Origin of the sequence: Prauserella salsuginis (assembly GCF_024648885.1) — a bacterium.
Classification (GTDB): Bacteria; Actinomycetota; Actinomycetes; order Mycobacteriales; family Pseudonocardiaceae; genus Prauserella; species Prauserella salsuginis.
The window spans coordinates 1-57,671 of record NZ_JANBBF010000015.1; the positions used below are offsets into that span (position 1 = coordinate 1).

Here is a 57,671-nt window from a genome sequence, read left to right on the forward strand (position 1 = left end):
CGGTATTAGACCCAGTTTCCCGGGCTTATCCCAGAGTACAAGGCAGATTACCCACGTGTTACTCACCCGTTCGCCACTCATCCACCCACGCAAGCGCGGGCTTCAGCGTACGACTTGCATGTGTTAAGCACGCCGCCAGCGTTCGTCCTGAGCCAGGATCAAACTCTCCAACAATGCATTGAAAAATCAAATCCAAGCAAAAAACACACAACCACAACCAACCACAAACCGTGATCAACCATGGCCCTGCGCTAGCTCAAAGAAACCCCAAAAAAAGGGGCACAAAGCAACAAAACAAAGCTCACAAACACACTGTTGAGTTCTCAAACAACACGCAGTTGGTTATTCGCCTCGAGAGCGCCACCCACCACAGGAACTTATCTCGTGGAGATTCGTTGCTAGTGGTTGTCGCCCCCTTGAGGGCCGACCAAGAAGCTTACCCGGTCCGTCTCGCGGAGTCAACCTCCGCCTCGTCCCGTCCGCTCCCTGGCGACGAAGAGAACATTACACGTCCGCGAAACCCCCTGAAACAGGGGGGTCCCCTTTACGTAAAACCGCAGGTCAGAGCACAGGGAGCAGGGTCCGGAGCTCGTACGGCGTCACCGAGCTCCGGTAGTTGTTCCACTCGGTCCGCTTGTTCCGGAGGAAGAAGTCGAAGACGTGCTCGCCCAACGCCTCGGGCAACAGCTCCGAGTTCTCCATCTCCGCCAACGCCTCGCCCAGGTTCTGCGGCAGCTGCTTGTAGCCGGCCGCCTTCCGCTCGACCTCGGACAGCGCCCAGATGTCGTCCTCCGCCGCCGGCGGGAGCTCGTAGCCCTTCTCTACGCCACGCAGGCCTGCAGCCAGGATCACCGAGTACGCCAGATACGGATTGCACGCCGAGTCGAGCGAACGGATCTCGACGCGCCGCGACGACGCCTTCCCCGGCGAGTACATCGGCACCCGCACGAGTGCGGACCGGTTGGCCCTGCCCCACGACACGGCCGTCGGAGCCTCACCGCCGACGATCAGCCGCTTGTACGAGTTCACCCACTGGTTCGTGACCGCCGAGATCTCCCTCGCGTGGTAGAGCAGCCCGGCGACGAAGGCCTTGCCGGTCTCCGACAGCTCGTACGGGTCCTCGGGGTCGTAGAAGGCATTACGGTCGCCCTCGAACAGCGACACGTGGGTGTGCATCCCGGAGCCCGGGTGAGCCGTGAACGGCTTCGGCATGAACGTCGCGCGCACGCCCTGGGTCAGCGCGACCTCCTTGACCACATACCGGAACGTCATGACGTTGTCGGCCATGGTCAGCGCGTCGGCGTACCGCAGGTCGATCTCCTGCTGCCCCGGTGCGCCCTCGTGGTGGCTGAACTCCACCGAGATGCCCATCGCCTCGAGCGCCTCGATGGCGTGCCGCCGGAAGTGCGTCGCCGTCGCGTGGCTGGCCTGGTCGAAGTAGCCGCCGTTGTCGGCGGGCACCGGTTCCTTGCCGTCCTCAGGCAGATCCTGGAGGAGATAGAACTCGATCTCCGGGTGGACGTAACAGGTGAAGCCGGCCTCGCCCGCCTTCGACAGCTGACGGCGCAGCACGTGCCGAGGATCGGCCCACGACGGCGAGGCGTCGGGCATCGCGATGTCGCAGAACATCCGCGCCGAGTAGTGCCCGCCGTCGGCCTGCTCCCACGGCAGCACCTGGAACGTCGACGGGTCCGGCTTGGCGATCATGTCCGACTCGTAGACGCGCGCGAAGCCCTCGATGGCGGAGCCGTCGAACCCGATCCCCTCGGAGAACGCGCCTTCCAGTTCCGCGGGGGCGATCGCCACCGACTTCAGGAAGCCCAGTACGTCGGTGAACCAGAGCCGCACGAAGCGGATGTCGCGTTCTTCGAGCGTGCGCAGCACGAACTCCTGCTGACGATCCATGGGCGTGACCCTATGCGCACTGTGTTAACGCAATGTTTCGTGGGTCACGCCGGTTCGGCGGATGTTCGCGGACATCACGGCCGCCACCGCGCACAACCCGCCTGCGACGTACCAGGCGAGGTCGTAGGAGCCCAGCTGGTCGCGTACGAACCCCGCACCGAACGCCGCCAGAGCCGCTCCGATCTGGTGGGACGCGAACACCCAGCCGAAGACGATCGGCCCCGCGTTCCCGAACCGTTCGCGGCACAGCGCCACGGTCGGCGGGACGGTGGCGACCCAGTCCAATCCGTAGAAGACGATGAACGCCCACATCGGCGGTTCGGTCGTCGGTGCGAACAACTGCGGCAGGATCGCCAGCGACAGGCCGCGCAGCACGTAGTAGACGGCGAGCAGCACGCGGGGATCGACGCGGTCGGTGAGCCACCCGGAGAAGACCGTGCCCACGACGTCGAAGATCCCCACCACCGCGAGCAGGCCCGCGGCGGCCGTCGCCGGCATACCGTGGTCGTGCGCGGCCGGGACGAAGTGCGTACCGATCAGTCCGTTGGTCGACGCCCCGCAGATGGCGAAACCGCCCGCCAGCAGCCAGAACGCGGGTGTCCGCATCGCACCGCGCAGGGTGCGCAGCGCGTGGGCGGCGCTGCCACCCGCCGGCGGCGCGGCCGTGTCCCCCATGTCTTCGGTGCCGGACGCGCCGTAGGCCACGGTGCCGACGTCGCGTGGCTGTTCCCGCAGGCACAGCAGCACCACCGGCACGACCCCCAGCGCGGCCGCCGCGATCAGCAACGACGCCCACCGCCAGCCGTGTCCCGTCGCGAGCCCGGCGACCAGCGGCAGGAAGACCAACTGGCCCGCCGCACTCGCCGCCGTCAGGATGCCGCTGACCAGGCCCCGGTGGGTGACGAACCAGCGACCGGTCACGGTGGCGACGAACGTCAGCGCCATGGATCCGGTGCCCGCCCCGACGAGCACACCCCAGCACAACAGCAGCTGCCAGCTCGCGGTCATCAGGACCGTCAGCCCGCTGCCCGCCGCGACCAGCACCAGTGCGCCCGCGACGACCCGCCGCATGCCCAGTCGCTCCATCAGCGCAGCCGCGAAGGGTGCGATCAGACCGTAGAGCAGCAGGTTCACCGACACGGCGAGCGAGATCGTGCCGCGCGACCAGCCGAACTCGGCGTGCAGCGGGTCGATCAGCACGCCGGGCGCAGCACGGAACGCGCCCGCCGCCAGCAGCGCCACGAACGCCGCCGCGGCGACGAGCCATGCCCAGTGCAACCGCGGCCGGACAGCCGACCGCCGGGAAGTACGCAACGTCATCACGACATTCGAGGATGATCAACCGCTGCCGCCGCGACGAGTGGCACGAATGCCAATATGTGCGAGGATCTTGCCATGGGTGTGCACCGGGTGGTGGTCCTCGCCGTCGGCGAGGTCGTCGGCTACGACATGCAGATTCCGCCGCAGATCTTCGCGTGCGCCGAACAGGGCGGGCGGCCGCTGTACGACGTGCGTGTCTGCGGGGTCGACGACCGACCGGTGCGGGTGTCCTCCGGCTACTCCGCGCTGCTCGACCACGGCCCCGAAGCACTCGACGACGCCGACACCGTGATCGTGCCCGGCACCCGGCTACCGGGCCCGCGCCGCGACGGGTCACTTCCCGACGACGTCACCACGGCACTCGCCCGCATCCCCGCCTCCGCCCGGGTCATGTCGATCTGCACCGGCGCGTTCGTCCTCGCCGCCGCAGGCCTCCTGAACGGCCGCCCCGCCACCACACACTGGGCGCACGCCGACCGGCTCCGCACGCTCTACCCCGAGGTGTGCCTCGACGAGAACGTGCTGTTCGTCGACGACGGCGACGTGCTCACCTCCGCAGGCCTCGCCGCGGGCGTCGACCTGTGCCTGCACGTCGTCCGCTCCGACCACGGCAGCGACGTCGCCAACCGTGCCGCCCGCTACTGCGTCGTCCCGCCCTGGCGCGACGGCGGCCAGTCGCAGTACATCGACCGCCCCTTCACCGACGCAGTCACCGGCAGCACCGCACCCACCAGGGCATGGGCGCTGGAACGGCTCGGCGAACCCCTCGACCTGGCCGCGCTCGCAGCACACGCGCGGATGAGCATGCGCACCTTCAACCGCCGGTTCCGCGACGAAACCGGCCTGCCGCCGCACACGTGGCTGACCCGCCAGCGCGTCCTGCACGCCAGGCACCTGCTCGAGGTCACCGATCTGCCCGTCGACCGGGTCGCCGCCGAATCGGGCCTCGGCACCGCCGCATCGCTGCGCAAACACCTCCGCACCGCCATCGGCGTCTCCCCGCTCGCCTACCGGCGCACCTTCGCAGCACAGGCCGACGCCGCAGGAACCCATCCCGACGAACCGGCCCACACCCGGTGACCCGGCCCGTCACCACGCCATCCGACAGCCTCCTGCCCGCAGTACGGCCGACCCCTCACCCGCCACCGCCCAACCCGACGGGCTTCGCCCGGCAGTAAAGTCCTCAGGCATGTCCCGGCGGATTCTGGTCGTCACCGCAGCTGTGCTCACGCTCGTTGCCGGGTGCACCTCCTCACCCGAGGCACCCGAGAGCGAGCCGCCAGGCGCTTCGCTGGTCCGCGACGCCTCGGCCGCGCTGCGCGACGTCACCAGCGTCCGTTTCGACCTGCGCACCCAGGGAGCACTGCCCGGCTTTCCGATCCGGTCGATCGAAGGCGTGGCCACCCGCTCCGGCTGGTCGAAGGGCGAGGTCGACATGCAGCTGCCCACCGAACGCGTGCAGTACGAGTACGAACTCGGCCATCGGGAGGGCGCGTCCTCCTCCGGCGGTTCGGCCACGTCGGCGGTCCCCGAGGGCAGCAGCGCCGAAGCCGCCCGCGACACGACCGTCACACTGACCGACTCCGACGACGTGATGACGACCTCCGTCGTACCGGAACGGTTCACCCCCGCGAACCTGCTCGCCGGCGACGGCGGCCTGCACGATCTACTCGGCGACGCGACCGAACTGAGCACCGAGAGCCGCGAGGACATCGGCGACGTGCCGACCTATCGCGTCAGCGGCACTCTCCCCCAGGCCGACATCTCGGAACTTCTGCCAGGGGTACCCGACGACGTCGCGGTCAAGTTCTGGGTCACGGACAACCCCGAGCGCACGCTGTTACGCGTCTGGCTGCAGGTGCCGCCGCGGAAGCAGAACGAGGGCGCCACGATGATCGAACTCGGGCTGAGCGAACACAACCAGCCGATCGAGGTCTCCAGCTCGGCGCCGGCGCCGAGCAGCTGACGCGGCCGCCGGCGCAGCCCCTTGCCGCCCGCGCCGATCATCCGCAGCGCTTGCCCTCCTGCGGCAGCGTGCCGTCGATCAGGTAGCGCGCACCCGCCCCGTCCACGCATTGGTTGCCCTGCAGGAACACCGTGTGCTGATTGCCCTCGAACGTGAGCAGCCTCCCGTCGAGGGCCTTCGCCAGTTGCACTCCCGCCCGGTACGGCGTCGCGGGGTCGTTGGTCGTCGACACCACCAACGCGGGCGGCACGCCGTCGACATCGGGCAGGTGCGGTTCGGACGTGCTGTCCACGGGCCAGAACGCACAGGCGTCGCGGGCCGCCGACGGGCGGGTTCCCGGGTCGAGGAACGGCGCCACCTCGGCGTACCGCCGCTGCGCGTCCCGGATCTTCTCCCTGTCCTCCACCGGCGGGTCGTCGACGCAGCGGATCGCGACGAACGCGTCCTGCGTGTTGGCGTAGTTACCGGACGAGTCACGCTCGTTGTACATGTCGGCCAACGCCATCAGGGTCGAACCGCTGCCCTGCGACAGCTCGGCGAGACCGGACTTCAGCTGCGGCCACATGCGCTCCGAATACAGCGCCTGGATGGTGCCCGTCGTGGCGTCGTCGTAGGACAGTACGCGGCCGCCGACGTCGACGGGGTCGTCGAGCAGTGGGCGCACCAGGTCCTGGTAGGCCTTCGTCGGGTCGCCGGTCAACGGGCAGCCGGACCGCTCCTGGCACCACGCGGCGAACTCCTCGAACGACTTGCCGAACCCCTCGCCCTGGGACACGAGCGACTCCACGGAGTCCTGTTCGGGGTCGAGAGCACCGTCGAGCACGAGCGACCGGACGTTGCGAGGGAACCGTTCGGCGTAGGTGTAGCCGATGCGCGTGCCGTACGAATAGCCGACGTAGTTGAGCTTGCGGTCGCCGAGCACCGACCGCAGCACATCCATGTCCTGGACGACGTCGCGGGTGCCCAGGTGGGCGAGCATGTCCTCACCGTGCTCCGTGCGCTCCGCGCACTTGGCGGCGAACCGGCGTTCCTCCTCTTCGGTCGCCCGCACCCCTTGCCTGCTGCCGTCGTATTCGACATCGTCCGCGCGGTCGGCGTCGCGTTCGTTGTCGGTGAGGCACTCGAGCGCGGGTTCGCTCGCACCGACGCCGCGCGGATCGAAGCCGACGAGGTCGAACCGCTGGCCGATCTCCGTGTCCGCCGTCGGGCCCGCCATCGACGCCGCGCTCAGCATTCCCGAAGCGCCGGGCCCACCCGGGTTGACGACGAGCGAGCCGATCCGGTCGTCACCCGTCGCCCGGTGCCGCAGCAGGCCGAGCTCGATCTCCGGGCCGTCGGGCTCGTCGTAGTCCAGCGGCACGGTCAGCCGCGCGCACTCGAGCCCTTCCGCGCCGAACGACGAACGCGCCATCTCGGAGGTGGCGTACGGCTCGCATTCACCCCAGTCGAGCGCCTGCCCGTAGAACCGATCCAGGCCCTGGGGCACCGGTCCGACCGGGCCCTTCTGCTCGGGCTGATCGGAAGAGCAGGCGGTCGTCAGCCCGCCCAAGGCGAGTACACAGGTGGCGAGGGCCAGGTAGCGTTCGACAGAAGGCACGGAAGTGATCGTGCCATCGCAGCACGAGGAGCGAGATGGGAGACCACGCGTGGCGTTGATGAGCCGGGTGAGCAAGCGGTTGCGCAGGATCATCCAGCGTCCGGCGAGCGTGGAGCTGACGCGGTACGAGGCGTTGCTGCCGCGGATCGAGAAGCGTGAGCCGGAACTGGAGAAGCTCGACGACAGCGAACTGACCGCCGCCGCCACCGAACTGGGCGACGACCTGTCCGCCACCGGGACTTTCAGTGACCGGCAACTCATCGAGGTGTGCGCACTCGGCAGGGAGGCCGCGCGCCGCGGTCTGGGCGAGCGGGCGTTCGACGTCCAGCTGCTGGGCACGATGGGGCTGCTGACCGGGCATGTCGTGCAGATGCAGACCGGTGAGGGCAAGACGCTCGCCGGTGCGCTGGCTGCAGCCGGCTACGCGCTGCAGGGCAAGCGGGTGCACGTCATCTCCGTCAACGACTACCTGGCTCGCCGTGACGCCGAGTGGATGCGGCCCGTCTACGACCTGCTCGGCGTGTCCGTCGCCTGGGTCGAGCCGTCGTTGGAGACGTCGGATCGGCGGGCCGCGTACGGCGCGGAGATCTGCTACGGAGCGGTCAGCGAGATCGGCTTCGACGTGCTGCGCGACCGCCTCGTGACCGACGCGGGTGAGCTCGCGCAGGCCGAGCCGGAGGTGGCGATCGTCGACGAGGCCGACTCGGTGCTCGTCGACGAGGCGCGCGTGCCGCTGGTGATGGCCGGTTCGGTCGACGCGGGAGTGGCTGACCTTGAGGTCGCCAACATCGTCCGCAGGCTGCGTGTCGGGCTGCACTACGAGACCGACCCCGACGGCCGCAACGCGTGGCTGACGACGGCGGGCGCCTCCGTGGTGGAGAAGTCCCTCGGCGGCATCGACCTGTACGCCGAGGACGGGGCCGACCGCCTCGCCGCCGTCAACGTGGCGCTGCATGCGCACGCGCTGCTCACCCGGGACGTCGACTACCTGGTGCGCGACGGCAAGGTCCAGCTGATCAACGCCTCCCGCGGCCGCGTCGCCGAACTGCAACGCTGGCCGGACGGGCTGCAGGCTGCGGTCGAGGCCAAGGAACAGCTGCCGGCGTCCGACCGGGGCGAGATCCTCGACTCGATCACGGTGCAGGCGCTCGTCGCGCGGTATCCGCAGGTGGCGGGTATGACGGGCACGGCCGTGGCCGTCGCCGAACAGCTGCGGGAGTTCTACGAACTCGAGGTCGCGGTGATCCCGCCGAACACGCCGAACGTGCGCGAGGACACCACGGACCGGATCTACGCGGCGCCGAACAACAAGCTGCGCGCGATCGTGTCCGAGATCGAGGAGGTGCACGCCACCGGGCGGCCGATCCTCGTCGGTACGCAGGACGTCGCCGAGTCCGAGGAACTCGCCGAGAAACTCGAGAAGGCGGGGCTGCCCTGCGTCGTGCTCAACGCGCGCAACGACGCCGAGGAAGCGGCCATCATCGCCGAGGCAGGCACCTACGAGCGGATCACCGTGTCGACCCAGATGGCGGGCCGCGGCACCGACATCCGGCTGGGCGGCGCCGACGGCTCCGACCGGGAACGCGTCGCCGAGTTGGGCGGCCTGCACGTCATCGGCACGGCGCGCTATCCGAGCAGCCGGCTCGACGACCAGCTCCGCGGCCGCGCGGGCAGGCAGGGTGACCCGGGCAGCTCGGTGTTCTTCGCCAGCCTCAACGACGAACTCGTGCTCGGCCACGCACCGGACGTGCCGGACGGGATCGACGCCGACCCCGAGACCGGCGAGGTCACCGACAATGCCGCGCACCGGCAGATCAACCATGCCCAGCGCGTCGCCGAAGGCGTCGACCTGGAGATCCACCGCAACACGTGGCGCTACACCCGGTTGATCGAGCACCAGCGCTCCGAGCTGCTGAAATGGCGCGACGAGGTGCTGCGCACCGACGCCGCCAAGAAGGTCCTCGCCGAGCTCGCGTCCGCACGTGAGGACGCCGCACGTGAGGACGCCGCACGTGAGGACGCCGCACGTGAGGACAAGGCCACCGGCGAGACGAAGAAGCACAAGGAGAAGAGGAAGTCCGCCGACGACGCGGAGGTGGACACCTCGACCGCCGACGACGCGGCATCCGACGACGCGGCAGCGGAGGCCGACGCGGTATCCGACGACGAGACGGAGGGCGACACGGCCTCCGACGATGCCGCGGCCCCGGACGCCGCCACGGACGATGCCGGGGACGCCGCGGAAGCCGATGCGAAGCAGCTCGACGAGGCGCGTCTCGCCGAGCTGGCCGACAAGCTCGGCGAGGAGGAGCTCACGACCGTGTGCCGCCGCATCATGCTGTTCCACATGGATCAGCTGTGGGCCGATCACCTGGCGTTCCTCAACAACGTGCGGGAGACGATCCATCTGCGGGCGATGGCGAGGGAGCAGCCGTTGGACGAGTTCCACCGGGTCGCGATCCCGGAGTTCCACAAGATCCGCGGCAGAGTGGAGTCGCGGTCGGCGGAGACCCTCGCGTCGGCGGAGATCACGTCCGACGGCGTCGACCTCGCGGCGGCGGGCGTGCGCAGGCCGACATCGACGTGGACGTACCTGGTGCAGGACAACCCGTTCGACTCGGACGCCGAGCAGGCGTTGAAGAAGGTGCGCGGGATGCTGCGCAAGAAGCGCAGCTGACGGGCGAACCCGATCTCACGCGCGGAGCGCTGCGCGGGTGCGCGACAATGACGGTATGCCGCACCTGCGCATCGCACTGGCCCAGATCAACACGACCGTCGGCGACCTGGCCGGGAACACCGACCTGATCGTCGAGCGCACCCGCGAAGCCGCCGAATCCGGAGCGCACGTCGTCGTGTTCCCGGAGATGACGCTCACCGGCTATCCGGTGGAGGACCTGGCGTTGCGGGAGACGTTCGCGCGCGCGTGCCGCGAACAGGTCGATGTGGTCGCACAGCGGCTGGCCGACGCCGGCTGCGGCGACCTGCTGACGTACGTCGGCTACCTCGACCAGGACGAAGCCGGTCCGCGGAACGCCGTCGTCGCCCTGCTCGGCGGCCGGGTCGTGGCGAGGCAGTACAAGCACCACCTGCCGAACTACGGGGTGTTCGACGAACGCCGCAACTTCAAGCCGGGCACCGAGCTCGACGTCGTGCGCCTCCACGGGGTCGACGTGGGCATGGTCGTCTGCGAGGACCTGTGGCAGGACGGCGGCCCGGTCGCGGCGCTCGGCGAAGCAGGGGTGGACCTGGTTGTGTCGCCGAACGCGTCGCCGTACGAACGCGCCAAGGACGACGTGCGACTGCCGCTGGTCGCTTCGCGGGCCCGCGAAGCCGGCGCACCAGTGGTCTACACCAACTGCGTCGGGGGGCAGGACGATCTCGTGTTCGACGGCGATTCGATCGTCGTGGGCACCGACGGCACGCTACTGGCGCGTGCCGGGCAGTTCACCGAGCAGCTGCTCGTCACCGACGTCGAGGTGCAGCCGGGCGGCCACACCGCCGACGGCGAGTTCGCAGGGCTCACCGTGCACCGGCGGACGCTGAGTGACGGCCAGGCGCCCCCGCGCGAGCCGCTGGGCGGTCCGGCGATCGGCGAACCGCTGCCGGACGAGGCGGAGGTCTGGTCCGCGCTCGTGCTCGGACTGCGCGACTACGTCGGCAAGAACGGGTTCGGCTCGGTGATCCTCGGCCTGTCCGGCGGGATCGACTCGGCCGTGGTCGCCGCACTGGCCGTGGACGCGCTCGGGCCGGACAAGGTGTACGGCGTGGCGATGCCGTCGGTGTACTCGTCGGACCACTCCAAATCGGACGCGGCCGATCTCGCCGAGCGGCTGGGCTGCCATTTCCGGCTCGAACCGGTGACCGACATGGTGCAGGTGTACGTCGACCAGCTGTCGTTGAAGGGCCTGGCCGAGGAGAACATCCAGGCCCGGGTGCGCGGCATGCTGCTCATGGCGCTGTCCAACCTGGACGGACACCTGGTGCTGGCCACCGGCAACAAGACCGAACTCGCCGTCGGCTACTCGACGATCTACGGCGACGCGGTGGGCGGCTTCGCTCCCATCAAGGACGTGTTCAAGACGCACGTGTGGGCGCTCGCGCGCTGGCGCAACGACGAGGCCGTCAAGCGCGGGCAGACACCTCCGATCCCGGAGAACTCGATCTCGAAGCCGCCGTCGGCCGAGCTGCGTCCCGGCCAGGTCGACACCGACTCGCTGCCGGACTACGAGCTGCTCGACGACGTGCTCGACGACTACATCGAAGGGGACCGCGGCTACGCGGACCTGCTCGCCGCCGGGTTCGACCCCGAGGTGATCGACCGCGTGGTGCGCATGGTCGACGGGGCCGAATACAAGCGCAGGCAGTATCCGCCGGGCACGAAGATCACGTTCAAGGCGTTCGGCCGCGACCGTAGGCTGCCGATGACCAACCGCTGGCGCGAGACCCACTGACGTCATGAGCGGCGGCGGTTTCACGGTGTTCCCGACGTCGCTCGGGCACTGCGGTCTCGCCTGGACCCGGCAGCCGACCGATGCCGTCGTGGGAAGCCAGCTGCCCGAGACCGACGCAGCGAGCACGCGGACACGGTTGCGGACCCGGTTTCCCGACGCCATTGAACACGACGCCACCGAACACGACAGCACGGAGCACGGCGGCACCGCTCCGGCCGGTGACGATGCGCGCACCTCGCTGCCGACGTGGGTTGCCGAGGCGATCGAGGCGGTGAGAGCGTCGCTGGCCGGCAAGGACGTCGACCTGTCGACAATTCCGCTGGACCTGCGGTCGGTGCCGCCGTTCCACGCACGGGTGTACGAACTCGCGCGCACGATCCCGCGCGGCACGACCACCACGTACGGCGAGCTCGCACGGCGACTCGGGGAACCGGGAGCGGCGCAGGCCGTCGGGCAGGCGCTCGGTGCGAATCCGTTCGCCCCGATCGTGCCGTGTCACCGGATTCTCGCCGCCGGCGGCAAGCCGGGCGGTTTCTCCGCGACGGGTGGGCTGGCGACGAAGGAGCGCATTCTCGAGACCGAAGGCGTCCATCTCACACCGCCCACGCTGTTCTGAACCGGCGCCGGTGGTTCAAGCCATGCGGGCGGTGCGGTCGCCTCCGGTTTTGCGGAGGTAGGCGACCCCAGCGCCCAGCACGATGCTCGCGCTGATCATCTGCCCGCGGGAAGCCAGACCGGCGAACTCGCCGGGGCCGACGAAATCGTCGAGCACCAGCAGTAGCCACGCGAGCGTGCCGAGGCCGACGCCGATCGCCGGTGCGATCGTCCACCGGCCGTACCACCAGAGCAGCAGCGCGATCGGACCTGCCGAGCAGAACACGTTGACCAGGATCGACGCCGCGATGTGGAGCTGGCCGCCCAGCGACGGATCGGGGTCGGGCGCGCACCCGCCTCCCGCGACGACGCGGCACTCCAGCGGGAAGACACCCCGGACGAGATACAGCACACCGAGCATGCCGACCAGCACCATCGTGGCGCGGGCACTGCTGTGCACCGGAGTGATCCGCAGCAACGGCGGCACCGCCAGCACCAGCGCAACCCCGGCCACCAGCTCCGCCGCGCGAAACAGCGGCGCATGAGGCTGGCCGGGCACCGCGAGGGCCGACGTCACCGTCCGCAACGAGGACATGTGGGTGTGCAGCACGAACTCCGCCAACCAGCCGAGCTGGCCGATGATGGCGATGACCAGCAGGGATATCCCCGCTCTACGCACCGCGGTGAGGGTCGTCGAACCGCGGAGCTCCGGCAGCATAGCGAACTACCTATCACGCTATCGGCCGAACCGAAACCCGAAATGGTGTCGCACACAGCGTAATGACCCCACTACGCGGCAGTGATGTGTGCTCCCCGGGGCTGTGAAGCTGCTCGCACCGAGCTTCCTGGCCTGTCGGCGGTGCTGCCACGCTCAATGGGTAACGATCCACGACCCGGGGACCTGCCGCGCAGGCCTCGAGGGAAGGACGGTCGACGACGATGTCCGTTTCCGAAACACCCGGCGACTCCGCCGACCAGCAGCCCGCACCGTACGGCTCCCCCGCCGGCCCGACAGGCGATCACGGCGGCCGCGCACCCGAGCGGAAGAAGGTGCGCATCCACCATCTGCGGCAGTGGAAGGAAGCCCGGCAGCCGTGGCCGATGCTGACGGCCTACGACATGTACACGGCGAAGCTGTTCGACGAAGCGGGCATTCCGGTACTGCTCGTCGGCGACTCGGCAGCCAACAACGTCTTCGGCTACGACACGTCGCTGCCGGTCACGGTCGAGGAGCTGCTGCCGCTCGTCCGGGCCGTCTCGAGCGCGGCCACCCACGCGCTCGTCGTGGCCGACCTGCCGTTCGGCTCGTACCAGGTGTCGGTCGAGCAGGCCGTGGCCACGGCGGTGCGGTTCATGAAGGAGGGCCGCGCCCACGCCGTCAAGCTGGAAGGCGGGCGCCGGTTCGCCCCGCACGTCGAGGCGATCACGGCAGCGGGTGTGCCGGTGATGGGCCACATCGGGTTCACGCCGCAGTCGGAGCACACGCTCGGCGGCTACCGGGTGCAGGGCCGCGGCGAGGCAGGTGTCGAGCTGCTGGAGGACGCGCTCGCGCTGCAGGACGCCGGGGCGTTCTCCGTGGTGATGGAAATGGTGCCGGGGGAGGCCGCACGGCAGGTGACCCGCAAGCTGGCGATCCCGACCGTCGGCATCGGCGCCGGCCCGGAGTGCGACGCACAGGTGCTCGTGTGGCAGGACATGGCGGGGCTGCGGACCGGCGGGGCGCCGCGGTTCGTCAAGCGCTACGCCGACGTCGCGGGCGAGCTCACCCGCGCCGCCCAGGAGTTCGCCGCCGACGTCCGCGGCGGGCAGTTCCCGGCCGCAGAGCACACGTTCGACTAGCGGGACACACGCCAGGAGCACTCACGGGAGAACGGCCGAGAGTTCACCGTGGGCTGCCACGAGGGACGGTCCGTACCACGTCAGGTACCGGCCGGAGACGAGGACGTACGGCACGCCGGGGAACGCGTCGGGGCCGTCGCCGTCGGTGAACTCCCACGGTTCGTCAGGCAGTACGAGCAGGTCCGCCTCGCCGTCGGCGAACCGCTGCCGCAGCTGGTCGAGCTTGGGCCGGGGGTAACGCTCGTCGGCGCCGGTGTAGACGTGGTCGACACCGAGCCTGCGCAGGACGTCACCACCGAAGGTGTCGCGACCCAGCACCACCCACGGCTTGCGCCACACCGGCACGACCGCACGCGCCCGCACCGGCCGGGGTTCCGTCAGCCACAGCCGTTCGGCCTCCGCCAGCCACGCCGGAACGCCATCGGCCGGTGTTCCGGCGCAGCCGGCGAGCGGTCCCGTCAACAGTGCCCGCAGCGAGGCGAGCGCGGCGGGCACCGTCGCGGGCGCCTCCATCACCCACACCGGGATCCCGGCGTCGCGGAGCGCCTGCACGTCCTGTGGCCGGTTCTCCTCGGCGTTGGCGAGTACGAGGTCGGGGCGCAGTTCGGCAGCGGCGCCGGCCGTCGGATACTTCGAGCCACCGACCCGCGGGACATCCAGGTCCGGCGGGTGCGTGCAGTAGTCCGTCGCGCCGACGATCAGACCCGGCGTCGTGTACTCGACGGCCTCGGTCAGTGCCGGCACGAGCGAGACGACCCGTCGCGGCGGGTCCGGCAACGGCACATCGGCGCCGAGGTCGTCGGTGAACGTCGTCATGGCGCCATGTTGCCCCACAGTGTCCATCCGTCCATCCACCCCCGACGTCCATCCACCCCCGACCCGATCGGGTAACCGCTCCCCTCGGTACCGTGCCGGCCACTGATGAAAATGACATCCATTTGGGGGTTTTCATGAAGGTCGCGTTCGTGGGCAAAGGCGGCAGCGGCAAGACGACGCTCAGCGGCCTGTTCACCTCGTATCTCGCCGGTTCGGGCGCCCCGGTGCTGGCCATCGACGCCGACATCAACCAGCACCTCGCCGTCGCACTCGGCGCGACTCCGGACGAGGCGGACGCGCTGCCGACCCTCGGCGACAACCTGACGCTGATCAAGGACTACCTGCGGGGCGAGAACCCCCGCATCCCCAACGCCGACGCCATGATCAAGACCACTCCGCCGGGGCGCGGCTCACGGCTGATGACCCCGCGCGAGGACAACCCGATCACCGACGCGTGCATGCGCGAGATCAGCGGCGCGCGCGTCGCCGTCACCGGCCGGTTCACCGATGACGACCTCGGCGTCGCCTGCTACCACTCGAAGACCGGTGCCGCGGAGCTGCTGCTCAACCATCTCGTCGACGAGGCGGGCGAGTACGTGGTCGTCGACATGACCGCGGGCGCCGACGCATTCGCCTCCGGTCTGTTCACGCGCTTCGACGTCACGTTCCTCGTGTGCGAGCCGACGATGCGCAGTATCGGCGTGTACCGCCAGTACACCGAGTACGCGCGCGAGTTCGACGTGCGCCTCGCCGTCGTGGGCAACAAGGTCGCCGACGACGAGGACGTCGCGTTCCTGCGTGACGAAGTGGGCGACGACCTGATCGGCTGGCTGTCGACGTCGCGGCACGTTCGCTCCGCCGAACGCGGCCGGCACCGCCCGATCGGCGAGCTGGAGCCCGCCAACCTCGCGGTACTCGACACCATGCGCTCCACTGTGGACGCCGTCGAACGCGATTGGGAGGCCTACCAGGCGCAGGCGGTCGAACTGCACCTGCGCAACGTCCGGGCGTGGGCCGGTTCCGAACTCGCCGACCAGGTCGACCCGGACTTCGTGCCCGCTCCCCCGGCTCGCGTGTAGGCCGGTCTACCGGTCAGTTCCTGCCACCGTCGCTGCCGCTGCCGTCGTCGTCGGCGGCGTCCCACTCGGCGTCGGCTTCGTCGGCGGCCTCGGTGCGCGCCCGCGCGATCTCGAGGGCTTGCCGGGCGGTGGCCTCATCCGGATACGGTCCGAGCAGGTCGATCGACCGCGACACTTCGCCGTGCTCGATCTCTCCGGTGCGGGTGTTGTACCACCAGCCAGACGGCGGATTCGGGTCCTTCTTGCGCCAGCCCATGCCTCGAGCGTGGCACAACCCTCGTCACCTGCGAAAGCGGTAGGGAATCTCCGTCGGTTCGGCACCGGTCGGTCCGAACACGGCCCCGTCTCCGTCGGCACCCTCGGCAGCCGACGCCCCGGCGCCGTCGGCCGGCATCTCGTCGAACCAGTCCCGCTGCGCGGCATCCGACCGTGCAGCATCCGGTTGTGCGGCGCCCGGTGGCGGGACCGCCGGGAACGAGCCGCTCGCCGTGACAGGCCCCGCCGCCGGGGGAACCTGCTGCGATGGCTGCGACGGCTGCGGCGGTGACTGCGGCGGCTGGGCCGGCTGCGGTTGCCCAGCCGGCGACGCCGGTACGGCGGTGCCGGACGGCGGGGTCGGTGTCCCGGATTCCGCCGTGGGCGCCGACCCCTGCCCAGCCGATCCGGGTGGGGTCGATCCGGGTGCGGCGGCGGTGCCCGCCGACGGGGCGACGAAACCCGACGGCGGTGTCTCCCACACCGGTTGCGGGCCGATGTTCATGGGCGCAGCCTTCCCCTGCTGGGGGACGGCGGGCGCGGTGCGGGGACGACTCCCCTGCACCACGGGATCCAAACAGGACACGAGCACGGTCACCGAATCGGGGTCGTCGACCTTCCGGCCGCTGCGTTCGCGGTAGACCATCTCGCCCTCGGAGTCGATCTCGACGAGGTAGCCGGCCTCGGCGAGCTGCTCCTCGTCGAGGTCCACGAGACGTTCGGGCCGCGAGGGAACGACCCGGTAGGCGGGCCAGTCCAGTCGCGCGTGGCCGTCGTGGAACTGGGCGAGCAGGTTCACCAGCTGTTGCTGCCACGGCAACGGCATGTCCTCGACGAGAGCGCGCGGCAGCACGACGTAACCGTCGGTGACGCCGGGCTGTTCCCGTCGCAGGTAGTCCGACAGCGGCGTGCTCGACGCGGGCGGCGCGTGCCGCGGGGCCGGCGGACGTGCCTGCATCGCGAACGGGTCGATCTGCGCGCTGCCGCGGCCCGCGTTCTTTCCGCGCTTACCCCACTTTTTGCCCACGAGACACCCTCCTGCGTTCACACACCAGGCCGGACGGCCTGCGGGACGAGCTCACCCTCGTCCCACGACACGTCACGTACGTGCACCGGGACGCCGCTCTGCTGCGCCTCGACCATCTTGCCGTTCCCGAGGTACATCGCCACGTGGTGAATGGTGCTCGGGTCGGCCGTATCGTACGCCCAGAACAGCAGGTCACCGGGTTGTGCCTGCTCCACCGGTAGCATCGAGCCCGCCTTGTACTGGTCGCGCGACACCCGTGGAATGGTGATACCTGCGGCCTCGTAGGCACGCAACATGAGCCCGGAGCAATCGTACGAATCGGGCCCGGTGGCACCCCAGACGTACGGTTTGCCACGCTCGCCCATCGCGAAGTCGATCGCCTGCTGGACCGACGAGTTCGACGCCAGCACGACGTCCCCGCGGGCTTCGCCGCAGCCGCTCGCGTTGCGGATCTCCCCGACGTTCTGCACGAGGTGGACCGCCATCGGTTCCCACTCGTGGTATCGGTCGGGGAACGCCGACCGCTCGACGGCCTGCGCCGCCTCGCCCGGGCGCATGTGCTGCCAGCCGGGCACGTCTTCGAGGACGTCGTAGAACTTGTTGACCTGGTACGGCGGGTTGGTGACCTGCTCGGGCGTGCCCCAGCCCATCGACGGGCGCATCTGGAAGATGCCCAGCGAGTCGCGGTCGCCGTAGTTCAGGTTCTTCAGCCGCGACTCGGTCATGCCCGCCTGAATGGCGATCTGCCACGCCCGGGGCGACATGCCACGTTCCTTGCCGATCTTGATGATCAGCGATGTGATCTCGCGCTGCTCACCGTCGAGGGACTCGGCGTCGGCCGCACCGTTGCCGGCCTGGCCCGGCCTGGTCGGCCCGATGGCGGCATCACACGACAGTTCCGTCACGTCGCCGCTCATGGCCTGCTGCCGGGACCCGTCGATGACCGTGATCAGCCCGACCGCCAGCACCACCGTGAGTGCCGCCGCCATCACACACCCGAACAGCAATCCCCCGCGCACGGCTTAGCCCACCCGGTTGTAGTCGGAGACGCGCCAGCCCTCTTCGGTCTTGATCACGGTGATGGACAGGTCCGGGCCGTCGGTGGCGATCCTCGCTTCGACCGAACGGGGATAGGACTCGCCTGCCTCGGCCTTACCCTCGACCTTCGTCGCCGGGATGTTCGCCGGGTCGACGCTGCGCATCACGGGCAGGAACTCGGCGGTGGTGTACGGGCGCAGACCGTCGAGCCACGCGTCGGCGGTCGTGTCGTCGTCGTGGTCGACCCACGCTGTGGCCCACTGTTCGGCGACGCGCAGCGCTTGCGGGGCCGCCGGTGCCTCACTGGGAGTCTCACGCGGCTCGGTCAAGCGGGTGACCGGCGGCAGCCCGGAACCGCCGGAATCGCCGGAACCGTTCGACGCGCCGGGCTCGCCCGGCTGCGCGCTGCCGGATTCGGACGTGGGCCGGGTCGCCCCGGAAGCCTGTCCGTCGGAAACCAGGCGAGGCACGACGATGCCGGCCGCGACGATCAGCGCCACGAACAGGATGATCGTGCCGACCAGATGTGACGGCGACCGCATCGGCCAGCTCCACAGGCGCCGGTAGATCGCCGCGCGGCCGCGGTTGGTGCGAATCGGCATGTCCGCTCGCCCCTACCGCACCGCACGGTCGGTGTCGCGAACGTCGTCCGGGCGCACTTCGAGCCCGCGCGACGGCCGGTACAGCACGTACACGGGTTTGCCCGCGACCAGTTCACTGTCGGCGCGCCGCGGTTCCGGCGCGGCCGGTGCCGGTGCGGCAGGCGCGGGCGTCGGCACGGCCTGCGCACCGCCCTGACCACCGGTCCGCCCGGTGTCGAACGCTCCCGCAGGCTGGTTCATCCGCGACGGCACGACGAACGGATCCGGATCGTCGGCGCGGTCGATCCCGCGATCGGTCACCGGCGCCGTGTCGACCCGTCTGCTCGGCACCACCATCGGCTGCTGGTCGCCCGACCCACGGCTCGGCGGGGCCGTGTTGAACACCGGCGGTGCCGCGCCGCCGCCCGCGGGCAGCGCCGGGCTCGCCCCGCCGACCTGCTGGCGCGCACCCGGCCAGTGCGATGCCGGATGGGCACCGGTCTGCGGCCCGTCGAGCCGCTGGGCACTGGCGATCGTCGCCTCGGGACGGAACCGGCCGCCCGCACCGGCGGCTCCGGCACCGCGGGTGGCCGCGCCACCCTCGGCCTCGTCGTCGTTCTTGACGGTCTGCCAGAACTCGTCCTGCGGGGTCGGCTCGGACGACTTCTTACGGAAGCGCGAGAACAGCCCGCCACCCTGGCTCGGCACGGCGGAACCCACGAGGCTGACCGATGTCTCGACCATCTGCCACAGCCGCCGCGCCGGCCGGCCGACGACGAACATCATGATCGTCACCAGGCCCGCGATCGCCAGCTGCACGATCATGTCCATTCCGGATGCGGCGAAGATCGCCTGCAGCAGCAGCGCGTGGATACCGGCGAGCACCGACAGCACGAGCAGGTTGAACGCCACGCCGCCGATGACCCGGCCGACCTTGCGCAGCACGTCGTGCTGCAGGATCGCGAGCAGGCCGATCAGCGGCGCGGTGAGCGTGAACAGCCGCACGAGGATCTGCGCCAACAGCACGGCCAGCTTGGCGACGAGCTGGAACAGCGAATACGCGAGACTCTGCAACATCGCCAGGAAGCCCGTGCCCGCGCGCGAGCCGTCCTCACCACTGAAGTAGCCACTCGAGGCCTGCAGCTCGCCTGCGATGCGTTCGAACTCGGCCTTCTTCTCGTTGATGACGTTCTCGTCGCCGTCATCGCCCGCCCTCATCTGGTCCCACGTGAACGCCTGCGCGTCGAGCAGGTCGGGGCCGTACTCCTTGGCCTCCTCGTCCTGCTGGTCGTTGCCGAACGTGCCGCGCAGCCAGTTGTCGTAGACGACCTCCTCGTGCAGTTCGGTCGGCAGGATGTGCCGCACGACGCGGTCCTGTTCCTCGTCGACGAAACCGGCCTGGATGTTGGTGGTGGTCTGGACGATCGCGTGGTCGATCTCGTCGTGGTACTGCAGCAGGGCCAGCGAGGAGGCCGCCAGCCACAGACCGCCGATGGCGAACAGCGCCCGCTTACTCACCGTCGCGAGGTCGCCGCGCCAGATGTTGCGGAACAGGAAGATCGCCAGCAGCAGCGCCGCGAGCCCGAACAGCTGGGCGTAGACGTTGTTGTAGACCGCTTCCGCGCCCCGCGAGACGGCCTCGGTGAGCGGCTGGAGCACACCGCCGTCGAGCACCTCGTAATGCAGCGCGTTGGTCGCCCCCACGATGTTCTTGGCGACGTTGAACAGCTGGTTTCCGAGCCACGTGTCCACGGTCGTGCTCGGGTCGGTCATGCCGCCCATCACGCCGCTGTCGCAGTCGTGGACGTGCCAGACCATGCCGGCGTAGCTGTAGTCGGCGTAGGCGCTGCCGGCCTCGCCGTTGCCCTCCGGGGTGTCGATCGCGCCGACCATGCCGGAACCGGGCCGTTCCGGGTTCGGCGCCTCACAACCGGAGCCACCGGTCTGCGCCTGCGCGGGCGAGGCGAGCAACGCCTGGCACACCAGCACCGCGACCGTGGCCAGCATCGCCGGTCCGCGCCGGGCGACCTGCGGGCGGCCCGGTTGCCGGCGACGCGCACGCAGCCACACCCACGCGCACACCAGTGCGGCGAGCACCGTCATCGTGATCATGCGGCGTCCCTGCCGGTGCCGTTCTTGCCCCGGCCGCCGGCGCGGGCGGGCTCCTGCCCGCCGTCGGCGCCGGTGTCGCCGCCCTCGTCCACGCCGTCCTTGTCGAAGCCGCCCTCGTCGAAACGGCTGTCGTCGAAGCCGCCCTCGTCGAACGCGGTGTCGGACAGCAGTTGGTCCTCGGTGAGCCCGACCTCCAACTCGGCCTCGAGTTCGAGATCCTCCTCCGGCTCACGGCCGGGCGACGCCGGCACCGGCTCCGTCGGCGCCGAGCGTGACGGCGCCCGCTCCGCCGTCCGGTCCGCCTCACCGCCGTCGGCGGGTCGGCTCTCGACGGCCTGCGTATCGGCACCGGGCGGCTGCGCCGGCCGTTCGGGAGTCCCACCCGGCGTGGTGTCGAGGACATCACGCAGCTGCTGCAGGTGTGGTCCGGTGAAGTCGACACGGATGCGTTCCACACCGCCCGCACCGTCACCGAAGATGAACTGCCGCGGCTCACGGTCGCGTTCGGCCTCGCGCTGCCCGCCGGGACGGCGGCCGAGCGCGGACACGACCTGCTCGTAACCCGCGCCCACGGGCACCTTGAGCAGGCGCAGCGCGTCGGCCTGCGCCTCGTCGTCGTCGAGCCTGCCGACGAACACCGAGTCCAGCAGCGCGACGAAACCCTGGATCTTCAGGAAGTCCGCGGGGATCTGCGAGGACAACAGCACTCGGACGTTCCACTTACGCGAGTCACGCGCGAACCGGTTCATCAGCACCCGGCCCGTCGGCACCTCCGACAGGAAGAACGCCTCGTCGATCCACACGCCCTTGCGCGCCGACTTGGGCTTGTCGTACACCGAGCGCGCCGTCAGCCACGCGGCGAGGTTCATCATCTCGACGCCCAGCGCTTCGGCGTCGGTCCAGTGCTCGCGGCCGACGCCCTCCTTCGGCAGGGTCAGCCCCGCCATGGTGAGCACGGTCAGCCGGTCGTCCCGCTGGTCGGTGTACGGATCGGCGTCGGCTTCCGGGATGAGCAGCGACATGCGTTCGCGCAGCTCGTCGAGGAAGTCGGCGACGACGACGGCGTGGTCGTGGTGCTCGCTGGCGTCACGCCGCAGCGCGTCGATGACCTGGCCGGGATCGGCGTCGTGCCGTCCGCCGACCATGCGGACCGCACGCAGCAGCACGATGCGGGTCTGCGGCATGCGTGCGACGTCGTAAGGCAGCACACCGGTGAGCACGTCCAGCACGAGCCGCCTGCGCGTCGCCCCGGCGAGGGCGCGTTCCCTGCGCCACGCGCGTTCCGGGTCCTCTTCATCCATGAAGTGCTCGAGCTGCGGCTCGGCGACGACGCGATACGGGTTGAGGATGCCGGGCTGGGCGTTGAGCAGGTTGATCGGCCGCGCATACGGACGCAGCTCGGGCAGCTCGCACAACCGCGACAGCGGACCGGACGGGTCGAGAATGGTCCAGTGCGCGCCGGCGCGGAGCGTCTTGTAGACGATGCCACCGCCGAGGAACGACTTGCCGCCACCGAGACCGGCGACGATCGACGTCAGCCCGGAGCCGTCGCGGATCTCCTGCGCCATCCACGGGTCCCACGCGACGGGGCGGCGGGTGGCGGTGCAGGTCTCGCCGAGCAGGATGCCGCGGCGGTCGCCGACCTCGGCCGTAGCCGTGGGCACCGACGCGGCGGCCCAGACCACCGAACCGCGGCGCAGGTACGCCCCGGAGGCGAGCGCCTCACCGGGGATGAACTCCCTGGCCAGGGCATATTGCGCCTCAGGGTGTTCGATGGCGATCTTCGGCTTGTACAGGTCCAGCAGCTGCTGCGCGAGCTTGAGGGCCTCGCGTTCGCTGCTGCCCGAGACCGACATGCGCCACCACGAACGCACGCGCGTGGCGAGGGCGGTGAAGCCGGACGTCATCTCGTCGTCGACCTCGAGCACCCGCGAGGCCTGCCGGGCCAACGACTGCGGCGGTTCGAGTTCGTGCTCGTCGGTGTAGTGCTTGACCTGCGAGCGCACCTTGTTCATCTGCCGCTGCAGCTCGCCCGCCACCTCTTCGGGCCTGCGCACGTAGATGCGCGCGGACCACTCCACGGGCGCGGGCAGGCGGTCGGCGTGCTGCACCCACGGATCGTCGACCTCGGGGATCTGCAGGCCGTGCATCTGGCCGACCGTCAGCACGGCGACGTGACGCTTCACCCCGGCGTTCGATCCGGTACGGCCGCGCACCGTGACGGTGGGCGCGTACGGATCGGCGTGGAAGTCGGCGGCGTCGGTGAAGCTGGCGAGGTCCTCGGGCTCCCAGGTCGACGTCGGCACGGCGGGCATCGTGCGCGGCGCGGGCAGCCCCAGCGAACACGAGCGGTGCATCAGCCAGGACATCTCGTCGGCGCTGACCGGCCTGCCTTCGAGGCCGGACGAGCCGATCACCCCGTCGAGGTGCTCGACCTCGGAGTCGAGGGCGGACAGCTCGGCGTCGACGGCTTCGGGGAGGATCTTGCGCAGCAGCGGCGCGGCACGTTCGACCGCGCGGTCCATGACGCGGCGGGTCTGGACCTGCACCCCCAGGTAGACCTCCTTCTCCGCCATCGACCGGCCCATCAGCTGCTGCTGCTCCCCGACGAGGTAGTCGTCGAAGGACGGCGCACCCGGCACGTCCGCGGGCCGGTCGTGGGCGTTGTGCACGTGCGCCTCGGCCCACATGCGAATCGGGTACGGGCGGGTGGTGACGCGCAGGTGCATCCACCGGCCCTGCAGCTCGGCGTACTGGCCCGCGATCGCCGCGATCAGGTCCTGTCGCTGGGAGTCGGACCGGAACGACCAGCGTTGGGGCGCGAGCCGGTACCAGGCGTACACCTCGTTGCCCGTGCGCAGCAGATGTCCGTCGATCGAGCGGGCGGCGATCGACGGCGTGTAGGTCGGGATCGCCTGTTCACCGGGCAGTCTGCGGCCCCGGCCGTCGGTCTTCGTCGACGGTGCCGGTTTCGCGGCGTTCCTGCTGGTGCCGCTTCGGTCGCGACCGAACAAGGCCTACCTCCCGACCGACGCCGGCATGCGGCCGGTGCGCCGGTGCGCTCGTGCTGTGCTGTCTGCCGACGGGCGTCCGGACGCCGGCCCGCCGGGCCGGACCGGATACGCGCCCCCGCGGGGACGTGCCCCGCGAGTGCCGCGCTTGTGTTTCGGCAGGGGTCGCTCCGCCCTGACCTTGATCTTGCTCGCGCTGACGGCACCGCCGTCGGCACGGGTCTTCTCCCTCGGGCTATGCAACTCGCGCAACCACATCGCGAACACCGCCGAGAGCGGCCGCTCGTGCGTGATCTTCGCGGTGATCATCCGAGTGATCGCGATGGCGAGGACGAACGCCCATGCGGTGCTGAAGAACCCGAAACCGATGCCCACCTGGCGTTCGATGCCCAGTATCACCAGGAACATCGGGATGCCGACGCCCCAGGCGACGTACCGCGCGCGCCACGGGAACGTCGCCTTCGGCGGGCCGAGCCAGACGGCGTCGACCCGGTAGATCTCGTCGTCGGTACGTATGCGCACGTCCGCGAGCCCCGGTCAGCCTGTGAACAGGCCGGCGAGCCACTCGCCGACGTCGACACCGAGCCCGCTGACGGCGAGACCGATGAGCGCGAGGGCGATCACGACGCCCCCGAGCCTGCGCATCACGCCGGCGTTGTCGCCTTTGCCGCCACCCAGCCAGAGCAGCAGCAGCGCGACGGCGAGCAGCACGAGCGGGACAATGTTGTCGAGGAGCCAGGTACGGACTCCTCCGGTGCCGAGCTCGCCTTGCTGCGCCAGAGCCGCAAGCGTCATCGTGGTCATCGCCTACTCCCGAGTGCCTGGAGTGTGGTGCCGGTACGGATGGTCCGTACCGCGCGGGTGGTCCAGCACTTCCCGTGTTCGAACAACATCATGGCGTGACGAGGTGTGGCGGTCAAAGACCCGTACACCCGCAGCGCGACCCCGAAGGGAGGGTCCCGCCTCCGTGGGCGTCGCGCGTGTGCACACCCACCTCGTCCGACCTCCATCATCGCTGCCCGAAGCTCCAGGGTTAACGGTGGCCACCCGGTTTTCCTAGTGTGCGGATGGCCTCACTCACACGCCAAGATCGACCTCACGCTGAGTTCCGCCGTACCCGGCCGTGTCACGGGATGCGCCGGCGCGACTAGTGAATCATGACCCATTCGGCCGCATCACAGCGCTCCACCGTGTAAAGGCCCTGTGTAGACGTCCGAACCGGACGATCTGACCGATCCGGTGAAAACCGACCCCGTCGCGCCACTCAGTCCGCGCGGAGAACCACCGTAAGTGGTTTGGTCACCCGTTCGGGTCGGTTTCGACCACAGGGCGGTGCTTCAACCGGATGGCGGTGCGACCGCGACCGCCGGAACCGGGCCGGAGCGCGTTGCGGAGAGGCCGCGGGCGGCCTACGGAGTGTCGCGGAGCGGTGAGCCGACGACGTCGAAGCGGAAGCCGCCGAACACGCCGGAGAGCATCGGGCGCGCCTGCTCGATCGACTCCCGGACGGCGGGCAGCTGCAACGACGCCTGGTGCGCCTCGGCGCTGGTCCACAACTCCATGACGTACACCGTGTCGGGATCCTCGCCGACACCGACCTCGTACAGCAGGCAGCCCGCCTCGGCCAGCACGTCGCTGCGCCGGGAAAGGTGGGCGGCGAGCTCGTCGCGTCGCCCCGGCACCGCACCGAGCGTGCCCACGTTGGCGAAGGTCATGCGGCCAACCTACCTCCGGCGGCTGCCCGCAGTGCTGGGCGACAGGCCGACGTCGGCGGGCGAACGGCGACGTCGGCCGGTACGCCCGGGTGACGACCGGTCACGACACGTCGAGCACCCGGCGAGCGACGAGGGCCGCGTGGGGACGGTGACCGGGGTCGTCGCGGGTCTCGACCTCCTCGACGTGGAAACCCGCGCCGGTGAGCAGCCGCGACATCACGTCGACCGGCCAGAAGTAGGCCGTCGTCACGGCATGCGGGAACGCCTCGACCCGCGAGCCGTCGACCTGGCGAGCCATCCCGAGCAGCAAGCTGCCGCCGCCGCGCAGACAACGCGCGAACTCTGCGAGCACGCCAGGTACCACAGCGGGCTCGGTGTGGATGATCGAATACCACGACAGAATGCCGTCCACCGACGCGTCGGCGACGCCGAGTGCGTCCAGCCGAGCGACGCGGAACGGGTTGGCGGGGAACCGCGTGCGAGCGATGTCGACGAACTCCGGAACGAGGTCCACACCCTCGACGCGGCGATCATCGCTGCCGGTGCGGTCGATATCGGGGCCACCGCTGTCGGGTCCGGCGCTGTCGGGTCCGGCGCTGTCGGGTCCGCCGATGCTGCGGCGAAGGAAGTCGGTCCACTGCCCGGGGCCACATCCGGCGTCGATGATCAGGCCGTCGACGCCTGCGGCCCAGCGGGCGACGAGGTTCCGGTCCGGTTCGGCCATGAGTTCGGGAGCGCACGCGAAGTCGGCGTACTCGACCGCCCGCCTGCCGTAGGCGTCACGTACGTCAGCTGCCGACACGGGCCACCTCCGCTGCCATCGAACCCGCCGATCCGCGCCGCCAGTGCTGGGAGGACGAGTTGGCATGTAAGCCGGATTCTGTTCCCACGGCCCAGCCGTGGGCGGCGACCATCCATCTCGGCCTGCCGTTGCCGACAGGCTCCAGCGGTCTACCCGCAGGCCTCGGACGGGCCGCCCTCGAACGCCTGCGCAGGAACCCTGGGGCTCCCTCTTGACCTTGCTCCGGGTGGGGTTTACCGAGCCGTCCCGGTCACCCGGGACGCTGGTGGTCTCTTACACCACCGTTTCACCCTTACCCGGCCACTGCGCCGGCGCCACGGGCACCGGCGCAGCACCGCCGGGCGGTCTGCTTTCTGTGGCACTTTCCCGCGGGTCACCCCGGGTTGCCGTTAGCAACCACCCTGCCCTGTGGAGTCCGGACTTTCCTCGAAACCACGCCACTCGGGCGCGGCGTCGCGGCCGCCCTGCCAACTCGTCCTCGAACTCAGGTTACTCCGTACCCTCGGGCAGGTGTCACCGAAGGTGGGACACGTCGTTGACGAGCCGCACACTGGCGTTGCCGTCCGGGTAGAAGTCGGCGATCGACAGCGACGCCGGGTCGAGATGCAGGCGGAACAACAGCGACGCACCGGCGTCGAGCGCCAGTCGCAGCAGCAGTTTGATCGGCGTGACGTGGCTGACGACGACGACCGTCCGGCCCTGGTACTTCCGGAGCAGCTGCTCGTATGCCTGCTGAACGCGCACGTACACCGCGTCGAAGCTCTCGCCGTCCGGCGGCGGCACCGACGTGTCGCTCATCCACCGGCCGTGCACGTCCGGGTCGCGCTGCGAGGCCTCGGCGAACGTCAGCCCTTCCCATGCGCCGAAGTCCGTTTCCCGCAACGACTGCTGCGTCTCGACCCGCGCGCCGAGGGCCTCGGCCACGGCCTGTGCGGTCGCCGCAGCACGCGTGAGGGGTGACGAGACGACGACAGGGTCGACGTCACGAACACTGTCCATTCCGGCCAGTCGTTTCGCCACGGCCTGCGCCTGCCACCGGCCCGTCTCGGTCAGCGCGACATCGCCGAGCCCGGAGTAGCGCCGGTCGACCGACATCTCCGTCTGGCCGTGCCGGACGAGCAGCAGCCGCGTCGGTGTTCCCGTCGCGCCCGTCCACCCGGTCGGTGCGCGACCTGCGGACTCGACTGTCTGTGCCTCGACAGTCGGCGCGTCGGCGGACACCGTCGTGGCGGGTGTTGTCGGGGCGGGTGTGGTCGTGGCGGATGCCGCGGCCAGCGGCAGCGCGGTCTGTTCGGCCTCCGCTGCAGGCTCCTGCTCTCCGACGGGCTCAGTGCTGCCGACGGGCTCAGTGCTGCCGACGGCGGCCTGAGTGTCCATGGCCTCGTTGGCCAGCCGGTCGGCGTGAGAGTTCTTCGCGCGGGGAATCCACTCGTAGGTCACCCGCTGGAACCGGCCCGCGAGGTCACGCGCCTCGAGCGCGAGCGGCTGCAGCGCGGCGTTCTTGATCTTCCACCGACCGCACATCTGCTCGACGACCAGTTTCGAATCCATCTTGACGTCCACAGTGGACGCGCCGGTGGCGGCCGCGGCTTCGAGCCCCGCGACAAGACCGCTGTACTCGGCGACGTTGTTCGTGGCCGTCCCGATGCCGACCGCACGCTCTGCCAGCACCTCGCCGGTGTCGGCGTCCTTCACCACCGCGCCGTACCCGGCGGGCCCTGGATTGCCGCGCGAACCACCGTCCGCCTCGACGACGACACGTCTGCTCACAGGCCCGACTCCCCGGTACGGACCAGGATCGCGCCACAGTTCTCGCACGTGATGACGTCGTCTTCGGCCGCGTTCTTGATGTCCGACAGCTGACTGCGGTCGAGTTCCAGCTTGCACGCGCCGCACTGGCGCGAGCGCAGCAGCCCGGCACCGATACCCCGCTGTTCACGCACGCGGTTGTACGTCTTGAGCAGAGCTTCCGGGAACTTCGGCACGAGCGCGGCACGATCGGCGTCGCGCCGCGCCTGAGTTGCGTTGAGATCGGCGAGCACCTCGTCGCGGCGCGTCACGGCGTCCTCGAGGTCCTGCTCCGCCTTGTCGACCTCGGCCGCCGCGCGCTGTACCTCGATGTCGGCCGCCTCACGGCGTTCCATCAGCTCGAGCTGATCGTCCTCGAGGACCTGCTGCCTGCGCGAGAGCGTCTCCAGCTCGTGCTCCAGTTCGGTGAGCTGCTTCGCCCCGGCCGAACCGGACTCCATGAGCTTGCGGTCTCGGTCCGCGCGGGCGCGCACGGACTCGACCTCGCGTTCCTGCCGCGTCACCTCACGTTCCAGATCGGATGCCGATGTCTGCGCGTTGACGAGCGCATCACGCTTGTCCCGCAGGGTCTTCTCGATACCCTCGATCTCGGCCAGCTCCGGCAGGTTCCGGCGCCGGTGGGCGACACGTGCGAGCTCCGCGTCCACTTCGGCGAGGTCCAGCAACTCGCGTTGCAGGGACGGGTCTGCCTTCACTTCGTACTCCCGTTCGCTCGGACGTTCCACGGATCGGTGCACCGTGTGGAGACGTGAACCTCGACGTTACCCGCCTGCCCGATCACGTCGGCCGCTTGCCCGCACCACGGCCATTCGCTCGCCCAGTGCGTCAGACCGACCAACGCGGGGACCGCGCCGGGCTGCTCGAGATGCTCTCCAGCAGGGTGGTGCCGCAGGTCCGCCGTGACGTACGCGTCGACGCCCGCGGCCGTCGCCGTGTCGAGAAAACCGTCGCCCGCGCCGCCGGATACCGCCACGGTGCGGATCAGGCGGTCGGCGTCCCCCGCGCCGTACACGCCGGGGGCGGTGGCCGGCAGTGCCGCGCCGACGCGATCGACGAACGCGGCGAACGGTTCCGGTTCCGGCAGCACGGCGATGCGGCCGAGCCCGGTGTCGGCGCCGTCGACGTGCGGGACGAGTGGACGCTGGACGTCGAGTCCGATGGCCGCGGCGAGCGCGTCGGAGACACCGGGGCTGGCGGAATCAGCGTTGGTGTGCGCGCAGAACAGCGCCACGCCCTCGCGGATCATGCGGTGGACGAGCGAGCCCTTCGACGTGTCCGCTGGAACGCCGTGCACCCCACGGAGCAGAAGCGGATGGTGGGCGACGATCAGCTGTGCACCGAGTTCCAGGGCCTCGTCGACGGTGGCGGCGACCGGGTCGACACAGACCAGCACGCGGTCGACCCGGTCGGCCGGATCGCCGCACACGAGGCCGACCGCGTCCCACGACTCGGCGAGCTCGCGGGGATACGCCGTGTCCAGTGCGGCGACGACGTCGGCGACGGCCGGCGCGGGGGAGTTCGGACTGGTGGCGGGCATGGCGCGATCCTCCCATGCGGCCGTTTCCGCGCAGGCACGCCGCCGAAGGAACGCCACGGGTCGTCGGGCCATTTGATGTCGGGCGGAGCTGGACGGGGCCGGGGCGGCTGTGCCTGCCGGAGGTACCTGTCCGGATGACACCTGACCGGCCCAGTCAGACGAGACCGATAGTCTCGACAAGGCACGACACGTTCTCCGAGGTCGGCACGGCCGATGCACCGTCGGACTTTTGCGGAAGCGCACGAGTGGTGACACTCGCGCGCCATCCACCGCGGCACGGCGGCCACGGTCCGAAGCCGCCGATTACCCGAACAGGTGTTCGCAATGCCGCGTAGGCGTAGGTAGCGTCGGCGGGGTGATGGATGGGGGAACAGAACTCGACGAGATGGTCCGCATCGAACGGGCCGTCGCACGACTACACGCACGCTTCGTGGACGCGGCCGCGCGATTCGTCGCCGTACGCGGACACACGGAGGAATCCGCCGCAGAGGTCGGCGTCGCACTCGGCTGGACCGGAAGATTCGCCCGACAGCGACTCGATCTCGCCGAACAACTGGTGAAACGATTACCGCACACGCTGGACGCGCTCACCCATGGCGAGGTCGACCTGGTCAAGGCGTCGAAGGTCGCCGGCCCGACCTCGACCTTGCCGGACACCCTGGCGATCCGGGTCGACCAGCTGGTGGCGGGACGACTCGACGGCGCCACCGCCGGGTCGATACAGCGGCTCGTCAAGAAGACCGTGCTCGACGTCGATCCCGACGGCCAGGCCGAGCGAGCTCAGCAGGAACGCGCCCAACGGCACGTTCGACTCAGCCACAACGACGGCAGCACGGCCACCCTGGCAGCCGAACTGCCCGCCGAGACAGCTCAAGCCGCATACGCCCGCGTCGACACCACGGCCCGGACCCTGCGCCGCGGCGGCGACCGCCGGAGCCTCGACCAGCTCCGCGCCGACGTCTACAGCGACCTGCTGCTCGGCCGCGACGAGACTGCCGTCGCCGCCGCCCTGCCCACCCAGGCACCGTCACCACCAGCCGTGACGTCCCCGCCCCCGAAGGCGGATGTGTTCGTCCACATCGACCTCACAACACTCGTCGGTCTGACGGAAAAACCGGCCGAGCTCGCCGGACACGGCCCACTGCCCGCCCCTGTGGCGCGAGCGATCGCGCACGACCCGGCCTCGACCTGGCGGCGGATCATCACCGACCCGCACACCGGCGTCCCACTCGACGTCGGACGCACCCGATACCGGCCACCGAAAGCGCTCGCCGACTACGTCAAAGTCCGCGACCACACCTGCCGCTTCCCCGGATGCCACCGACCCTCCGACCACGTCGACCTCGACCACGTCATCCCCCACGGTTGCGACGGACCCACCTGCGCGGCCAACCTCATCGGACTCTGCCGACACCACCACCAGGTCAAACACAGCCCCGGCTGGACCTTCCGGCTCGAAGCCGACGGCACGGTCCACATCACGACACCCACCGACCGGCGGATCACCGCGCCGCCACCACACGAAAAGGACCTCGGCACCCGGCGCACGAGCGCCGGCAGCGCCGGCAGCGCCGGCGACAGTCCCGGCACCCAGGAACCGCGGCGACGGCCCGAACCCCACACCGGTGGCCGACCACGCGGCAAGACACGCCATCGGCGCAGGCGCCGTCCACGGGGTGACGCCACTCCGCAGGACGGCCCCGCCCGGCGAACGGACCCGGCGCGCGACGCAAGCCCGTGACGACGACCGGACCGACGAACGCGCCGGCCGATTCGGCAGACTGAGACCGTGATGGACCAGCAGCGCCCCGACGGCAACCTCCACATCTGCTTCGTCTGCACGGGCAACATCTGCCGCTCCCCAATGGCAGCGCTCGTGTTCCGCAAGCAACTCGACGACGCAGGTCTCACCGACAACGTCACGGTCACGAGCGCAGGCGTCGGGCCCTGGCACGTAGGCGAGCCCGCGGATGCCCGCGCCCGCGCCACCCTGCGCGCCGCCGGCTACCCCGACGACCACGTCGCCGCGCAACTCGGCAGCCACCACGACGACGCGGACCTGTTCGTCGTCGCCACGAAGAGCCACCTGCGCGACGTCACCGACTTCGCAGGTGACCCCAGCCGGGTCGCTCTACTCCGCAACTTCGACCCGTCCGCGCCCGCCGACGCCGAAGTGCCCGACCCGTACTACGGCGGCGACGATGGCTTCACCGACGTCCTCGACATGATCGAACGCGCCATGCCGGAGCTGATCTCATGGGCACGCACCCGACTGTGACCGCCTACGACGCGATCGTCCGCCACACCGACGCCCAGCCCACCGACATCCGCCCGCTCAGCGGCGGTGCGGTCGTCGCACGCCTCGACGACCGCACAACCACCGTGGTGGCCAAGCCCGCAGCAGGCCCGAACGCCACCGCCGCCGAAGGCGCAGGCCTGCGCTGGCTGGCCGAACCCGGCGACGTGCCCGTACCGCATGCGCACGGCTGGGACGACGACTGGCTGGTGCTCGACTACATCGAACCCGCCGGCGGCTCCCCCTCGCCGGCTGCAGTCGAATCCTTCGGGCGCGGCCTCGCTGCCCTGCACCTCCGCGGCGCACCCGCCTTCGGCTCCCCACCACCCGACGGACCGGTCGACGCCTGGATCGGCCTCGCCCCGATGGCCAACGACACCACGCACGACGACGGCACATGGGCCACCTTCTACGCCCGAGACCGAATCGAACCGTACGTCCGCACCGCCGTCGACCAAGGCATCTTCGGTGCGGACGAGGCTGCCGTGTTCGACGCAGTCTGCACCCGCCTCCCCGAACTGCAACCGGGCACCGAACCACCGGCACGCCTCCACGGCGACCTATGGACCGGCAACCTGCACTGGGGCACCGACGGCCGCGGCTGGCTCATCGACCCAGCCGCCCACGGTGGCCACCGCGAAACCGACCTCGCGATGCTGCGACTGTTCGGAGCGCCGCACCTCGACCGCATCCTCGGTGCCTACGCCGAAACCGCCACGGACGCGGGCAATCCCCTCGCCACCGGCCACGAGGACCGCGTCGGCCTGCACCAACTGTTCCCTCTCCTCGTCCATACGGTGCTGTTCGGCGGCGGCTACGCTCGCCAGGCACTGACCGCCGCACAGCAGGCCCTCCGCACCACTCGCTGAGACGCACACCGCGCAAGACACGACCACTCGATGAGGCGCCCGGCGTGGCCGCCTACCGTAGTGGGTGTGCGGTGGAAGTTCCTACTCAAGCCCGGCTGGCTGGCGTTGACGGTGGTGGTGCTCGTCTTCGCCGCCCTGTGCTTCACCGTGCTCGCCCCGTGGCAGTTCGATCGGCACGAGGAACGTACCGCCCGGAACAACGCCGTGTCCTCGTCCACTGCCGCCTCTCCCCAACCGTTGGCGGAACTGCTGCCCGGCAACTCAGCTCCGGACGGCGACACCGAATGGCGGCGCGCCGTCATCGAGGGCACCTACCTTCCCGACGACGAGGTCATCGCGCGGCTTCGTACCGTGCAGGGCGAACCGGCATTCGAGGTGCTCACGCCGTTGCGCACGACCGGCGGCCCGATCGTGCTGATCAACCGCGGTTTCGTGCGTCCCGCGAACGACACGGGCGTTCCGGACTTCGCAGCCCCGCCGCAGGGCCGCGTCACCGTCGAGGCCCGCGTGCGCATCGACGAGAACGATCCGTCGAACCGGGATGCGTTCGCCGACGAGACCACCGGCGGCAGGCTGCACTCCTACTCGGTGGATTCGCAGGTGGTGGCTCGGGCAACCGGTCTGGACATCAAGCCGGGCTACTATCAGCTCGAACCCGGCGAGCCCGGGGTGCTGACGGCACTGCCGCTCCCCCAGCTCGAGGCCGGGCCGTACTTCTCGTACGCACTGCAGTGGATCGCGTTCGGTGCGATGGCGCTGCTCGGCTGGCTCTACTTCACGATCCGTGAAGCCCGCCCGGGCGGCGCCCTCGCCGACTCCGCAGAGGCCGCTTCTGGCGACGCGGCCGAGCCCACGACCGCCGAGTCGGCAGGGCAACAGCAGCAGGGCAAGCACCCGGGCAAGCAGAAGCGCAAGTCGGTGGCACAGATCCTCGCCGAGGACGACGAGGCCGACGCACTCCGCTGAGCGACGTCTTTCGGTAACGCCTGCGTGTGCTTTCCGTGACTTCGGACGGCTGTTTCCCACTTTCTACCTAGAACGTTCGTCGGTTTCTTTCATATCCCCACCAAAGGACCGGGACAACTCGGGCAGATTGCCTATCGCGTGCCGAATCCCCCAACGCGGCACCTGGACAACTGCGGAGGTCCCATGCGTAAACGTTTCTTATCCCTTCTGGCTGCCGCGGCCGTTGCTGCGGCCGGCCTCACGGCCGCCACGGCGGTGACGACGCCGGCACCTGCCAGCGCGGCCTCGTGTTACGAATGGTCGAGCACCCTGTCGCGCGGTGATAGCGGCTCTGACGTGAAGGAGCTGCAGATCCGGGTTGCGGGCTGGGTGAGCCACGGTGAGCACCTCGTCATCGACGGCGTGTACGGCCCGGCGACCGAGGCGGCTGTCAAGCGGTTCCAGTCCGGTTACGGCCTCGGCGCCGACGGTGTGGCCGGTCCGCAGACGTTCAGCAAGATCTACGACCTGACGTCGAGTGACTGCACTCCGGCTCACTTCTCCTACTCGGAGTTCGACGACAACTGCGGTGCCAACAACTTCAACGGCGGCGCCGTGTCGGCGTCGACCGCGAAGGAGAACACCCGCCGGGTCATGTGGCAGCTCGAGGCGATGCGTCACAAGTTGGGCGACCGGCCCATCGGCATCACGTCAGGTTTCCGCAGCTACTCGTGCAACAGCGCTGTTGGAGGTTCGTCGTCGAGTCGCCATCTCTACGGCGAGACGGCCGACATGGGCATCGGCGCGAATGTTCACTCCCAGTGCACGCTGTATCACGCTGCATGGAAGGCCGGTTTCACGGAGATCCTCGGGCCGGGCTACAGCGGCCACAACGACCACGTCCACGTGGCCAACGATCCGAGCCCGTTCCGCAGTGCCCCGAACTGCTGATTGTTCGCACCCCTGTGACGGGGGTGGTCCTGGTGCCGCACCGGGACCACCCCCGTTCTCGTGTGCGGATGCGGTGACGAACGCTGGCGACGCGGTTCGCGCTTCCCGCACTCCGCGAATCCGACTTTCGCACCCCGCCGTTGGTATGCATTCACCGGAATCGCTGGCCCTTCGTCAACTCCTCACGCCAAGGTTCCGGATGTGCCGACCGGTCGGCACGTCGGCAACGACCCTGGAGGTGCCATGCGCAACCGAGTTCTCTCCGTGGTGGCGGCGGCCGCACTCGCGGCCGGCGGCCTCACGACCGCGACGCTCGTCAACCCGGCGACGGCAGCAGCCGACGGCTGTTTCACCTTCGACAGCGATCTGTCCGAAGGCGACAGCGGCGCCGCGGTCGAAGAGCTGCAGGTCCGCGTCGCCGGCTGGGTGAGCCGCGGCGAACATCTGACGATCGACGGCGAGTTCGGCCCGGCGACCGAGGCCGCGGTCGAACGCTTCCAGGAAGGCTACGACGTCGCACCGTCCGGGGTGGTCGACGCCGAGACACGCGAGGTGCTGCACGCCCTCGGGCAGGACGACTGCACTCCCGAGCACTTCTCCTACTCCGAGTTCGACGACAACTGCGGCGCCAACAACTTCGAGGGCGGCAAGGTCGACGCCGCCACCGCGAAGGAGAACTCCCGCCGCGTCATGTGGCAGCTCGAGGCCATGCGCCACAAGCTCGGCGACGTCCCGCTCGGCATCACATCCGGTTTCCGCAGCGTGTCGTGCAACGACTCGGTCGGCGGGTCGAGCACCAGCAGGCACATGTACGGCGAGACGGCTGACCTCGGTATCGGGGCGAACGAACACCCGCAGTGCACGCTGTACGACGCCGCGCACGAGGCCGGGTTCACCGAGATCATCGGGCCGGGCGCGGAGGGCCACAACGACCACGTCCACGTGGCCAACGACCGCACCCCGTACAGCTCTGCGCCGAACTGCTGACGCCGACGGACGCGCCGTCGCCTTCCTAGCGGCGGCGCCTGCCGAGGCCGGATACGGCCGCCAGCACGGCCGACACACCTGCCGTGCAGAGCCCGACCACACGGGACAGTTCGACGGCGCGCGTCACGTGACCGGCGTCGGGGTTGCGTCCCGCACCGAGCACCGGCAGTTCCGCCACACCACGCGGGTAGACCGTCCGGCCGCCGAGGCGGATCTCGAGCGCCCCGGCGAATGCGGCTTCGGCGCGCCCCGCGTTCGGACTGGGGTGGGCGGCGGTGTCGCGGCGCCACGCCTGCCACGCACTCCGCGCGGAACCGCCGACGACCGGTGCCGCCGCCGTGGTCAGCGTGGCCGTGAGCCTGGCGGGCACGAGGTTCGCGATCTCGTCGAGGCGCCGTGCGACCGGATCGGCCGAGCGGGCAGAGGCGATGTCGAGTTCCATGCCGGGCCGCCTGCCGAGCACGGTGACGGTGCGGGCCGCCAGCATTCCCGGCAGTCCCGCGACGGCGCCCCAGACGAGCGGGGACACGACGGCGTTGGAGGTCTGGTCCGCGACGACTTCGATCGAGGCCCGCGACAAACCGGGCAGGTCCAGGTCCTCGGTGCAGCGCAGGTCGACGGTGGAGATGCGTGCGCGTGCGGTGTCGAAGTCGCCGTTCTCGAGGTCGCGGGCGAGTTCGGTGCCGTCGGACGCGATCCGCGCCCCACCGAGGACGGACCACGTGCCCGCTGCGACCGCGAGCGTACGCAGTAACCGGTGACGACCCGCCGCGCGTTCGACCAGCATGCCCACGGCGACGGCGCCGGTGGTCACCACCGTCGTCGCGCCGGCGGTCCCGATGCGCCGCGCCAGTGTGTCGGCGGCCTGCGGTAACGCGGCGACCGGACGGGGCGGGCCGGCCCGCCGCGGCTCGCCGATCAGACCGTCCGCAACCACGCCGAGCAGCAGCCCGACGGCTCGATGCGCACTCACGATCCGAAACCCCCAAACCGGTAAAGCTACGCAGCAGCCTACCGAGGGCCGCGATGCCGCTTCGCGGGGTCCGCGTCGACGCCCCGATCCTCGGTCGGCGCTACTGCTCCGCGGCGGCCCACGAGCGGATCATGACCGACGCGATCGACGTGCTGCCGGGCAGCAGCAGCTCGTCGTGCTCACCGTCGATGGCCGCGCGCACGTCGGCGCGACTGAACCAGCGTGCCTCCTCGATCTCCCCGTCGGCGGGCGTCAGCTCGGCGCCGTTGACGGTCCGTGCCGCGAATCCGAGCATGATCGACCGGGGGAACGGCCACGGCTGGCTGCCCAGGTAGCGCACGTCGGTGACGGCGACGCCGACCTCCTCGAGTACTTCACGTTCGACGCAGCCTTCGAGCGATTCGCCCGCCTCGACGAATCCCGCCAGCACCGAGTACCGCTTCGGCGGCCACACGGGCTGCCGCGCCAGCAGCACGTTGGCGCCGTTGACGCCGATGTCGTCGTGCACCAGACAGATCACCGCCGGATCGGTGCGCGGGTACTCCTCGCGGTCACATCCGGTGCAGTGGGAGATCCAGCCGAACTGCACCAGTCGGACCGCGGAACCGCACCGAGTGCAGAACGTGCCGCGTCGGTGCCAGTTCCGCAGCGCCTCCGCGGTCGTCAGCAGACCGGCCGACGTGTCGTCGAGCAGTGCGCCGTGACCGCGCAGATCGAGCCACGCCTCGTCGGCGCTGACCGGCACTTCCTGTCGCACACCCCAGCCACCGTCGAGTTCGATCGTGTCCGATTCGGACGGCGGGTCAACGGGCAGCATCCAGTAGTCGACGCCTTCCCATTCGCCGAGGAACGACGCCCCGGCGGGCGGTTCCCCTGCGAACTCGGCGGCCTTCCGGGTGCTCAGGGAGGCGGGTCCGGAGTCGACGTCCTCGCGCCGGACGGGTGTCCGGCCCCCGTGATCGATGACCATGATCCGCGCGTCCGGCCACCGTGCGGTGAGGCGTTGCGGGTCCGTCCGCAACGCCTCCTGCCGGTCCACTGTGGACCGCGACAGCGCCGGAACCTCCTGCAGCTCGAACGGCCTCACGATTCCGGGTCCGCGACGCGCACACCGCCGAGGGCCTCGAGCTGCGGGCCGAGCACATCGGCGTCCCCGACGACGACACCGGTGAAACGGACCGGTGCGAAGATCTCCAGCGCCGCCTCGGCGACCTGTTCGGTCGTCACCGCGGCGAGCCGCTCCGGGTGGCCGAGCAGCCAGTCGAGCCCGAGGCCCACCGCGGTGAGGCCGATCAGCTGGTTCGCCAACCCGGCCTGCGACGCCGCCCCGATCAGCATCGAGCCCGTGGCGTACTGCCGCACCGTCTCGACCTCGGAGTCGGTCGGCGGCACGAGGCCGAGCCTGCCGAGTTCGTAGCGAGTCTCCAGCAGCGCGGCCGCGGTGACATCGCTCGCGGTGTCCGCGTCGACCTGCACCGTCGCCTTGCCTCTGGTGAACTCGAATCCGGAGTGGGCGCCGTAGGTGTAGCCCTTGTCCTCGCGGATGTTTTCCATGAGCCGCGACGAGAAGTAGCCGCCGAACGTCAGGTTCGCCAGCTGCGCCGCCGGATAACGCTCCGCGGTGCGCGGCAGGCTCTGCGCCGACAGGCGGAGCTGCGACTGCACGGCGCCGGCACGCGGCACGAGCACCAGATCCCCGCCCGTGAGGTCGGGCAACTCGGGCAGTTCCCGTGCCACGACGTCGGAACGCCAGCCGTCGAGAGCCCGCTCGACCTCGGTGACCGCGGTCTGCGGATCGATGTCACCGACGAGCACCAGCACCGAGCCCCGCGGCAGGACCGCCGCGGGGTGCAGTGCCCGCACCGCTTCCGGTGTCACCTGCTCGACGTCCTCGGGTCGCGGCATCTCGCGGGTGTACGGATGGTCGCCGTACCGCTGCCGCTGCAACGCCTCCCTCGCGATCACCCGGGGCTGGGTGCGCGCGACGGCCAGGCGTTCGACCAGTCGTGCCGCCTCGAGCTCGACCTCGTGGTCGGCGTAGGTGGCTTCGGTGAGGATGTCGGCGAGTACGTCGAGCAGGGTCGGCAGGCCGCTCGCGAGCGCGCTCGCCGAGACGGACAGATGCTCCGGGTCGACGGCCACGCCGAGGTCGCCGCCGATGAGCGCCAGGTCGGTGTCCATCGCGACCCGGTCCCGCCGGCGCGTGCCGGTCGCGATCGTGTCGGCCAGCACCTCCGCCGTGGCCGGGTGCATCGGGTCGTCACTGGCGAACGGGATCGCCATGCGCAGTTCGGCCATCGGCGAACCGGGCTTGCGCACCGCCAGCACCCGCAACCCGTTGCCGATCTCGGCGTCGACGTGCTCCGGCGGACTGGCCGACCGCTGCTCGCCCAGCGGCGGCAGTTCGCGGGGCCCCACCGGGGTCCGGCCGATCTCCTCCGCGGTGCGGTGGGTCTGCGATGCGGTCACTGGGTACCTCCCTGCGCGGGCTCGACGAGAAGGACGGCGCGCGAATCCGGCCGCAGCCCCTTCGCCGCGTGCGACACCTGGTCCGCCGACACGGCGGCGATCCGGTCGGCGACCTCGTGCATGAGCGCGGCGTCGCCGTAGAGCAGTTCGAACGAACCGAAGCCGAGGGTGCGGTTCACGAGGCGGTCGTGCTCGGCGTGCAGCATCGCGCTCCAACGCGCCGTCACCCGCGCCAGTTCGTCACTGGTGGGCGGTTGTGCGGCAAGCGACTCCAGTTCCTCGTCGACGGCTCCGAGGATGCGGTCCACCCCGACGTCGGGGGTGTGCATCGCCGTGATCGAGAACGTGTCGGGATCGCGCGCCTCGAACGGCCCGAACAGGCCCGCCCCGGCGTTGATGTCGGTGACGAGCGGTTCGCCGTGCACCAGTCGCTGCTGCAGCCGGGACCCGTCGCCGTCGACGAGGACGCTGGCGAGTACGAGGTGCGCCAGGTAGGCGTCGATTTCGCCGACCGGGTCGGGCATGCGGTAGCCGACGGCCAGTGCGGGCAGCGGAGCGTGCGGATCGGCGTGTGTCTCGCGGATCTCGCTCGTCGGCCGGGGTTCGGCGAACGACGGCCGTTGGGGCCGCGGGCGTGCGGGCACGTCGCCGAAATGCTTCTCGATCAGTTCGCGCGCCCGGTCGACCTCGATGTCGCCCGCGACGGTGAGCACCGCGTTGGCGGGTGCGTAGTAGGTGTCGAAGAACGCGGCGCAGTCTTCGAGGCTGGCCTGTTCGAGGTCGGTGAAGTCGCCGTAGCCGTTGTGGGCGTTGGGGAACGTGTTGTAGAGCACCGGCGGCAGCAGGATCCACGGGAATCCGCCGTAGGGCCGGTTCAGCACGTTGAGGCGGATCTCCTCCTTGACCACGTCGATCTGGTTGGCCAGGTTCTCGGCGGTCAGTTTCGGCGCGCGCATGCGGTCGGCCTCGAGGAACAGCGCGCGCTCGAGCGCCGCGGACGGCAGCACCTCGAAGTAGTCCGTGTAGTCGGGGTGCGTCGAGCCGTTGAACGAGCCTCCGCTGCCCTGGACGTGCCGGAAGTGGGCCAGCTTCTCCAGGCTTTCGCTGCCCTGGAACATCAGGTGTTCGAACAGGTGCGCGAAGCCGGTGCGGCCTTCGGGTTCGGAACGGAAACCCACGTCGTAGTGCACGCTGACGCCGACGACCGGGGCGCTCCGGTCTGGCGCCAGAACCACCCGCAGGCCGTTGTCCAGTGTCAGTCTGTGGAGAACGGGTTCGGCCATGTAGCCACCCTACGGGAGGCCCACGCGTGGTCACGTCGCCTTCACCGATATCGGGCGCCGGTCAGCCGGAACGGTCCGCCGCGAGCCGGAGCGCCGTGTCGAGGTGCTCGCGCCGCATCCGCTGATCGAGGTAGATCAACGCCGTGACGGCGGCGCTGAACGGCACCGCGACGGTCTGGGCGACAACGCTCCCGATCCCGAGGATCAGCCGATGTCCGGCCAGCGTGCCGTCGGCCAACGACGGCGTGCCTGCCCCCAGCGGCAGGAGCTGGGTGACCAGCAGCTGGATGATCACGCTGATCAGGAGCGTGATCAGCAACGCCGCAAACAGCCGGCCGCACACGTGCCACCATGCGCCGGCGACCAGGTTCACCGACCGCCTCACTGCGACGGTGACCCCGCTGTGGCGTTCGTGCACCAGTGCGGGCACGGCCAGGCCGAGGAACACGTACGCCACGACGCCGGGGACGACCAGCAGGACCAGTCCTGCGACGGTGACCGCCGTGACGACGATCGTCAGCCCCAGCACCGGCAGGAGCCGCGGCCTGAACTCGGCCCACACGTCACCGGCGGTCACGGGTTCGCCCACGACGGCGCGGCCGACCACCACCGTCAGCACGCCGACGACGAGCGCGTGTGCCAGCAGGTCGACGAACGCGAACGCGGCGTTGACGGCCAGCGCGTTCACGGACATCTCCCAGACCCGCCCCGGCTGTGGCAGCAGATACAGCTCCGCAACCTGCACCAGCACCACGTGGATCAGGGCGATGAGGGCGGCCGCACCGAAGACGACGCCGGCGTGCCTGCGCATCGTTGCGACCGCACCGTCGGTGATCTCGGCGAGCCGCAGCGGGCGCAACGGGATCACCCCGGGCTGCGGCGCCTCGGCTTCGCCCGGGGCCGGGCCGTCTCCCGGAGACGGGTGACGCGGCTCCCCGGGGTCGCCGTGCGGCATACCGCTCGAATCGTCCATACCACCCAGACTGTCACGGGGTGTGCCACGCCGATCCACGCCCAGGGCCCGCGGTCACATGTTGGCGGCGCGGCGCAGCTCCGGTGCGAGGTTCTCACGGCGGATGCGCTGGTCGATGTAGATCAGCCCGGCGACCAGCGACATGAACGGGGTGACGATCGTGCTGGTGATGACGGTGCCGATCTCCTGGATGAACACGTCACCCCCGCTGAGTGCCTGGCCGGGCGGCGGCGCAGCCAACGAGAACGGGAGGCCGATGACCAGGCTGACGCCGACACCGATGACCACGGCGGCGAGCAGGAACCCGAACACCCGCCACCACGAACCCTTGACCAGGGCCACCGAGCGCTTGATCGCCGAACCGATGGTGCCGCGTTCGAGCACCAGCGCCGCCGTGGCCAGGCTGAGGTAGACCCAGAGCGCGATCACCGGCAGGAGCGTCAACAGCACGCCGAAGGCGCCCATCGCCGTGATCAGCAAGGCGCCGAACAGCCCGGCGACGATCACCTGGGCAGCCGTGACGACCACCGAAAGGCCGAGCACCGACAGCAGGCGTGGTTTGAGCTCGGCCCACGCCTCGCCGAACGTGATCGGCTTGCCGAGCACCGCCCTGCCGACCACCGTCATCAGCAGACCCGTGAGCACGGCCTGCACCAGCAGCATGACGGCGAGCTGGACGGCGAACGCGGGCAGCATGTCCCCCAGCATGTTCTCGAGCTGCTGCATCTGCCGTTCCGGCGAGGCGGCCGGGTCGATCTCCGCGACGTCGGCGAGCATCGACCGCGTCACGAAGTAGGACACTGCGCCGCTGATCACCGCGATCACGAACGACGTGCCGAACACGATGCCGGCGTACGACCGCATGGTGGTGAACGCGCCGCCGACGACCTCGCCCAGCCGCAGCGGTTCCAGCGGGATCACCCCGGGCTGCCGCCCGTCGTTGGCGCCGCCCGACGACGGGTAGCGCGGCAGCTCGGAGTCACCGTTCGACATGCCACTCGAATCGCTCATAACGCCGATCCTGCCATCCGGGTTCCACGCTGACCGGGCGACCGCGCCGTGGCCCCGTCCGGCTTCACTTATGCTCTGGCGCGCACGCGATCACCACTGGGGGAGCACACCGCATGACGCAGCCACCGCCCGGCCCGCCCGGCGGCGACCCGTACGGCCGCCAAGGCCCACCGGCCTCGCCCGGCCCGCAGGGTCCACAAGGGCCGCAGGGGCCGCCCGGTGCCGGGGGCCAGTGGCCGGGCACTCCGCCGCCTCAGGGGCCTCCGCCTCAACAGGGACCCGCGCAGCATGGTCCACAACACCCCGGCGCTCCCCAGTACGGCCCGCCCCCGCAGGGGTCACCCGTTCAGGGCCCACCCCCGTACGGACCACCCCCGTACAGTCCTCCGCGTCCGCCGAAGTCGAACGGCCCGGCCATCGCCGCCGCTCTCGGCGGGGTGGGCGTACTGGCCGTGGTCGTGGTCCTCATCGCGACGCTGACCAGTGGCAACGACACGTCCGAGCGGTACGCCCACCGCGGCGTGGACGCACCGGCATCGACCACCACCGAGTCGAAGTCGACCACCGAGACCTCCACCGAGACGACCTCGCCGTCGAGCGAGACCGAGTCGAGCACGACGGGCAGCATCGTCACGTTCACCGAGGAATCCGGGGTCGAGGCGCCTGCCGGTCCGGAGAAGGTCTACAAGCTGGGCCAGCATCCGTTGTTCCAGAACACCGACGGCGGTCTCACGGCGAACGCGTGCCCACTGCCGGCGTGGCAGGACACCGACGCGGCGGCGAAAGCGTTCCTCACTGCCGCGAACGACTGTCTGAACACCACGTGGGGCGATCTGCTGCGCGCCTACAACCTGCCGTTCGAACGGCCGACGCTGCACTTCCCACGCGGCCGGTCGTACAACACGCCGTGCGGCACGGAACAGGTCAGCATCAAGCGCGCCGCCGTGTACTGCGAGAACAACCTGTACGTGCCCATCGCCGGGCTACAGCTCGAGAACTATCCCAACCGACCGGGCATCCACCTCGCACTCCTGGCCCACGAGTACGGCCACCACGTGCAGTACGTGTCCGGCATCCTCGACGCGGCGTGGCAGCAGATCAACAACGCCGGCGGCCTCGGCACCACGAAGGGGGACGCGGTGTCGCGCCGGATGGAGCTGCAGGCACAGTGCTTCTCCGGCATGTTCATGGGGTCGCACACCGGTCGCAGCGGCGCCGACGGCGTCACGCAGACCATGCTCGATCACGCCTGGTACAACCAGCAGGAACGCGGCGACGACACCTCCGGCACCACCGACCACGGCTCGAACGAGAACTACGCGGCCTGGTGGCAACAGGGCAGCCGCGACAACCGCCTGTACCAGTGCAACACCTGGCTCGCCGAGGCCGGCTCGGTGTCCTGACTGTCCGGTTCGCACAGCCGGTGTCCGAGTTTTCCCCGCCCGCGTCAGCGCCTCACGGAGCGTCGACACCGGGCACACCCGGCCTGCGCCTAGGGTGCCCGGCTATGGTGATGGGAGCGACCAGTGAGGCGGACGGGGCCGCGACATGACAGATCCCGGACCGGACGCGGCGTCCGGTGAGGATTCCGGCGACATGCCGAGTTCGGGCCACGCGCGGCGCGGCGGCACCCGCACCCGCGTGCCGGTCGTCGTGTTCTCACTGGCGGGGGTCGTCCTGCTGGCACTGGCGAGCGTGCTGGCACTGGTCGCCTTCACCGGCGACGACGAGGGCGGCGCACCGTCCGGTGGCGGCAACGCGGGTTCGGCCCGAGCCACGGAGACGGTGCCGGGCGACATCCGCGCGCTCGGCGACCGGCCGATGCTCAAGGACCCCGACGCCGGACTGCAGGCCGTGTCGTGTTCGCTCCCCGAGTGGCGGAGCAACCCGGCCGCGGCGCAACGGTTCTTCACCGTCGCCACCGACTGCCTGAACCGCGCGTGGGAGCCGTTCCTGCGTCGCTACGACCTGCCGTTCCGCGAGCCGACACTGCACTTCCCCGACGGCCCCTCGTTCCGCACGCCGTGCGGCGACATCCGCGTCGACGTGACGACCGCGGCCTACTACTGCAACGACAACCTCTACGTGCCGTTCGACGGCCTGCAGACCGACTACTACGGCCGCCAGGCCGGCATCTACCTGTCGGTGCTGGCCCACGAGTACGGCCACCATGTGCAGGAGGTCGCGGGGATCATGGACGGCGTGTGGGCGCAGATCAACGCGGCCGGCCAGCACAGTGAACGGGGTCAGGACCTGTCCCGCAGGCGCGAACTGCAGGCACAGTGCTTCTCCGGCATGTTCATGGGCGCCCACACCGGCCGCAGCGGCCCGGAGGGCGTGACCCAGCAGATGTTCGACGCCGCCTGGTACGACCAGGACACCCGCGGTGACGACACGTCGGGAACCACCGACCACGGCTCGAACGCCAACTACGCGGCCTGGTGGCGGGCGGGGGCGGAGTCGAACCGCATCGTCGACTGCAACACCTTCACCGCCCCGGCGTCGAAGGTGTCGTGATCCGGCACCGGCGTTACGCGAACCGTCCGGGAAGACCGCCCTGCCGGGGACCGCGGATCACGAGGAAGGCGTACACGCCGCCCGCCGCGCAGCTCAGCACCAGCAGCGCCATGCCGAGCGGCCTGCCCAGCTCACCCATTCCCGCATCCGTGCTGGCCAGGTGCACCGAGATCGGTTCACCGGCGGGCTCGGCCGGTTGGTCGGGCACGGCGATGTGCACGGTCTCGTCCTTGTCGTGCCCGCAGCCACTGAGCGTGCCCGTCCTGGTCGTGCCGCCGTCGGTGAACCGCACGGTCTCCCCCGCGGCCGCGTCGGTGCAGTCCGTGGGATCAGTGACGGTGGCCTCGACGGTGCGGTGATCCGCGCCGCCGGCCGTGGCGAACAGCGACGGGCCCGCCAGCCACGCCAGCGCCGTGATCACGAGGCCGGCCACGACCGCCAGCCCGGCCGACCGCCAGCCGACGGCGATCGCCGGTTTGCCCGATTCCGCTTGTTGCCGCACGCGCCCAATCGTCGCAGATATCCCGGCACCGGCCCAGAAAAGCCGGGGCAGCCAACATCACACCGTGACCGCGCAGTGTGACCGCCGGCGGCTCGTCCGACTACGACCGCACGGGAAGCCGTTTTCCCAGCTCAGCCCATCCGGTGGCAGCGGAGAGCCGCCGGGTGAGGAGCTGCCCGCGTGCGCCCGTCAGCGCTCGTCGTCGTCATCCGATCCCGTAGTGTGACGGACATACAGCAGGCGGTCACCGGGTTCGAGCGCGTCGGCTTCGGGCGCATCCACCCGATAGAGCTGCCCCGCGCGGACGAGTCCGAGAACCGTGTCGGGCAGATGCCGCGGGGAACCGCCCTCCTCCTTCGGGGTGACCGGCCGCTCCGCGATGGCCAGGCCGGTCTCCGGGGTGAGCAGATCCTCGACCATGTCGACCACCAGCGGGGTGCGCGTGGCCATGCCCAGCAGCCTGCCCGCCGTCTCGCTGGAGACCACGACCTGATCGGCGCCCGACTGCTTCAGCAGGTGCACGTTCTCCGCCTCCCGCACCGAGGCCAGGATGCTCGCCTTCGGCGCCAGCTCCCGTGCAGTCAGCGTGACCAGCACCGCCGTGTCGTCGCGGTTCGGTGCGATGACCACCGACCGGGCACGCTGCACCCCGGCAACCCGCAGCACGTCCGCTCGCGTGGCGCTGCCGTGGACGGTGATCAGGCCGAGCGCGCTGGCGGCGTCGAGCGCCTGCTGGTCGGTGTCGACGACCACGACCTGGTTCGCCTCGACGTCGTGTTCCGCCAGGAGCGCGTTGATCGCGGACCGGCCCTTCGTGCCGAATCCGATGACCACCACATGGTCTCGCACCTTGTTCCTCCACTTCTGGATCCGCAGCGCCTGGCGCGAACGCTCCGTCAGCACCTCCAGTGTGGTGCCGACCAGCACGATCAGGAACGCCACCCGCAACGGGGTGATGACAACGATGTTGGTCAGCCGCGCGAAATCGGTCACCGGCGAGATGTCGCCGTAGCCGGTGGTCGACAGCGACACGGTCGCGTAGTAGGCGGCGTCCAGGAACGAGATACCGTCCCCGTTGCTGTCGGTGTACCCGTCGCGGCCGATGTACACGATGACCACGGCCACGAACAGGAAAAACACCGCGCCGACGATGCGTCGGGCGATCGCGTTGAGCGGGCTGACCTTGGCATCCGGCATCCGGATGACGCCGACCAGCGCGTGGCCCGGTTGTTCGGACAGCGGCCGCTGCCGGAGCAGTCCCTTGATCACGCTGAGCAACCCTAGCCGTTGTCGTCCACCGATCGCAGCAGCGCACGCAAACCGTCGGCATCGGCCAGGTCGGCCGGGCGGACGGTGCGGTCGTGGCGTACGTAGTGGAACGCGGCGCGCACCTTCTCCAGCGGCGCACCCGACAGGCCCGCCCACGCGAGGCGGTACGCCGCGAGCTGCACCGACACCGCCTGCATCGCCGACTCGTCCGGCACCCCACCGGTCTTCCAGTCGACGACGGTCCACCCGCCATCGGCATCGGCGAACACCGCGTCCATGCGGCCACGAACCGTGACGCCGTCGACGACGGTGGAGAACGGCACCTCGACGTCGTGCGGCGTGCGGTGCGCCCACTCGCTGCGTTCGAACGCCTCGCGCAGGGCGTCCAGTTCCTCGTCCGGCGCCTCGCCCTGATCCGCCGCGCCGGGCAGGTCGTCGAGGTCGAACAGCCGATCACCAGCGAATCGGCGTTCCAGCCAGCCGTGGAACGCGGTGCCGCGGCGGGCGTAGGCGTTCGGCGGGAACGGCAGCGGCCGCCGCAGCCGCCGGGCCAGTTCGTCTGGCCTGCCCGCGAGCTCGACGAGCTGACTCACCGACAGCTGCCCCGGCAGGGCGATGTCCTCGGTGCGCCCGGAGGCGCGTTCGCGCTCGGCCAGCAGCACGTCGGTGTCGGCGGCCCAACCTTCGGGATCGGCGTCGGGTTCGTCCCCGGAAAGCGGGTCGTCCTCGGGAGGCTCGGCCGGCTCCGGGTACGGCTCACCACCCAGCGGCAACGCGAGCTGATCGTGCTCGTCCGCAGCCACGGTGGATTCCGGCGCTACGAACTCCGACAGGGTGGACTCCGGTGCGGTGGACTGCGGCGCTGCGAGCTCCGGTGCTGCGAACTCCGACACGGTGGACTCCGGGGACGTCCCGGGACCGGCGGGCTCGTCCAGCGCGGCGATCGCGGCGAGCACGGCGTCGGCACCGTCACGAACGGCGTCCCTGCGCGCGCCGAGAGGGTCGGCGGGCCAGGTCACCGGTTCGGCGTTCTCCCCGGCGAGGGGATTCTCGGCGCCCTCCTCGGGTTCCTCGGCCCACGTGGTGATCGTGCCGATGCGCTCGTCCTCGGTGATGGTCTCGGCGACCTCGGTCAGGAACGCCGACGGTCCCTTCGGCGACCCGCTCGTCTCGCCCCACCAGTGGCCGGATACGAGCAGGTGCTGTTCGCTGCGGGTCAGTGCGACGTAGCAGAGCCTGCGTTCCTCCTCGGCGTGCCGGTCGACGAACGCGGCCTCGTGTTCCTTGCAGGCGTCGAGGACCTCTTTGCGGTTCTCGTCTCCGCGCAGGTGCAGGTCCGGCAGGTCCTGGCGGTCGCCGCGCAGCGGCGCGGGCAGCTCGGTGACGGTCCGCAGCCACGACGACGACCGCCGGTCCCCCGGGAACACGCCCTTCACCAGATGTGGCACGGCCACGACCCGCCATTCGAGGCCCTTCGACGAGTGCACGGTGAGCACCTGCACCCGGTCGGCGGCGACCTCGACCTCGCCGGGCGGCAGCCCGTCCTCGGCGTGTTCGGCGGTGGCGAGATAGTCCACGAACGACAGCAGCGTGCCGGTGGGCGAGTTCTCGGCGTACTCGGTGACGACGTCGGCGAACGCGTCGAGATGCGCCCGGCCCGCGCCGCCGGGACGGGCCATGGCCTCCACGTCGAGCAGCATGGTGCGTTCGACGTCGGCGACCAGTTCGGGCAACGGCTGGTCGAGTCGCCTGCGCAGCGCGCCGAGCTCCTTGCTGAGCCGCGTGATGCGCGCGTAGCCCGTATCCGAGTACCGCCCCGGGTCGCCGGGGTCGTCGAGCGCGTCGACCAGGCCGGCCTCCTCGGCGCGTTCGGTGACGATGTCGTCGCCGTCGGCGGAGAGCTCGCCGGCCCTGCGCCACAACGCGCCGAGGTCGGCGGCGGCGATCCGCCAGCGCGCGCCGGTCAGCAACCGTGCCGCGGCGGTGCCGGACAGCGGTTCGGCCAGCACCCGCAACGTCGCGACGAGGTCGGCCACCTCGGGTTCGTCGAGCAGCCCGCCGAGGCCGACGACCTCGACGGGCAGCCCGCGGGCACGCAGCCGTTCGGCGATCGGGGCCATGTCGGCGCGGCGCCGCACCAGCACGGCGGCGGTGGGCGGAGTGCCCGTCGCGTCGCGTTCGGCGTACCAGGTGCCTGCGAGTTCGTCGGCGAGCCACTCACGTTCGGCGCGCACGTCCGACAGGAGTCCACATCGGACGTCGGCGGCGGGCGCACCGTCGCGGGCGCGGAGCCGCTGCACGCCGAGCCCGCCCGCACGCAACGGTTCGGCGACGGCGTTGGCGAGGGTCAGCACCTCGGGCGGATTCCGGAAGCTGGTCAGCATGCCGTACTCCCGGGCGGGCAGGCTACGTCCGGTCTCGCCGTCGGCGCGCGGGAAATCGGTGGTGAACCGGGGCAGGTTCGCCGCGCTCGCGCCGCGCCACCCGTAGATCGCCTGCGCCGGATCGCCCACGGCAGTCACCGGCAACGCGTCGGCGTCCGCGCCGCCGAACAGCGACCGCAGCAGCACCCGCTGAGCGTGGCCGGTGTCCTGGTACTCGTCGAGCAGCACGGCGCCGTACCGATCGCGTTCGGTGGCGACGACCTCAGGGTGCCCCTCGGCGAGGCGGGCGGCCAGTGACATCTGGTCGGCGAAGTCGAGCGCCCCCTCGGCGCGCTTGCGCTGCTTGTAGGCCTCCACGAGGGGCAACAGCGAGAGCCGGAACCGCTGCGACGTCAGGATCTTCTGCAGGTCGACGGGCATCGCCGCACGCTGGCCCTTCGCCCGCGGCGCGTTCTCGATCAACTCGCACAGCCACGTGGTGTGCTCGACAAGCGGTTCCTCGTCGACGAGGTGTTCCGCGAGTTCGCCCGTCAACCCCAGCAACTGCGCCGTGACGCTGGCGGGCACCAGATCGGTGTCCAGGTCGTGATCCCAGGTCGACACCACGCGGTGCGCCAGCCGCCACGACGCGGTCTCCGACAGCAGTCGCGCACCCGGCTGCACCGGCAACCGCAGACCGTGTTCGCCGAGCAGCCGCCCCGCGTAGGCGTGATACGTCAGCACCGTGGGTTCGCCGGCCAGCACCGACGCCCGCCGCGTGCCACCGGGATCGATGCGGTCGAGCAGCCCCGACCCCGCGAGCACCCGCAGCCGGGCCCGCACGCGGTCGGCCAGCTGCCGCGCCGCCTTGCGAGTGAACGTCAGTCCCAGCACGCGTTCCGGCGTGACGAGGCCGTTCGCGACCAGCCACACGACGCGCGCGGCCATCGTCTCCGTCTTGCCCGCGCCCGCACCGGCGACGACCAGCGACGGCTCAGGCGGCGCCGCGATCACCGCGGCCTGCTCGTCGGTCGGCGTGGGCAGGCCGAGGGCGTGGGCGACCTCGGCCGGGCTCACCAGCTGCGTCACGGCCCCGTCACCTGCCTGCCCTCCGGACGTGCCGGGCACGACGACCGCGCGGGACACCGGTCGCAGTCCTGGTTCTCCCGCGCCTCGTACGACGGTCCCGCGGTGGCGGCCGCCGCGTCCCGCACCAGCCGGAGCCAGTGCACCTCGCCGCCGGAGTCCAACGGCGGCTGCTCCCGTTCGCTGGAACCGGTCTTGGTGTGGGACTTGGCGACGTAGACGAGCTTCGCACCGCCGGGCTTGGCCGCCGCCTGCGCCGACTGCGGGTTCCGCGCGGCCTGCGTGGTCTTCAGGTGGTGCTCGAACGCACCGAGCAGCACCGCCAGCTGGTAGGCCGCGAGCTGCGGATGCTGCTCGGCGTCCTTGGCGCTCACCGCGTTCTTGCCGGTCTTGAGGTCGACCACGACGGGCCTGCCCTGGCCGTCCACTTCGAGCCGGTCGACCCGGCCGGTCAGCGTGACCCGCAGCTGCGCGTCCGCGCCGTCGTCGCCCGCTGCGTTCACACCGGCCGTGTCGGCGTCGTCGGTGTCAGCCGTGTCGGTGTCGGGGTCGTCGGGATCATCGGGGTCACTGTCCGCGTCGCCGTCGCCGACCGCCGCGTCGAGGGTCGCGGGCAGCTCCACCGACATCTCCTGCTCCACGGCCAGTTGGGTGAGGTCCTGTCTGCTCTGCTGCAACCAGTTCAGGAAGTTCTGCACCATCTGTTCGACCCGCACCCGTTCGCGGCGGGAGAACCACGGCGCGCCGGCGTCCACTTTGGTCCACGCCTTGTCGAGTTCGGCGGTGATCTCGGCGTGGTCGGCGCCGGATGCCGCCGCCTGGGCGAGCGCGTGCACGAGCGTTCCGGTGACCGCGGCGAGCTGCGACGGGTCGGCACCGCCGTGTCGTTCGATCAACCAGCGGAGCGGGCACTTCGCGAGCACCTCGACCGTGGACGGGGACACACGCACGGGTTCGCCCGGTTTGCGGAGCGGTTCGACGGTGCTGGGTTCGTGCAGGCCGTACCACTGGCTCGGGTGCGCTCCTGGCACACCAGCCCGCGCGAGACGGGCGAGCTGCGTCGCGGCGCGCCGCTGGCGGTCGGGGGTTTCCCCGTCGTCGCACACCACCGAGCGCAGCTCGCCGACCAGTTCCGGCAGCACGAGCGCCCGTTCGCGCCGGTAGACGCGCACGTCCGGGCCCGCGTCGGCAGCGTCCTCGTGGGCGAGCAGTTCCTCGACGAACCGCGACGGCTGTTCGTCCTCCCCCTGCACCGCCGTGACCAGCAGTTCCGAACGAGCCCGGCTCGCGGCCACGTAGAACAGGCGTCGCTCCTCCGCCAGCAGCGGCGCGATCACCGAAACACCGTCGCCGTCCACTCCGGACAACAGGTCGACGAGCCGCTCCACCCCGAGCAGGGTGCCGCGTGGCCGCAGATCAGGCCAGCCGCCCTCCTGGGCACCCGCGACGGCCACGACCGTCCACTCACGACCCGCCGCGGCATGTGCCGTCAGCAGGGAGACGCCGCTGCCCCGCGCGGCCACGGGCGCGAGACTGTCCCCCGCGATGTGCTGCGAGGTCAGGTACTCGGCGAAACCGCCGACGCTCGCCTTCGGCAACCTGTCGACATAGCGACCCGCCACGTCGAACAGGGCGACGACGGCGTCGAGATCGCGATCGGCCTGCGCGGCGAGCGAACCGCCGCGTTCGATCTGCCGGAGCAGCCGCTTCTCCAGTCCGCTCGCCTGCCACACACGCCACAGCACGTTCTCGACGTCCATACCACTCTGCGCCGCTTCCCGTGCCGTGGCCAGCAGGCCACCGACGCGGCGCACCGGTGCCGCCTCGGCGTCGGCAAGGCCGGCGAGGATGTCGCCGCCGCGCAACACCTCGACGAGCAGGTCGTCGCTGGAACGCTCGCCGCCCCCGGTCAGCTCCAAGCGGCGCAACCCGCGCCGCAACCGCCGCAGTGCCAGCGGATCCGCACCGCCGAGCGGAGAGGCGAGCAACATCTCGGCCACGTCGGCGTCGAGCGCGTCGGGGTCGGTGGCCAGACGCAGGATCTCCAACAGCGGCCGCACCCCGGACTGGCGGGCCAGCGGGACCTCCTCGGCGGCCGACGCGATCGGCACGCCCGCGGCCGCCAGCGCACGCTGCAGCACCGGCATCGACCGGGTCGGGGACCGCACCAGTACCGCCATCTCCTCCCACGGCACCTCGTCGAGCAGGTGTGCCCGGCGGAGCCGGTCGGCGAGCCAGGACGCCTCGGCGGCAGGCGTCGGGAACAGCCGTGCCCGCACCGCGCCCGGTTCCGCGTCCGAATCGGGTTCGGCGATCCGGGTGTCGCGGGCGAGGCCGGTGCCCGCGAACCCGCGCGCGATGCGGGTCACGGCGTCGTGCACGGCGGGCGCGGGCCGGTGGGTGCGGGTCAGCGTGACGGTCTCGGCCCCGTCGAGACCGGACAGCAGCGTCGGATCCGCGCCACGAAAGGAGAACACGGACTGGTCGGGGTCGCCGGCGAGCACGAAGTCGTCGGCCGTGCCGCCCAGCAGGCGCAGCAGCCGCAACTGCAGCGGGTCGAGGTGCTGGGCGTCGTCGACGAGCACGTGCCGCAGGCGATGCTGTTCACGCTCCAGCAGTTCCGGGTCGCCCTCCAGTTCGACGAGCGCGCTGGCGACGAGTTCGGCGGCGTCCATGGCGGGCGCACCGGGCGTGCCCATCGCGTGGCCGCCCGACCCGTGCAACAGCGTGACCTCTTCGTACTGCCGCCAGAAGTTCCCGGCCGCGACCCATTCCTCGCGGCCCTCGGACCGGCCGAGTTTGACCAGATCCTCGGGTCCGAGGCCGCGCTCGGCGGCACGCAGGATCAGGTCGCGCAACTCCTCCGCGAACCCGGCGATGCCGAGCGCGGGACGGAGCCGCTCCGGCCAGTCGTACGCGCCGCGTTCCAGGTCGCCCGCGAGGAGTTCGCGCACCACGACGTCCTGTTCGGGCCCGGACAGCAGCCGCGGTTCAGGCTGCCCGGTGAGGTTCGCCTGCAGCCGCAGGACGGCGAACGCGTACGAATGCACCGTCCGCACCATCGGTTCGCGCACCGTGTGGTGGGTTCCCGTGCGGTTGGTTCCCGTGGCGTCGGGGTCGTCCGCGGTGTCGACCGCCGTGATGCGGCGCGTGATGTCCCTGCGCACGACATTCGCGGCACGCCGGGACGAGGTCACGACGAGGATGCTCTCGGGGTCGGCCCCGCAGCGGATTCGCTCGGCCGCGAGTTCCGCGGTCAGCGCCGTCTTGCCGGTGCCGGGCCCGCCGACGACCCGGACGAACCCCGCAGGCGCCTCGAACAGCCGGGCGACCTCGGGCTCCCAGACATGAGCGGGTACGGCCGGTACGGACAGCCGCACCAACCGGGCATTCAGACCACTCCTGCTCACGGCTTCCGATGGAACCACGCCACCCCGACAGCCCCGCCGCCCGCGTCGACTCACCGGCGGCCACGGCGTCGGCCCACCGGGGCATTCGGGAACAGCCGCCCCACCGAGAGGCGTGACCGGGCCGACGGGAGCGCCCCCAGGGCACCTTCGGGGCACCCGTCGAACACGGCACCCGTCGAACGGGGCACCCGTCGAACGGGGCACCCGTCGAACACTGCCGCGCGGAGCGCCTCCGGTTGGGTGGAGGTGGGGGACGGTGTTCGATGCCCAAGATGCCCTTGGGGGCGAGTCCGGCCCACACCTAAGCTCAGCGGCATGGACGAGGAGTTGCACGAGCGGATCCGCGACGCCGTCACGACGATCCCGCCCGGCACCGTCGCCACGTACGGCGACATCGCCGCCCTCGCCGGCGCCCCGACGCCCCGGATGATCGGCCGGGTCCTGTCCGAGGACGGCGCCGACATCCCCTGGCATCGCGTGCTGCGCGCCAACGGCACCCCGGCGCCGCACATCGCGGGCCGGCAACTCGAACTACTTCGCGGCGAAGGCGTCCTCGCCGACGGGCGGCGCATCGATCTGGGCACCTACCGGTGGCGGCCGGAGTAGTCCGAGAGTCCCGCCACATCACCACCAGGGGCTTGCGCATTCGGTTAGGCTTGCCTAATGACCGTCACGGCGCAGTCCCACGCGGCCCCGACCGCGGCTCCCGCCCCGACCGCACCGAGTCCGACCGCACCGAGTCCGGGCACGCACGACCCGGCCGCGCCGGAGTCGACCGTGCAGGACACCGAAGCCACGACCAGTTCCGCGACCCGGGCAGGCACGACGCACGCCGAGGTCACCACAACGCCCGCCCGGCCGCAGTTCGCCTTCCGACGCCTGACGGTGTCGGCGACCCGGGAGCTCACCCCGCACCTGGTGCGCGTGACCTTCACCGGTGACGACCTCGACGGCTTCGTCACCGCCGCACCCGACCAGTACGTCAAGGTCTTCTTCCCCCACAGCGGCCGCACCCGCCCGGACCTGCCGCCTCCCATCGAGGGCGACACCACGTCGTGGTACCGCACCTACCTGGCCATGCCCGACGACGTCCGCCCGCCGATGCGTACCTACACCGTCCGCGCGTTCCGGCCCGAGCAGTGCGAACTGGACATCGACTTCGTGCTCCACCCCGACGGCGGCCCGGCCTCGACCTGGGCCTCGGGCGCACGCCCGGGCGACGAGATCGCACTGATGGGCCCGCACGGCATCTACGCCGTCCCGGACAGCGCGACCTGGCAGTTGCTCGTCGGCGACGAGTCGGCGATCCCCGCGATCGCCGCGATCCTGGAACAGCTGCCCCGCGACGCCTGCGCCCGCGTGTTCATCGAGGTCGGCGACCCCGCCGACCGGCTCAACCTCCCGAGCCCGGCCGCCGACGTCGACGTCCGCTGGATCGTCCGCCACCCCGGCTCGTACGGCGACGCGGTGCTCGACGCGGTCCGCGCGGCCGACCTTCCCGCCACCACGCCGTACGCGTGGCTGGCCGGTGAGGCCGAGCTCGTCAAGTTCGCGCGGCGCCACCTGGTCCGCGACCGCGGCGTCGACAAGCGCGCCGTCACGTTCACCGGATACTGGCGTAAGGGCCGCTCGGAGGAAGAGGTCGGCAGGGAGAATCTCGCCGGGTCGACTGCGACTTCGACATCGACTGCAACATCGGCTTCGGCTTCGGCTTCGGCTTCGGCTTCGGCGAGCTAGCACTCCACGGCGTTACGAAGACGCGACTCCGTGACGATCGGGTCGGGGATCAGCCTGACGACGGACACGGCGAACGTCGAGCTCAGCGACTCCGAGGTGCGCGGCATCGCCGCCACCGCGATGAGGATCAAGCCACGGGGCACCTCGTGCATGGTCGAAGTCGCGCTCGTTCCCGACGACGATGCGCAGACCTTCCACGCCGACGTCAGCGCGGTGACCGACGGCGACCCGTGCCGACTCGCCGAGCGCGTGGCCGCTCACATCCTCGACACGCTGCCCGGTTGACCGGCTTCTGCGGGGACTACCCGAGTTCCGCAACGAGCAGCTTCACCAACGCGCCGAGTCGTTGCCGCTCCGGCTGCACGACCCGCACGCCCGCGTCGACCAGCGGTGCCGCCGTCACCGGTCCCACGCACGCGCACAGCACGTCGGTGCCGAGACGCGCGAGCAGTTCCTCGTAGCGGCCGTCGTCGCGGGCGAGCCGCAACAGGTTCGCCGTAGCGGGCGCACTGGTGAACGCCAACGCCTGCAGCCGACCGTCGAGCACCCCGTCGATCAGCCGCCGAGCGGGCGCCAGGTCGACGGGCCACTGCCACCGGTACGGCTGCACCTCGACGACTGTCGCACCCGCCTCCCGGAGCGGATCCGTGAACTCCGGCAGCGCCTGCCCGTGCAGCTGCACCGCCACCCGGCGACCCTCGGGACCTGGCCCGCCAACGTCCTGCCCGCCAGAGCCCTTCCCGTCGGCAGCCTTCCCGTCGGCACCCTTCCCGTCAGAGCCCTTCCCGTCGGTGAGGCGGTCGAGCAGGTGCGCGAACAGCTCCCGGTTGCTCTCCTCCGGCGACGACCACTCCTCGGTCAGCCCGTGCCCGCGGACCGCGCCCTTCGCCTTCGGCCCGCGCACGAACAGCCGAGCCCGCGACAGCGCGCCCGTCAGCTCGTCGGCGACGCCCCAGCCTTCGGCGGCCGACAACCACCCGCGGAATCCCGCGCCGGTCGTCACGGCCACCAGGTCGACTCCGCCCGCGACGACGTCCTCGGTGGCCGCGCGCAGCCGGTCGTCGTCGGCCAACGGGACGATGTGCAGCGTCGGCCCGTGCCACACCGACGCGCCCCGCCGTTCCAGCGCGTCGATGAACTCGCCGGAGCGCCGCTCCGCCGTGATGCCGATGGCGACGTCGTCGAGCTCTGCCATGTTTCCCCACTCTCACCCGCTGCTCGCGAAGGGCCACGATATCCCGCCTCCGCGCAGTAGCACATGAGCTACAATCGTGGCCATGGAAACAGCGGCAGACTCGGTGGGGCTGCGTGAACTGCGGCAGAACGCCTCCGAGCTGGTCCGCCGGGTCGAGGCGGGCGGTGAGGTGACGATCACCGTTGCGGGCCGCCCGAGCGCACGCCTCGTGCCCATCGACGGCCCCCGCAGGTGGCGAACATACGACGACGTCGCGGACCTCTTCGACGGCACGGCCGACCCCGAGTGGGCTCGCGACCGCGATCTGATCGATCAGACGGTGCGCAACCCGTGGACAGACGAGTGAGAACCGCCGAGTGAGAACCGTCCTCGACACCGGCATCGTCATCGCCGCCGATGTCGAGCCGATCCCCGGCGAACTGGCGATCAGTGCCGCCACCGTGGCCGAGTTGCACTTCGGTGTGCTGGTCGCCCGCGACGAACACACCCGCGCCCACCGGTTGAAGCGGCTCGCCACGCTCGCCAAACGGTTCGACCCGCTGCCCGTCGACGACGCCGTCGCCGCCAGCTACGGCGAACTCGCCGCGGCCGTGGCCAGGTCCGGCCGGCAGCCGCGGGCCCGCACCATGGACCTGCTGATCGCCGCCACCGCACACGCCCACGACGCGCGTCTGGTGACCCGCAACCCGGCCGATTTCGCTGCGGTCGACGGGCTCGTCGACGTCGCCACGGCCTGAGCGGCCGAGTCGCGCGGGGCCGGGCCGCCGTCCCGGCGCTCACCGGGCATAGCGGGCCGCGGTCGCCGCGATCGCGTCGGCGACGGCCGTGCGCAGCCGCTCGGGTTCGAGGACCTCCAGGTCGGGGCCGAACCGCAGCAGCTCCCCCACGCCCGGCCTGCCTGCTTCGACGGGCAGTCGCACCGTGCACCAGCCGTCCTCGTCGGGCTGAGCGCCCTCGGCCTGCGCCGTCTTCATTGCCTCGGCGCCCACGCTCCCCAGGTACACGGGCACGAGTCGTCGTCCGAACGGGGACAGCCGCACGGTCGCGGTCTCCGGGTACAACCGCTGCTGGAAGCCCTCCGACCACGCGCGCCAGTACTCGGCGAGGTCGAACGCGTCCGGCCGCGCGAACTCGCCCGCGTCGGACATCGTCACGATGCGGCTCACGCGGTAAGTGCGGTCGCTGCCGTCACACCGTGCGACCAGGTACCAGACGCCGGCCTTCAGCACGAGGCCGAGCGGTTCGAGGGTGCGCGTCACGGCGGAGCCGTCCCACCGGTGGTAGTCGACGCGCAGCCGCCGCGTGCGCCACACCGCGTCGGCGACGTCGGACAGCTGGGCGATCCGTTCGATCTCGCGGTGCCAACCGGGGACGTCGAGGT

Annotated in this window: 50 protein-coding genes, 1 rRNA gene and 1 other RNA gene (1 of these 52 running past the window's edge); 20 read left to right on the plus strand and 32 right to left on the minus strand. The window is 70.7% G+C overall.

Annotated features, from left to right (window positions below):
• From LY40_RS24095 to LY40_RS24105, 3 genes are all read right to left on the minus strand, one after another.
• Positions 1 to 174 (minus strand): 16S ribosomal RNA (locus tag LY40_RS24095); the annotation flags it as partial.
• A gap of 387 nt (positions 175 to 561) precedes the next feature.
• Positions 562 to 1,905 (minus strand): type I glutamate--ammonia ligase, encoded by a 1,344-nt coding sequence (gene glnA, locus LY40_RS24100; RefSeq protein WP_183779055.1) that lies wholly within the window; start codon positions 1,903 to 1,905, stop codon positions 562 to 564.
• A 24-nt stretch (positions 1,906 to 1,929) separates the two neighbouring features.
• On the minus strand, positions 1,930 to 3,225 hold the full coding sequence (locus tag LY40_RS24105) for an MFS transporter (protein WP_258938245.1): 1,296 nt from the start codon (positions 3,223 to 3,225) through the stop codon (positions 1,930 to 1,932).
• A gap of 75 nt (positions 3,226 to 3,300) precedes the next feature.
• On the opposite strand from LY40_RS24105, the gene LY40_RS24110 reads away from it, so the two are divergent.
• Together LY40_RS24110 and LY40_RS24115 are read left to right on the plus strand one after the other, a co-directional pair.
• Positions 3,301 to 4,305 (plus strand): GlxA family transcriptional regulator, encoded by a 1,005-nt coding sequence (locus LY40_RS24110; protein ID WP_258938246.1) that lies wholly within the window; start codon positions 3,301 to 3,303, stop codon positions 4,303 to 4,305.
• A 109-nt stretch (positions 4,306 to 4,414) separates the two neighbouring features.
• Positions 4,415 to 5,191, plus strand: coding sequence for an LppX_LprAFG lipoprotein (locus tag LY40_RS24115; protein WP_258938247.1), 777 nt, complete (start codon positions 4,415 to 4,417; stop codon positions 5,189 to 5,191).
• A 37-nt stretch (positions 5,192 to 5,228) separates the two neighbouring features.
• Here LY40_RS24115 and LY40_RS24120 read toward each other — a convergent pair whose 3' ends face one another.
• Positions 5,229 to 6,788 (minus strand): alpha/beta hydrolase, encoded by a 1,560-nt coding sequence (locus LY40_RS24120; protein WP_372497782.1) that lies wholly within the window; start codon positions 6,786 to 6,788, stop codon positions 5,229 to 5,231.
• Positions 6,789 to 6,846: 58 nt separating this feature from the next.
• On the opposite strand from LY40_RS24120, the gene secA2 reads away from it, so the two are divergent.
• Genes secA2 through LY40_RS24135 form a run of 3 tightly spaced genes read left to right on the plus strand, consistent with a single transcriptional unit; the run spans position 6,847 to position 11,855 of the window.
• Positions 6,847 to 9,465 (plus strand): accessory Sec system translocase SecA2, encoded by a 2,619-nt coding sequence (gene secA2 / locus LY40_RS24125; protein WP_258938351.1) that lies wholly within the window; start codon positions 6,847 to 6,849, stop codon positions 9,463 to 9,465.
• 55 nt (positions 9,466 to 9,520) lie between these two features.
• The gene (locus LY40_RS24130; protein ID WP_258938248.1) at positions 9,521 to 11,239 is read left to right on the plus strand and encodes an NAD+ synthase; all 1,719 of its coding nucleotides are present in this window, start codon (positions 9,521 to 9,523) and stop codon (positions 11,237 to 11,239) included.
• Between the two features lie 4 nt (positions 11,240 to 11,243).
• Positions 11,244 to 11,855 carry a methylated-DNA--[protein]-cysteine S-methyltransferase gene (locus LY40_RS24135; RefSeq protein ID WP_258938249.1) on the plus strand — a complete coding sequence of 204 codons (612 nt, stop codon included), beginning with the start codon at positions 11,244 to 11,246 and terminating at the stop codon, positions 11,853 to 11,855.
• A 15-nt stretch (positions 11,856 to 11,870) separates the two neighbouring features.
• Here the strand turns inward: LY40_RS24135 and LY40_RS24140 are convergent, their stop codons facing one another.
• Positions 11,871 to 12,551, minus strand: coding sequence for a DUF998 domain-containing protein (locus tag LY40_RS24140; protein ID WP_258938250.1), 681 nt, complete (start codon positions 12,549 to 12,551; stop codon positions 11,871 to 11,873).
• Positions 12,552 to 12,772: 221 nt separating this feature from the next.
• Between LY40_RS24140 and panB the strand changes: the two genes are divergently transcribed.
• Positions 12,773 to 13,672 (plus strand): 3-methyl-2-oxobutanoate hydroxymethyltransferase, encoded by a 900-nt coding sequence (panB, locus tag LY40_RS24145; protein ID WP_183779072.1) that lies wholly within the window; start codon positions 12,773 to 12,775, stop codon positions 13,670 to 13,672.
• A 21-nt stretch (positions 13,673 to 13,693) separates the two neighbouring features.
• On the opposite strand, the gene LY40_RS24150 is transcribed toward panB, so the two are convergent.
• Positions 13,694 to 14,488 (minus strand): helical backbone metal receptor, encoded by a 795-nt coding sequence (locus LY40_RS24150; RefSeq protein WP_258938251.1) that lies wholly within the window; start codon positions 14,486 to 14,488, stop codon positions 13,694 to 13,696.
• A gap of 134 nt (positions 14,489 to 14,622) precedes the next feature.
• Here LY40_RS24150 and LY40_RS24155 point away from each other — a divergent pair, with 134 nt between their 5' ends.
• Positions 14,623 to 15,567 carry an ATP-binding protein gene (locus tag LY40_RS24155; RefSeq protein ID WP_258938252.1) on the plus strand — a complete coding sequence of 315 codons (945 nt, stop codon included), beginning with the start codon at positions 14,623 to 14,625 and terminating at the stop codon, positions 15,565 to 15,567.
• Positions 15,568 to 15,580: 13 nt separating this feature from the next.
• Here LY40_RS24155 and LY40_RS24160 read toward each other — a convergent pair whose 3' ends face one another.
• The 14 genes from LY40_RS24160 to LY40_RS24225 all read right to left on the minus strand — a co-directional run bounded on the left by LY40_RS24160 (position 15,581) and on the right by LY40_RS24225 (position 29,454).
• Entirely contained in the window at positions 15,581 to 15,823 is a 243-nt protein-coding gene (locus tag LY40_RS24160; RefSeq protein WP_258938253.1) for a hypothetical protein, read from the minus strand.
• A 24-nt stretch (positions 15,824 to 15,847) separates the two neighbouring features.
• The gene (locus LY40_RS24165) at positions 15,848 to 16,849 is read right to left on the minus strand and encodes a hypothetical protein (RefSeq protein ID WP_258938254.1); all 1,002 of its coding nucleotides are present in this window, start codon (positions 16,847 to 16,849) and stop codon (positions 15,848 to 15,850) included.
• A 17-nt stretch (positions 16,850 to 16,866) separates the two neighbouring features.
• Complete coding sequence (locus tag LY40_RS24170) at positions 16,867 to 17,868, minus strand: C40 family peptidase (RefSeq protein WP_183779084.1); 1,002 nt, start codon at positions 17,866 to 17,868, stop codon at positions 16,867 to 16,869.
• A 3-nt stretch (positions 17,869 to 17,871) separates the two neighbouring features.
• Positions 17,872 to 18,489 carry a hypothetical protein gene (locus LY40_RS24175; protein ID WP_258938255.1) on the minus strand — a complete coding sequence of 206 codons (618 nt, stop codon included), beginning with the start codon at positions 18,487 to 18,489 and terminating at the stop codon, positions 17,872 to 17,874.
• Between the two features lie 12 nt (positions 18,490 to 18,501).
• A complete protein-coding gene (locus LY40_RS24180; protein WP_258938256.1) occupies positions 18,502 to 20,580 on the minus strand; it encodes a magnesium transporter in 2,079 nt (692 codons plus the stop codon).
• Positions 20,577 to 23,594, minus strand: a complete 3,018-nt coding sequence (locus LY40_RS24185; protein WP_258938257.1) for an ATP-binding protein — start codon at positions 23,592 to 23,594, stop codon at positions 20,577 to 20,579. Before LY40_RS24185 ends, LY40_RS24180 begins: the two co-directional genes overlap by 4 nt.
• Before the next feature lie 3 nt (positions 23,595 to 23,597).
• Positions 23,598 to 24,113 carry a hypothetical protein gene (locus tag LY40_RS24190; protein WP_183779092.1) on the minus strand — a complete coding sequence of 172 codons (516 nt, stop codon included), beginning with the start codon at positions 24,111 to 24,113 and terminating at the stop codon, positions 23,598 to 23,600.
• 15 nt (positions 24,114 to 24,128) lie between these two features.
• A complete protein-coding gene (locus LY40_RS24195) occupies positions 24,129 to 24,395 on the minus strand; it encodes a hypothetical protein (protein WP_183779094.1) in 267 nt (88 codons plus the stop codon).
• A 605-nt stretch (positions 24,396 to 25,000) separates the two neighbouring features.
• On the minus strand, positions 25,001 to 25,306 hold the full coding sequence (locus tag LY40_RS24200; protein WP_183779096.1) for a putative quinol monooxygenase: 306 nt from the start codon (positions 25,304 to 25,306) through the stop codon (positions 25,001 to 25,003).
• A 100-nt stretch (positions 25,307 to 25,406) separates the two neighbouring features.
• Entirely contained in the window at positions 25,407 to 26,108 is a 702-nt protein-coding gene (locus LY40_RS24205) for a class I SAM-dependent methyltransferase (RefSeq protein ID WP_183779098.1), read from the minus strand.
• A gap of 51 nt (positions 26,109 to 26,159) precedes the next feature.
• Positions 26,160 to 26,583: RNase P RNA component class A (gene rnpB / locus LY40_RS24210), an RNA gene on the minus strand.
• A 38-nt stretch (positions 26,584 to 26,621) separates the two neighbouring features.
• Entirely contained in the window at positions 26,622 to 27,878 is a 1,257-nt protein-coding gene (locus LY40_RS24215; RefSeq protein WP_258938258.1) for a bifunctional RNase H/acid phosphatase, read from the minus strand.
• Entirely contained in the window at positions 27,875 to 28,612 is a 738-nt protein-coding gene (locus tag LY40_RS24220) for a zinc ribbon domain-containing protein (RefSeq protein WP_258938352.1), read from the minus strand. Before LY40_RS24220 ends, LY40_RS24215 begins: the two co-directional genes overlap by 4 nt.
• Positions 28,609 to 29,454 (minus strand): Nif3-like dinuclear metal center hexameric protein, encoded by an 846-nt coding sequence (locus LY40_RS24225; RefSeq protein ID WP_258938259.1) that lies wholly within the window; start codon positions 29,452 to 29,454, stop codon positions 28,609 to 28,611. The genes LY40_RS24220 and LY40_RS24225 overlap by 4 nt, the downstream gene beginning before the upstream one ends.
• Before the next feature lie 358 nt (positions 29,455 to 29,812).
• Between LY40_RS24225 and LY40_RS24230 the strand changes: the two genes are divergently transcribed.
• From LY40_RS24230 to LY40_RS24255, 6 genes are all read left to right on the plus strand, one after another.
• On the plus strand, positions 29,813 to 31,195 hold the full coding sequence (locus LY40_RS24230) for an HNH endonuclease signature motif containing protein (RefSeq protein WP_258938260.1): 1,383 nt from the start codon (positions 29,813 to 29,815) through the stop codon (positions 31,193 to 31,195).
• A 51-nt stretch (positions 31,196 to 31,246) separates the two neighbouring features.
• Positions 31,247 to 31,732 (plus strand): low molecular weight protein-tyrosine-phosphatase, encoded by a 486-nt coding sequence (locus LY40_RS24235; protein ID WP_183784894.1) that lies wholly within the window; start codon positions 31,247 to 31,249, stop codon positions 31,730 to 31,732.
• Entirely contained in the window at positions 31,711 to 32,619 is a 909-nt protein-coding gene (locus LY40_RS24240; RefSeq protein ID WP_258938261.1) for a fructosamine kinase family protein, read from the plus strand. The genes LY40_RS24235 and LY40_RS24240 overlap by 22 nt, the downstream gene beginning before the upstream one ends.
• Positions 32,620 to 32,685: 66 nt before the next feature.
• The gene (locus LY40_RS24245) at positions 32,686 to 33,585 is read left to right on the plus strand and encodes an SURF1 family cytochrome oxidase biogenesis protein (protein ID WP_258938262.1); all 900 of its coding nucleotides are present in this window, start codon (positions 32,686 to 32,688) and stop codon (positions 33,583 to 33,585) included.
• Between the two features lie 183 nt (positions 33,586 to 33,768).
• Entirely contained in the window at positions 33,769 to 34,515 is a 747-nt protein-coding gene (locus LY40_RS24250; RefSeq protein WP_183779110.1) for a M15 family metallopeptidase, read from the plus strand.
• Between the two features lie 243 nt (positions 34,516 to 34,758).
• Positions 34,759 to 35,502 (plus strand): M15 family metallopeptidase, encoded by a 744-nt coding sequence (locus LY40_RS24255; protein ID WP_258938263.1) that lies wholly within the window; start codon positions 34,759 to 34,761, stop codon positions 35,500 to 35,502.
• 25 nt (positions 35,503 to 35,527) lie between these two features.
• Here LY40_RS24255 and LY40_RS24260 read toward each other — a convergent pair whose 3' ends face one another.
• From LY40_RS24260 to LY40_RS24285, 6 genes are all read right to left on the minus strand, one after another.
• Positions 35,528 to 36,475, minus strand: a complete 948-nt coding sequence (locus tag LY40_RS24260; protein ID WP_258938264.1) for a cobalamin biosynthesis protein CobD/CbiB — start codon at positions 36,473 to 36,475, stop codon at positions 35,528 to 35,530.
• Positions 36,476 to 36,575: 100 nt separating this feature from the next.
• Positions 36,576 to 37,565 carry an NAD(+) diphosphatase gene (nudC, locus tag LY40_RS24265; RefSeq protein WP_183784896.1) on the minus strand — a complete coding sequence of 330 codons (990 nt, stop codon included), beginning with the start codon at positions 37,563 to 37,565 and terminating at the stop codon, positions 36,576 to 36,578.
• Complete coding sequence (locus LY40_RS24270; RefSeq protein WP_258938265.1) at positions 37,559 to 38,944, minus strand: M16 family metallopeptidase; 1,386 nt, start codon at positions 38,942 to 38,944, stop codon at positions 37,559 to 37,561. Before LY40_RS24270 ends, nudC begins: the two co-directional genes overlap by 7 nt.
• Positions 38,941 to 40,227 carry a M16 family metallopeptidase gene (locus tag LY40_RS24275; RefSeq protein ID WP_183779118.1) on the minus strand — a complete coding sequence of 429 codons (1,287 nt, stop codon included), beginning with the start codon at positions 40,225 to 40,227 and terminating at the stop codon, positions 38,941 to 38,943. The genes LY40_RS24270 and LY40_RS24275 overlap by 4 nt, the downstream gene beginning before the upstream one ends.
• Positions 40,228 to 40,288: 61 nt before the next feature.
• Positions 40,289 to 41,200: a hypothetical protein gene (locus tag LY40_RS24280; protein ID WP_258938266.1), complete on the minus strand. Its 912-nt coding sequence runs from the start codon at positions 41,198 to 41,200 to the stop codon at positions 40,289 to 40,291.
• Positions 41,201 to 41,254: 54 nt separating this feature from the next.
• The gene (locus LY40_RS24285; RefSeq protein ID WP_228725951.1) at positions 41,255 to 42,211 is read right to left on the minus strand and encodes a DUF7847 domain-containing protein; all 957 of its coding nucleotides are present in this window, start codon (positions 42,209 to 42,211) and stop codon (positions 41,255 to 41,257) included.
• Between the two features lie 437 nt (positions 42,212 to 42,648).
• Between LY40_RS24285 and LY40_RS24295 the strand changes: the two genes are divergently transcribed.
• The gene (locus tag LY40_RS24295) at positions 42,649 to 43,614 is read left to right on the plus strand and encodes a neutral zinc metallopeptidase (protein WP_258938267.1); all 966 of its coding nucleotides are present in this window, start codon (positions 42,649 to 42,651) and stop codon (positions 43,612 to 43,614) included.
• A gap of 145 nt (positions 43,615 to 43,759) precedes the next feature.
• Positions 43,760 to 44,728 (plus strand): neutral zinc metallopeptidase, encoded by a 969-nt coding sequence (locus tag LY40_RS24300; RefSeq protein WP_228725952.1) that lies wholly within the window; start codon positions 43,760 to 43,762, stop codon positions 44,726 to 44,728.
• A gap of 13 nt (positions 44,729 to 44,741) precedes the next feature.
• On the opposite strand, the gene LY40_RS24305 is transcribed toward LY40_RS24300, so the two are convergent.
• From LY40_RS24305 to LY40_RS24320, 4 genes are all read right to left on the minus strand, one after another.
• On the minus strand, positions 44,742 to 45,230 hold the full coding sequence (locus tag LY40_RS24305; RefSeq protein ID WP_258938268.1) for a hypothetical protein: 489 nt from the start codon (positions 45,228 to 45,230) through the stop codon (positions 44,742 to 44,744).
• A gap of 189 nt (positions 45,231 to 45,419) precedes the next feature.
• On the minus strand, positions 45,420 to 46,427 hold the full coding sequence (locus LY40_RS24310; protein ID WP_258938353.1) for a potassium channel family protein: 1,008 nt from the start codon (positions 46,425 to 46,427) through the stop codon (positions 45,420 to 45,422).
• 83 nt (positions 46,428 to 46,510) lie between these two features.
• Positions 46,511 to 49,951, minus strand: coding sequence for an ATP-dependent helicase (locus LY40_RS24315; RefSeq protein ID WP_258938269.1), 3,441 nt, complete (start codon positions 49,949 to 49,951; stop codon positions 46,511 to 46,513).
• Positions 49,948 to 53,358, minus strand: coding sequence for an ATP-dependent helicase (locus LY40_RS24320; protein WP_258938270.1), 3,411 nt, complete (start codon positions 53,356 to 53,358; stop codon positions 49,948 to 49,950). The genes LY40_RS24315 and LY40_RS24320 overlap by 4 nt, the downstream gene beginning before the upstream one ends.
• A gap of 315 nt (positions 53,359 to 53,673) precedes the next feature.
• Between LY40_RS24320 and LY40_RS24325 the strand changes: the two genes are divergently transcribed.
• From LY40_RS24325 to LY40_RS24335, 3 genes are read left to right on the plus strand one after another with little or no spacing between them, the layout of a single operon-like run.
• On the plus strand, positions 53,674 to 53,964 hold the full coding sequence (locus LY40_RS24325) for an MGMT family protein (RefSeq protein WP_258938271.1): 291 nt from the start codon (positions 53,674 to 53,676) through the stop codon (positions 53,962 to 53,964).
• A gap of 57 nt (positions 53,965 to 54,021) precedes the next feature.
• Positions 54,022 to 55,095, plus strand: coding sequence for a siderophore-interacting protein (locus tag LY40_RS24330; RefSeq protein WP_258938272.1), 1,074 nt, complete (start codon positions 54,022 to 54,024; stop codon positions 55,093 to 55,095).
• 30 nt (positions 55,096 to 55,125) lie between these two features.
• A complete protein-coding gene (locus LY40_RS24335) occupies positions 55,126 to 55,380 on the plus strand; it encodes a hypothetical protein (protein ID WP_258938273.1) in 255 nt (84 codons plus the stop codon).
• 16 nt (positions 55,381 to 55,396) lie between these two features.
• Here the strand turns inward: LY40_RS24335 and LY40_RS24340 are convergent, their stop codons facing one another.
• The gene (locus LY40_RS24340) at positions 55,397 to 56,290 is read right to left on the minus strand and encodes a uroporphyrinogen-III synthase (protein WP_258938274.1); all 894 of its coding nucleotides are present in this window, start codon (positions 56,288 to 56,290) and stop codon (positions 55,397 to 55,399) included.
• A gap of 82 nt (positions 56,291 to 56,372) precedes the next feature.
• On the opposite strand from LY40_RS24340, the gene LY40_RS24345 reads away from it, so the two are divergent.
• Together LY40_RS24345 and LY40_RS24350 are read left to right on the plus strand one after the other, a co-directional pair.
• Complete coding sequence (locus LY40_RS24345) at positions 56,373 to 56,636, plus strand: type II toxin-antitoxin system Phd/YefM family antitoxin (RefSeq protein WP_183779132.1); 264 nt, start codon at positions 56,373 to 56,375, stop codon at positions 56,634 to 56,636.
• 10 nt (positions 56,637 to 56,646) lie between these two features.
• Positions 56,647 to 57,027: a type II toxin-antitoxin system VapC family toxin gene (locus tag LY40_RS24350; RefSeq protein WP_258938275.1), complete on the plus strand. Its 381-nt coding sequence runs from the start codon at positions 56,647 to 56,649 to the stop codon at positions 57,025 to 57,027.
• Between the two features lie 39 nt (positions 57,028 to 57,066).
• Here the strand turns inward: LY40_RS24350 and LY40_RS24355 are convergent, their stop codons facing one another.
• Positions 57,067 to 57,671, minus strand: partial view of a helix-turn-helix transcriptional regulator gene (locus LY40_RS24355; protein ID WP_443687894.1) — the 3' portion only. Its footprint extends 373 nt past the window's final position; 605 of the gene's 978 nt are visible here — the last part of the coding sequence; its start codon lies beyond the right edge, outside the window — the gene reads right to left on this strand; it ends in the stop codon at positions 57,067 to 57,069.

Excerpts from the sequence above, each read along its gene's own strand:
- LY40_RS24275 (WP_183779118.1), bottom strand. The coding sequence starts at position 40,227 with ATGGCCGAACCCGTTCTCCACAGACTGACACTGGACAACGGCCTGCGG.
- LY40_RS24155 (WP_258938252.1), top strand. The coding sequence starts at position 14,623 with ATGAAGGTCGCGTTCGTGGGCAAAGGCGGCAGCGGCAAGACGACGCTC.
- LY40_RS24255 (WP_258938263.1), top strand. The coding sequence starts at position 34,759 with ATGCGCAACCGAGTTCTCTCCGTGGTGGCGGCGGCCGCACTCGCGGCC.
- LY40_RS24235 (WP_183784894.1), top strand. The coding sequence starts at position 31,247 with ATGGACCAGCAGCGCCCCGACGGCAACCTCCACATCTGCTTCGTCTGC.
- LY40_RS24310 (WP_258938353.1), bottom strand. The coding sequence starts at position 46,427 with ATGCCGGATGCCAAGGTCAGCCCGCTCAACGCGATCGCCCGACGCATC.
- LY40_RS24160 (WP_258938253.1), bottom strand. The coding sequence starts at position 15,823 with ATGGGCTGGCGCAAGAAGGACCCGAATCCGCCGTCTGGCTGGTGGTAC.
- secA2 (WP_258938351.1), top strand. The coding sequence starts at position 6,847 with ATGAGCCGGGTGAGCAAGCGGTTGCGCAGGATCATCCAGCGTCCGGCG.
- panB (WP_183779072.1), top strand. The coding sequence starts at position 12,773 with ATGTCCGTTTCCGAAACACCCGGCGACTCCGCCGACCAGCAGCCCGCA.
- LY40_RS24325 (WP_258938271.1), top strand. The coding sequence starts at position 53,674 with ATGGACGAGGAGTTGCACGAGCGGATCCGCGACGCCGTCACGACGATC.
- LY40_RS24135 (WP_258938249.1), top strand. The coding sequence starts at position 11,244 with ATGAGCGGCGGCGGTTTCACGGTGTTCCCGACGTCGCTCGGGCACTGC.
- LY40_RS24225 (WP_258938259.1), bottom strand. The coding sequence starts at position 29,454 with ATGCCCGCCACCAGTCCGAACTCCCCCGCGCCGGCCGTCGCCGACGTC.
- LY40_RS24195 (WP_183779094.1), bottom strand. The coding sequence starts at position 24,395 with ATGACCACGATGACGCTTGCGGCTCTGGCGCAGCAAGGCGAGCTCGGC.
- LY40_RS24115 (WP_258938247.1), top strand. The coding sequence starts at position 4,415 with ATGTCCCGGCGGATTCTGGTCGTCACCGCAGCTGTGCTCACGCTCGTT.
- LY40_RS24285 (WP_228725951.1), bottom strand. The coding sequence starts at position 42,211 with ATGAGCGATTCGAGTGGCATGTCGAACGGTGACTCCGAGCTGCCGCGC.
- LY40_RS24110 (WP_258938246.1), top strand. The coding sequence starts at position 3,301 with ATGGGTGTGCACCGGGTGGTGGTCCTCGCCGTCGGCGAGGTCGTCGGC.
- LY40_RS24280 (WP_258938266.1), bottom strand. The coding sequence starts at position 41,200 with ATGGACGATTCGAGCGGTATGCCGCACGGCGACCCCGGGGAGCCGCGT.
- glnA (WP_183779055.1), bottom strand. The coding sequence starts at position 1,905 with ATGGATCGTCAGCAGGAGTTCGTGCTGCGCACGCTCGAAGAACGCGAC.
- LY40_RS24345 (WP_183779132.1), top strand. The coding sequence starts at position 56,373 with ATGGAAACAGCGGCAGACTCGGTGGGGCTGCGTGAACTGCGGCAGAAC.
- LY40_RS24250 (WP_183779110.1), top strand. The coding sequence starts at position 33,769 with ATGCGTAAACGTTTCTTATCCCTTCTGGCTGCCGCGGCCGTTGCTGCG.
- LY40_RS24150 (WP_258938251.1), bottom strand. The coding sequence starts at position 14,488 with ATGACGACGTTCACCGACGACCTCGGCGCCGATGTGCCGTTGCCGGAC.
- LY40_RS24180 (WP_258938256.1), bottom strand. The coding sequence starts at position 20,580 with ATGATCACGATGACGGTGCTCGCCGCACTGGTGTGCGCGTGGGTGTGG.
- LY40_RS24330 (WP_258938272.1), top strand. The coding sequence starts at position 54,022 with ATGACCGTCACGGCGCAGTCCCACGCGGCCCCGACCGCGGCTCCCGCC.
- LY40_RS24300 (WP_228725952.1), top strand. The coding sequence starts at position 43,760 with ATGACAGATCCCGGACCGGACGCGGCGTCCGGTGAGGATTCCGGCGAC.
- LY40_RS24105 (WP_258938245.1), bottom strand. The coding sequence starts at position 3,225 with ATGACGTTGCGTACTTCCCGGCGGTCGGCTGTCCGGCCGCGGTTGCAC.
- LY40_RS24340 (WP_258938274.1), bottom strand. The coding sequence starts at position 56,290 with ATGGCAGAGCTCGACGACGTCGCCATCGGCATCACGGCGGAGCGGCGC.
- LY40_RS24240 (WP_258938261.1), top strand. The coding sequence starts at position 31,711 with ATGGGCACGCACCCGACTGTGACCGCCTACGACGCGATCGTCCGCCAC.
- LY40_RS24230 (WP_258938260.1), top strand. The coding sequence starts at position 29,813 with ATGGATGGGGGAACAGAACTCGACGAGATGGTCCGCATCGAACGGGCC.
- LY40_RS24200 (WP_183779096.1), bottom strand. The coding sequence starts at position 25,306 with ATGACCTTCGCCAACGTGGGCACGCTCGGTGCGGTGCCGGGGCGACGC.
- LY40_RS24175 (WP_258938255.1), bottom strand. The coding sequence starts at position 18,489 with ATGCCGATTCGCACCAACCGCGGCCGCGCGGCGATCTACCGGCGCCTG.
- LY40_RS24130 (WP_258938248.1), top strand. The coding sequence starts at position 9,521 with ATGCCGCACCTGCGCATCGCACTGGCCCAGATCAACACGACCGTCGGC.
- LY40_RS24140 (WP_258938250.1), bottom strand. The coding sequence starts at position 12,551 with ATGCTGCCGGAGCTCCGCGGTTCGACGACCCTCACCGCGGTGCGTAGA.